The organism is Aquiflexum sp. TKW24L, from assembly GCF_023502205.1.
Taxonomy (GTDB): Bacteria; Bacteroidota; Bacteroidia; order Cytophagales; family Cyclobacteriaceae; genus Cognataquiflexum.
Genome location: NZ_JAMFLG010000024.1, coordinates 1 through 57,671, shown reverse-complemented (window position 1 = coordinate 57,671; position 57,671 = coordinate 1). Strand labels below are relative to the sequence as shown.

The 57,671-nt window shown below is 37.6% G+C and carries 44 protein-coding genes (1 of these 44 running past the window's edge); 20 read left to right on the top strand and 24 right to left on the bottom strand.

All coding sequences use genetic code 11. The annotated features are described in order from the left end of the window. The 4 genes from M3O96_RS15305 to M3O96_RS15290 form a co-directional block, all read left to right on the top strand. Positions 1–1,376, top strand: partial view of a SusD/RagB family nutrient-binding outer membrane lipoprotein gene (locus M3O96_RS15305; RefSeq protein WP_249721960.1) — the 3' portion only. The gene continues 181 nt to the left of window position 1, outside the view; 1,376 of the gene's 1,557 nt are visible here — the last part of the coding sequence; its start codon lies off the left edge, out of view; it ends in the stop codon at positions 1,374–1,376. 71 nt (positions 1,377–1,447) lie between these two features. Continuing rightward, positions 1,448–3,997, top strand: a complete 2,550-nt coding sequence (locus tag M3O96_RS15300) for a phosphocholine-specific phospholipase C (protein ID WP_249721959.1) — start codon at positions 1,448–1,450, stop codon at positions 3,995–3,997. Continuing rightward, positions 3,994–5,085 (top strand): alkaline phosphatase family protein, encoded by a 1,092-nt coding sequence (locus tag M3O96_RS15295; RefSeq protein WP_249721958.1) that lies wholly within the window; start codon positions 3,994–3,996, stop codon positions 5,083–5,085. The genes M3O96_RS15300 and M3O96_RS15295 overlap by 4 nt, the downstream gene beginning before the upstream one ends. Next, the gene (locus tag M3O96_RS15290; protein WP_249721957.1) at positions 5,082–6,734 is read left to right on the top strand and encodes a metallophosphoesterase family protein; all 1,653 of its coding nucleotides are present in this window, start codon (positions 5,082–5,084) and stop codon (positions 6,732–6,734) included. Before M3O96_RS15295 ends, M3O96_RS15290 begins: the two co-directional genes overlap by 4 nt. A 1-nt stretch (position 6,735) precedes the next feature. Here the strand turns inward: M3O96_RS15290 and M3O96_RS15285 are convergent, their stop codons facing one another. Next, positions 6,736–7,305: an HD domain-containing protein gene (locus tag M3O96_RS15285; RefSeq protein ID WP_249721956.1), complete on the bottom strand. Its 570-nt coding sequence runs from the start codon at positions 7,303–7,305 to the stop codon at positions 6,736–6,738. Between the two features lie 305 nt (positions 7,306–7,610). On the opposite strand from M3O96_RS15285, the gene M3O96_RS15280 reads away from it, so the two are divergent. The 4 genes from M3O96_RS15280 (at position 7,611) to M3O96_RS15265 (ending at position 11,476) form a co-directional block, all read left to right on the top strand. Beyond that, positions 7,611–8,306 (top strand): HAD-IA family hydrolase, encoded by a 696-nt coding sequence (locus tag M3O96_RS15280; RefSeq protein ID WP_249721955.1) that lies wholly within the window; start codon positions 7,611–7,613, stop codon positions 8,304–8,306. A gap of 100 nt (positions 8,307–8,406) precedes the next feature. Then, positions 8,407–9,735: a DUF5690 family protein gene (locus M3O96_RS15275; RefSeq protein ID WP_249721953.1), complete on the top strand. Its 1,329-nt coding sequence runs from the start codon at positions 8,407–8,409 to the stop codon at positions 9,733–9,735. Beyond that, complete coding sequence (locus M3O96_RS15270; protein ID WP_249721951.1) at positions 9,735–10,859, top strand: TIGR03364 family FAD-dependent oxidoreductase; 1,125 nt, start codon at positions 9,735–9,737, stop codon at positions 10,857–10,859. Before M3O96_RS15275 ends, M3O96_RS15270 begins: the two co-directional genes overlap by 1 nt. A gap of 38 nt (positions 10,860–10,897) precedes the next feature. Continuing rightward, a complete protein-coding gene (locus tag M3O96_RS15265) occupies positions 10,898–11,476 on the top strand; it encodes a helix-turn-helix domain-containing protein (RefSeq protein WP_249721949.1) in 579 nt (192 codons plus the stop codon). Positions 11,477–11,491: 15 nt separating this feature from the next. Here M3O96_RS15265 and M3O96_RS15260 read toward each other — a convergent pair whose 3' ends face one another. The 11 genes from M3O96_RS15260 to M3O96_RS15210 all read right to left on the bottom strand — a co-directional run bounded on the left by M3O96_RS15260 (position 11,492) and on the right by M3O96_RS15210 (position 21,297). After that, on the bottom strand, positions 11,492–12,100 hold the full coding sequence (locus M3O96_RS15260; RefSeq protein WP_249721977.1) for a metallophosphoesterase family protein: 609 nt from the start codon (positions 12,098–12,100) through the stop codon (positions 11,492–11,494). A 30-nt stretch (positions 12,101–12,130) separates the two neighbouring features. Further along, the gene (locus M3O96_RS15255) at positions 12,131–13,306 is read right to left on the bottom strand and encodes a fibronectin type III domain-containing protein (protein ID WP_249721947.1); all 1,176 of its coding nucleotides are present in this window, start codon (positions 13,304–13,306) and stop codon (positions 12,131–12,133) included. A 157-nt stretch (positions 13,307–13,463) separates the two neighbouring features. Further along, a complete protein-coding gene (locus M3O96_RS15250; RefSeq protein ID WP_249721945.1) occupies positions 13,464–14,174 on the bottom strand; it encodes an SIMPL domain-containing protein in 711 nt (236 codons plus the stop codon). Between the two features lie 58 nt (positions 14,175–14,232). Beyond that, the gene (locus M3O96_RS15245; protein WP_249721943.1) at positions 14,233–14,418 is read right to left on the bottom strand and encodes a hypothetical protein; all 186 of its coding nucleotides are present in this window, start codon (positions 14,416–14,418) and stop codon (positions 14,233–14,235) included. Positions 14,419–14,516: 98 nt separating this feature from the next. Further along, positions 14,517–14,744 carry a hypothetical protein gene (locus tag M3O96_RS15240; protein WP_249721942.1) on the bottom strand — a complete coding sequence of 76 codons (228 nt, stop codon included), beginning with the start codon at positions 14,742–14,744 and terminating at the stop codon, positions 14,517–14,519. A 90-nt stretch (positions 14,745–14,834) separates the two neighbouring features. Continuing rightward, entirely contained in the window at positions 14,835–15,683 is an 849-nt protein-coding gene (locus tag M3O96_RS15235) for a prephenate dehydrogenase (RefSeq protein WP_249721941.1), read from the bottom strand. Positions 15,684–15,711: 28 nt separating this feature from the next. Beyond that, positions 15,712–16,857: a pyridoxal phosphate-dependent aminotransferase gene (locus tag M3O96_RS15230; protein WP_249721940.1), complete on the bottom strand. Its 1,146-nt coding sequence runs from the start codon at positions 16,855–16,857 to the stop codon at positions 15,712–15,714. 1 nt (position 16,858) lies between these two features. Then, the gene (locus M3O96_RS15225; protein WP_249721939.1) at positions 16,859–17,674 is read right to left on the bottom strand and encodes a prephenate dehydratase; all 816 of its coding nucleotides are present in this window, start codon (positions 17,672–17,674) and stop codon (positions 16,859–16,861) included. Between the two features lie 120 nt (positions 17,675–17,794). Then, entirely contained in the window at positions 17,795–19,042 is a 1,248-nt protein-coding gene (locus tag M3O96_RS15220) for a 3-phosphoshikimate 1-carboxyvinyltransferase (RefSeq protein ID WP_249721938.1), read from the bottom strand. Next, entirely contained in the window at positions 19,039–20,097 is a 1,059-nt protein-coding gene (gene aroB, locus M3O96_RS15215) for a 3-dehydroquinate synthase (protein ID WP_249721937.1), read from the bottom strand. The genes M3O96_RS15220 and aroB overlap by 4 nt, the downstream gene beginning before the upstream one ends. Positions 20,098–20,199: 102 nt before the next feature. Further along, positions 20,200–21,297 carry a chorismate mutase gene (locus tag M3O96_RS15210; protein WP_249721936.1) on the bottom strand — a complete coding sequence of 366 codons (1,098 nt, stop codon included), beginning with the start codon at positions 21,295–21,297 and terminating at the stop codon, positions 20,200–20,202. 480 nt (positions 21,298–21,777) lie between these two features. Here M3O96_RS15210 and M3O96_RS15205 point away from each other — a divergent pair, with 480 nt between their 5' ends. From M3O96_RS15205 to M3O96_RS15195, 3 genes are all read left to right on the top strand, one after another. After that, positions 21,778–22,971 (top strand): proline dehydrogenase family protein, encoded by a 1,194-nt coding sequence (locus M3O96_RS15205; protein WP_249721935.1) that lies wholly within the window; start codon positions 21,778–21,780, stop codon positions 22,969–22,971. A gap of 42 nt (positions 22,972–23,013) precedes the next feature. Beyond that, a complete protein-coding gene (gene lysS, locus M3O96_RS15200; RefSeq protein ID WP_249721934.1) occupies positions 23,014–24,732 on the top strand; it encodes a lysine--tRNA ligase in 1,719 nt (572 codons plus the stop codon). A gap of 211 nt (positions 24,733–24,943) precedes the next feature. Beyond that, positions 24,944–26,158: an arginine deiminase gene (locus M3O96_RS15195; protein WP_249721933.1), complete on the top strand. Its 1,215-nt coding sequence runs from the start codon at positions 24,944–24,946 to the stop codon at positions 26,156–26,158. A gap of 42 nt (positions 26,159–26,200) precedes the next feature. Here the strand turns inward: M3O96_RS15195 and M3O96_RS15190 are convergent, their stop codons facing one another. The 3 genes from M3O96_RS15190 to M3O96_RS15180 all read right to left on the bottom strand — a co-directional run bounded on the left by M3O96_RS15190 (position 26,201) and on the right by M3O96_RS15180 (position 29,754). After that, positions 26,201–27,100 (bottom strand): histidine phosphatase family protein, encoded by a 900-nt coding sequence (locus M3O96_RS15190; RefSeq protein WP_249721931.1) that lies wholly within the window; start codon positions 27,098–27,100, stop codon positions 26,201–26,203. 209 nt (positions 27,101–27,309) lie between these two features. Next, the gene (locus M3O96_RS15185) at positions 27,310–28,047 is read right to left on the bottom strand and encodes a DUF6503 family protein (RefSeq protein ID WP_249721930.1); all 738 of its coding nucleotides are present in this window, start codon (positions 28,045–28,047) and stop codon (positions 27,310–27,312) included. A gap of 120 nt (positions 28,048–28,167) precedes the next feature. Continuing rightward, a complete protein-coding gene (locus M3O96_RS15180; RefSeq protein WP_249721929.1) occupies positions 28,168–29,754 on the bottom strand; it encodes an Ig-like domain-containing protein in 1,587 nt (528 codons plus the stop codon). Positions 29,755–30,073: 319 nt separating this feature from the next. Here M3O96_RS15180 and M3O96_RS15175 point away from each other — a divergent pair, with 319 nt between their 5' ends. After that, positions 30,074–30,550, top strand: a complete 477-nt coding sequence (locus M3O96_RS15175; RefSeq protein WP_249721928.1) for a LytR/AlgR family response regulator transcription factor — start codon at positions 30,074–30,076, stop codon at positions 30,548–30,550. Between the two features lie 88 nt (positions 30,551–30,638). Here the strand turns inward: M3O96_RS15175 and M3O96_RS15170 are convergent, their stop codons facing one another. Continuing rightward, positions 30,639–31,763 carry an MptA/MptB family glycosyltransferase gene (locus M3O96_RS15170; protein WP_502798918.1) on the bottom strand — a complete coding sequence of 375 codons (1,125 nt, stop codon included), beginning with the start codon at positions 31,761–31,763 and terminating at the stop codon, positions 30,639–30,641. 920 nt (positions 31,764–32,683) lie between these two features. On the opposite strand from M3O96_RS15170, the gene M3O96_RS15165 reads away from it, so the two are divergent. Continuing rightward, entirely contained in the window at positions 32,684–34,078 is a 1,395-nt protein-coding gene (locus tag M3O96_RS15165) for an exopolysaccharide biosynthesis polyprenyl glycosylphosphotransferase (protein ID WP_249721926.1), read from the top strand. A gap of 76 nt (positions 34,079–34,154) precedes the next feature. Here M3O96_RS15165 and M3O96_RS15160 read toward each other — a convergent pair whose 3' ends face one another. The 5 genes from M3O96_RS15160 to M3O96_RS22135 all read right to left on the bottom strand — a co-directional run bounded on the left by M3O96_RS15160 (position 34,155) and on the right by M3O96_RS22135 (position 41,533). Beyond that, positions 34,155–35,834, bottom strand: a complete 1,680-nt coding sequence (locus M3O96_RS15160; RefSeq protein ID WP_249721925.1) for a GNAT family N-acetyltransferase — start codon at positions 35,832–35,834, stop codon at positions 34,155–34,157. Positions 35,835–36,440: 606 nt separating this feature from the next. Further along, a complete protein-coding gene (locus tag M3O96_RS15155) occupies positions 36,441–37,328 on the bottom strand; it encodes a glycosyltransferase family 4 protein (RefSeq protein ID WP_249721923.1) in 888 nt (295 codons plus the stop codon). A 228-nt stretch (positions 37,329–37,556) separates the two neighbouring features. Next, positions 37,557–38,483, bottom strand: coding sequence for a polysaccharide deacetylase family protein (locus M3O96_RS15150; RefSeq protein WP_249721920.1), 927 nt, complete (start codon positions 38,481–38,483; stop codon positions 37,557–37,559). A gap of 179 nt (positions 38,484–38,662) precedes the next feature. Next, positions 38,663–40,201, bottom strand: a complete 1,539-nt coding sequence (locus M3O96_RS15145; protein WP_249721919.1) for a GNAT family N-acetyltransferase — start codon at positions 40,199–40,201, stop codon at positions 38,663–38,665. Positions 40,202–40,426: 225 nt separating this feature from the next. Further along, positions 40,427–41,533 (bottom strand): glycosyltransferase, encoded by a 1,107-nt coding sequence (locus M3O96_RS22135; RefSeq protein WP_249721917.1) that lies wholly within the window; start codon positions 41,531–41,533, stop codon positions 40,427–40,429. 738 nt (positions 41,534–42,271) lie between these two features. On the opposite strand from M3O96_RS22135, the gene M3O96_RS15135 reads away from it, so the two are divergent. From M3O96_RS15135 to M3O96_RS15115, 5 genes are all read left to right on the top strand, one after another. Then, the gene (locus M3O96_RS15135) at positions 42,272–43,297 is read left to right on the top strand and encodes a DUF354 domain-containing protein (RefSeq protein WP_249721914.1); all 1,026 of its coding nucleotides are present in this window, start codon (positions 42,272–42,274) and stop codon (positions 43,295–43,297) included. Between the two features lie 4 nt (positions 43,298–43,301). Continuing rightward, the gene (locus tag M3O96_RS15130) at positions 43,302–44,609 is read left to right on the top strand and encodes a UDP-glucose dehydrogenase family protein (RefSeq protein ID WP_249721912.1); all 1,308 of its coding nucleotides are present in this window, start codon (positions 43,302–43,304) and stop codon (positions 44,607–44,609) included. Between the two features lie 291 nt (positions 44,610–44,900). Next, complete coding sequence (locus tag M3O96_RS15125) at positions 44,901–45,818, top strand: prenyltransferase/squalene oxidase repeat-containing protein (protein ID WP_249721910.1); 918 nt, start codon at positions 44,901–44,903, stop codon at positions 45,816–45,818. After that, a complete protein-coding gene (locus tag M3O96_RS15120; protein WP_249721908.1) occupies positions 45,805–46,383 on the top strand; it encodes an acyltransferase in 579 nt (192 codons plus the stop codon). Before M3O96_RS15125 ends, M3O96_RS15120 begins: the two co-directional genes overlap by 14 nt. A gap of 507 nt (positions 46,384–46,890) precedes the next feature. Continuing rightward, the gene (locus M3O96_RS15115) at positions 46,891–47,991 is read left to right on the top strand and encodes a glycosyltransferase family 4 protein (protein WP_249721907.1); all 1,101 of its coding nucleotides are present in this window, start codon (positions 46,891–46,893) and stop codon (positions 47,989–47,991) included. A 173-nt stretch (positions 47,992–48,164) separates the two neighbouring features. On the opposite strand, the gene M3O96_RS15110 is transcribed toward M3O96_RS15115, so the two are convergent. From M3O96_RS15110 to M3O96_RS15100, 3 genes are all read right to left on the bottom strand, one after another. Then, positions 48,165–49,163 carry a glycosyltransferase family 61 protein gene (locus M3O96_RS15110; protein ID WP_249721905.1) on the bottom strand — a complete coding sequence of 333 codons (999 nt, stop codon included), beginning with the start codon at positions 49,161–49,163 and terminating at the stop codon, positions 48,165–48,167. Between the two features lie 128 nt (positions 49,164–49,291). Then, entirely contained in the window at positions 49,292–50,362 is a 1,071-nt protein-coding gene (locus M3O96_RS15105; protein WP_249721903.1) for a hypothetical protein, read from the bottom strand. A 44-nt stretch (positions 50,363–50,406) separates the two neighbouring features. Continuing rightward, positions 50,407–51,339: a UDP-glucuronic acid decarboxylase family protein gene (locus tag M3O96_RS15100; protein WP_249721901.1), complete on the bottom strand. Its 933-nt coding sequence runs from the start codon at positions 51,337–51,339 to the stop codon at positions 50,407–50,409. A 395-nt stretch (positions 51,340–51,734) separates the two neighbouring features. On the opposite strand from M3O96_RS15100, the gene M3O96_RS15095 reads away from it, so the two are divergent. Both M3O96_RS15095 and M3O96_RS15090 read left to right on the top strand, forming a co-directional pair. Then, on the top strand, positions 51,735–51,905 hold the full coding sequence (locus tag M3O96_RS15095; protein ID WP_249721899.1) for a hypothetical protein: 171 nt from the start codon (positions 51,735–51,737) through the stop codon (positions 51,903–51,905). A gap of 484 nt (positions 51,906–52,389) precedes the next feature. Continuing rightward, a partial coding sequence (locus tag M3O96_RS15090; RefSeq protein ID WP_249721898.1) for a Kelch repeat-containing protein occupies positions 52,390–57,671 on the top strand: 5,282 nt, incomplete at its 3' end.

The following is a 57,671-nucleotide window of genomic DNA, read 5'->3' as shown; positions in this document are numbered from 1 at the left end:
CATGGGGGATCGGAAACGTAGTCATGCAATACACTGCCAAAATTCAGTTTACCAATGAAGACCGCTACAATTGGGGTCCTTTCGGTGATCCTTATGGAAGCTTCTTCAATGCCCAGAGAGACATTGCCAACATCATCAAAATCTCTGAACCTCTAGGCCAAAACAACTATGTCGGCATAGCCAAAGTGGTCCGGGCGATGCAATATTCCTTTATGACAGACGCTTATGGCGAATTGCCATATTCAGAGGCTATTCAGGCAAAAGCCGGTATCAACTATCCGGTTTTCGATTCCCAAGAAGCGATTTACGAAGGCATCCTAAAAGATTTGAGAGAAGCAAATGAGCTTTTGGGTTCAAGTACAGAAGCAGTCCGTGGTGATATCATTTTTGGAGGAAACATAGCTAACTGGAAGAAGTTTGCCAATTCTCTCAGGATACGGGTATTGATGAGGATTTCTTTGAGAAAAAATCCATCAACAGAATTGCAACAAATCCTGGCTAATCCCACACAGTTTCCGATTTTTACCGGAAATGGTGACCATGCTGTATTGCAGCATTTGCCTGATGTGCCCAATCAGCACAACCTTTACACCACCCGGTCAGGTTCTTTTGATGAATACAGGCTGAGCAAAAACATGGAGCTTACTTTAAAAGGTTTAAACGATGCGAGGCTTTTTGCCTATGCCCAACCTACCAATGCTTCTGCTGCCGGCATCGTGGGAAATCCAGCTGATTACAGTGGAGTGCCAAATGGCCTTTCGGATGAGGAAGCACTTCAATATTCGCCTTCCGGCGATCCTACAAAAGGAGGTTCAAATTTCATCTCCAGGGTAGGTTTCCTTTGGACATGCGCAGCATGTACCCCTCGTGCCAACCCAATAGGCTACCAATCTATTCTCATGAATTACTCTGAATTGCAGTTTTTGCTAGCAGAAGCCAGAGAAAGAGGGTATATCACTACAGGTTCAGCAGAAGAATTTTACTTGAATGGCATCAATGCTTCCTTTGATTACTATGAAGCAAGATACAGGGTCGTAAATCTTCCCCAGATCGCAGATAGATTAAACTTCGGAAATGAGTATTTTACCCAGCCAAATGTAGCCTACACCGGAACGCAGGCGGAAAAATTAGCCAAAATCGGAACTCAAAAATGGATAGCCCTATATTTCTCCGGACTTGAAAATTGGTACGATTGGAGAAGAACCGGGATTCCAAATATAGTTCCTGGTCCGGCTGCATTCGAACCAACTGTCCCAAGAAGGTTTATGTATCCTTCTTCTGTTCAGGCATTAAATGAGGATAATTACAATGCAGCCTTGGCACGACAAGGTGAGGACCGAATAACCACACGGGTTTGGTGGGATTTGGCAAGATAATTTAATTGAATGACCTAAATTTTTCCTGCCTGTTCCAATTACGGAACGGGCAGGATTTTTAAACAATACCCATGAAAAACAACCGAAGAGAATTTCTTAAACAGGCAGCTATTTTTTCAGGAAGTATGGCACTTTGGGGAGGAATCCCACAGGCTATCCAAAATGCAATGGCCATCAGCCCGGAAGCAGGTACTACTTTTTTAGATGCGGAGCATATCGTTTTTCTGATGCAGGAAAACAGGTCTTTTGACCATGCATTGGGTTCTCTCCAGGGAGTCCGTGGCTTCAACGACCCGCGGGCGATCAAGTTGGCCAATGGCCTGCCTGTTTGGCTGCAGCCTGACAAAGCAGGAAATACCTATAAGCCCTTCCACCTTGATATCCAAAACACCAAAGCTACTTGGATGGGCGATATTCCTCATTCTTGGGAAAATCAAGTTGATGCACGGAACGAAGGGAAATACGACGGCTGGGTAGAATCCAAAAGACCCGGAAACAAGGAATTTAGCCACGTGCCCTTGACCATGGGCTATTACAAAAGAGAAGATATTCCTTTTTATTATGCATTGGCAGATGCCTTTACTGTCTGCGACCAGCATTTTTGCTCGGCACTGACCGGCACCACGACCAACAGGATGTATTTTTGGACAGGAAAAAGCAGGAATCCCAAAGATGGTTTTTCTGTAGTCCGCAATTCCGAAGCTACTTTTTCCAAAGAGGTAGATTGGAAAACTTATCCTGAAAGATTGGAGGAAAACGGAGTTTCATGGCGGGTTTACCAAAATGAAATCAGCTTGTCCTCAGGATTAGAAGATGAAGACGAATCATTTTTGGCCAACTTCACAGACAATAACCTGGAGTGGTTCAAGCAATACCACGTCCGCTTTGCCAAAAGCCATTATCCATTTTTACAGAAAGCAGAAAAAGAACTTCTAAAATCCATCGCTGATCTAGAGGCTGCGATGAAATCCAATCCTGTGGAAGGTCAGGAAATAGCACTTGGAGAAAACAAAACCAAATTGGCGTATGTCCAAGCGACCTTGGTCAAGTACCATCCGGACAACTTTGACAAGCTTTCTGACTTTGAGAAAAACCTCCACCAAAAAGCATTTACGATCAATTCTGAAGACCCTAATTTCCATCAGACAGAATGGATGGAATACGAAAAAGACGGAGAAGCCTTCAAAACCAAAATCCCCAAGGGAGACATCCTCCACGAATTTCGAAAAGATGTCAAAGAAGGAAAGCTCCCGACTGTATCTTGGCTAGTCGCTCCACAAAAATTTTCCGACCACCCTTCCGCACCTTGGTATGGTGCTTGGTATGTCTCTGAGGCCATGAACATCCTGACAGAAAATCCTGAAGTCTGGAAGAAGACTATTTTTATCCTCAATTACGATGAGAACGACGGGTATTTTGACCATATCCCTCCTTTTGTTGCACCGCATCCCACAGATCCAAATTCAGGGAAAGTTACCGGAGGCATTCAGACCAAAGACGAATTTGTCACCATGGAGGAAGAACTTTCCAAGCCTGGGATGAAGGAGAAAAACGCTCGCCAAAGTCCGATTGGTTTGGGATATAGGGTTCCGCTGATCATCGCCTCCCCATGGACACGTGGCGGTTGGGTCAATTCTGAAGTCTGTGACCTGACTTCGTCCCTGATGTTTTTAGAGAAATTTCTAAAACACAAAACCGGAAAAGACATCACAGAAGACAATATCAGCAGTTGGCGAAGGACCGTTTGCGGTGACCTCACTTCTGCTTTCAGACCTTATGATGGCGAGAAAATAGATTTTCCAAAACCCGTAGTACAGCAAGAATTTATGAAAATGATCCACCAAGCAAGTTTCAAAAACCTGCCTGACAACTTCGGCCCTTTGAAATCAGAAGAAATCCAAGCTGTCAAAAAAACCGGGAGAAAATCCAAAGTCCTGCCCAAACAAGAAGCCGGAACAAGAAATTCCAATGCGCTTCCTTACGAATTATACCTTGATGGGGCAATGGATTATTTTCAGCAATCATTCAGGATAGTTTTTCAAAATTCTGATAAGGTGTTTGGGAAAAAGACCGCAGGTGTTCCTTTCCAGGTCTATGCCCCTGCCAAATACTTAGAAAACGGCAAATGGATGCCGATGAAAGTCTGGTCTTTTGCCTTGGAGGCGGGAACAGACCTAGATTACCAATGGCCACTTGTCAATTTTGAAAACGGACATTACCACTTGGATGCTTATGGTCCAAATGGTTTTTATAGATGTTTCAAAGGAATGAGAAACGAGCCTTTGGTGGAAATCAGTGCTACCTATAACATTGAGGATCCAAAAAACCCGCTTCTCACGCTCCAAATCCAAAATCTCGACAAGATCAAAACATTGGAGTTTGTATTGGAAGACCAAGCCTACGGAAAGGTTCAGACGGAAATTTCAATCAATCCGAATTCCGAGAAAACAATCACCTTAGACACCAATAAAAGCTTTGGTTGGTACGATTATGCCTTGACGATCAAAGGCAATGAGTTTTTCGAAAGAAGACTTGCAGGAAGAATTGAAACCGGTCTTCCTTCCAAAACAGATCCGCAAATCGGCAACCTTACCCTTGAAAGCAATTCCTTTAACGTATGAAAAAGATATATCTGACCGGGCTTTTTTTCTTTACCCTGGCTTTTAACATTTCCGCGCAAAACTTCAAAACTGAAAACCTGATCTTTATTACCTTGGATGGTTTGAGATGGCAGGAGGTATTTTCAGGCGCAGATTCCCTGTTGGTAGTAGATACAAAATATGCCCAAGATCCTGAAAAACTCACAGAGACCTTTTGGCACCGTGACCCAAAACTCCGAAGAGAGTTGTTGATGCCATTCTTCTGGAATGTCATCGCAAAAGAAGGTCAACTGCATGGAAACAGAAAATATGGCAGCAAGGTGAATGACAAAAATAGGATGGTATTCTCCAAACCCTGCTACAATGAGATTTTTGCCGGCTACCCTGACGATGAGCGCATCAACAGCAACAGCCAAGAGAATAACCCAAATCCCAATTTCTTGGAATTTCTACAGAAGCAGCAAGGTTTTGAAAACAGGATTGCAGCATTTGCATCTTGGGATGTATTTCCTGCTATTCTCAACAGAGACCGAAATGGATTGAAACTGAATGCAGGATTTGAAAAAGCCCAAGGTGAAGATTTGACTGAAATTGAGACTTTCGTAAACCGTGCGCAAGATGAGATACGCGGCCCTTGGGGTGGAGTGAGGTTGGACTTTTTTACCCACCATTATGCAATGGAGGAGTTGAAAACCAGAAAGCCAAAAGTCCTCTATATCGGATATGGCGAGACAGACGACTACAGTCACGACGACAGATACGACCAATACTTGCTCTCCGCAAGACAGACCGATGCGTACATCCGTGAAATCTGGGATTTTGTCCAAAATGATCCGCAATACAAAGGTAAAACCACTATGGTCATCATGACTGACCATGGACGCGGCGTATATCCAAAAGTCAATTGGAAAAGCCATTCTGTCAATACCCCCAATTCGGATGAAATCTGGATTGCAGCCATTGGACCTGACACCCCGGCTTTAGGTGAAGTGAAAAAAGAAGGCCAAACCTATGCCATGCAAATAGCTAGGACAATGGTTGAATTATTGGGATTCCAATATCCTGTAGCAAAAGCAGGCGATGTCATTCCTGCAATTATGGGAAAATGAGACTTAAGGTTTTCATTGTCTTCCTTATTTTGAGTGGATGTCAATCAAAAGAGCTTGGAGAAAACCCGAATTTTTCATCCTCTCTCATGGCCTATTGGAAAGACAAGCCGATGGGTTCTATTTGGGATTTTGTACCAAAAGAAGAAATCCAAGAATTGTCCTTGGGTTGGGAATACCACGGTTGGGATACTTTGAGTGGAAAGGAAGCTGTTTTTCCCGAATTAGAAATAGGTGCTGAAGTAAATCTACCTCACCGCATACCTACTCCAAATTCCAACATCTGGTATTCGGCGGAATTTGAACTTGAAAATGGGATTTTGGCCGTGAGGGCGGATGATGGTCAGCAGGTTTGGGTCGAAGGAAATCCCATCCTTCCCGACCAAGACCACGTCTACCAAATCCCAAAAACCAAAGGAAAGATTACCATCAGGGTAATCAACTATGCCGTGGCAGGCGGTCTGACAAAAGTTGATTGGATTCCTATTGGAGTTTGGGAAAAAGCCAAAATAGATTTTGAGGAGGAAATGCAGCGAAAAGTTTTTGAAGCGAAATCCAAACTTAAAGAGGTTGATTTTGCTTCCGATAAGTTTCAAGAATTCCCGATTTGGTATTCAGATCCGGTCATTTTACCATTTGACAAAGACGAATATCTGATCAGATGGACCGGCGAAAAAGGGCACGAATCATGGCTGTATTTTGGTAATGACTCCACAGACATGCATTTTTCTACCTTGGCAACAGAAACAGAGGGAACCTATTCTGCATTTCTACCCAAAAAGAAAGCCCAATTTTTCAAGTTTGAAATGTCCAAAACCCAATCTCCGGTTTTTGAAGCCCCATCAAAAGAATCAAAAACCCAAACTAGCTTTGCCATTTGGGCAGACAGTCAAGGCGGATGGGCAGAATTTGAGAGAATTCTTCAGCAGGTTAGAGAAAAAAATCCTGATTTTACCATAGGAATCGGGGATTTGGTGGGAAACGGAAGACTGGAAAGTGAATACCAAAAATTGCTTCAATACCTCTCCCCTATTGCAGTTCCCCATTATTTGCTGCCGGGAAACCATGATTATGATGATTCATATCAAACATGGATTCCTGAAGCTTTCCGAAAAGTGCTAAAAACCGAAAGCCAAAAAAACTACTTTTCATGGCAAGATGGGCCCTGCGCTTTTATTGCTTTGGACCCGAATGAAAATTTTCCGATTGGGATCGTAGAAAATTCCGAACAATACGAATGGTTTCAATCGGAACTAAAATCTGAAAAATGGAAAGAAGCCAATTGGAAAATCATTCTGGTTCATCAGCCCCCATTCAGTCAAGGTTGGATGGGGTATCATGGGGAGAAAAGTATGGAGAATCTATTAAGGCCTGTGTGGGAATCCGGTTTGGCCGATTTGGTGATTTCAGGACATACCCATGATTATGAAAGGTTGATCTTGGATCATCAAAATGGAAAGACGGCATTTTTGATCATTGGCGGAGCGGGCGGTGGCTTGGAACCTGAAGACAAAAAAGAAGAATATCCGATGATGGACAAGCTCATCCGAGAGCATCATTTTGGTTGGATTGAGGTTACAGACAAAGGGCTTGAATTCAAAGCTATCAACCAATCAGGAAAAGTGATCGACGCTTTTTCTTTAGAGAAATAAGTCAATCGATCACCTTCAGCGCCATTTCTTTCAAATATCCCAAATCCGGAACAGGGATTTGTTCTTCCTTGGCCAATTCGTCCCAAGTTCTCATTTTGAGGGAAAGCTCAAACAAAGGGTCTTCTTCAAAAGCCACTGCTTCTCCCGAAGACATGACGCCACCTTGGTAACCCAAAGTCATCAAACTCGCCTCGGATAGCTTTTGAAGATATTCGGGGAATTTGAAAGTAAGGTAGCGCTTTGCCTGCACATGATTTTCAACCAATTTGGCTATTTTCTCAGGAAATCCGACTTCCCTCAAAAAATCAGCACCGATCTGTTCATGTCGCTTGACACCATAGCCACCCATATTTTCAAGTTGTCGGTCCATGGCAAACAAATGTCCCAAATCATGGAAGAAGGCCGCCAAAACCACTTCATTGTCATATCCTTCTTTTTGGGCAAGTTGGGCGGATTGGCACATGTGCTCAATCTGGGAAACGGGTTCACCGATATAATCTGCATGACCAAATTTCTCGTATAGGTCAAAAACCATATTGACTCTTTCTTCCTTGGAAAGGTTATCCTTCATTTTGTTGAATGTTTATAAATACTAAATTAATCTATCTATTTTGATTCAAGACGAAAGTGAAATTAAGAAAAGGTTAAATAAGAAAATGTCGAATCTAGGAGCAATTCTAGCACCCAATCATTGACTAAGACTAAATCAATAATCATAAGTTAAATGTTAACACAATAGTAACTGCATATTTTTTGACAAATAAAGGCACAAGGTTTATTTTTGCTAAACTTATGTTTGTTTGCAGCTATTTAAAATAAGGAAAGTTAACTTTCTTTCTCACCCTTAAAATTTCAAGTCCAACAATAATATTCCACATGAAAAAAGCCATCAAACTCGCAGTTTTTGACATTGCCGGAACCACCATCAAAGACAACAGCAACGTTGCAGAATCTTTCCAGCATGCTTTTCTCAATCATGGATTTGAAAAAGTCACCTTGGCAGAGGCAAACGAAAAGATGGGCTACCCAAAGCCTTTGGCCATTCAGGCAATTCTTTCCAATCACGTGACTGATAAAGCGAGCATTACTTTGGACCTCATTGATGCTATCCATGAAGATTTTGTGCAAAATATGATCGACTATTACCTCACCACTCCGGGGATTGCACCGATGGATGATGCGGAGTCTGTTTTCGAATCACTTCAGGACTTGGGCATAAAAGTCGGGTTGGATACGGGTTTTAGCAGGGACATTACGGATGTGATTTTGGAAAGAGTGGGTTGGAAAAAATCTACTCTGATAGACTTCACGGTATGTAGTGATGAAGTCGAAAGAGGCAGGCCATATCCCGATATGATCCAAGTGATGATGGATAGATTCGGAATTACAGACCCGAAAGAAGTAATCAAAATCGGTGATACAGAAGTCGATATCAATGAAGGGCGTAACGCAGGTTGTCTAATGAGCATTGGAGTGACAACAGGGGCTTTTTCTGAAGAAGATCTTCTAAAGCATCACCCCACCCACATCGTCAATTCCTTGACAGAAATTCTGGATTTGATCAGAAAATAATTGATACTAAACTCTCCAAGGGTTAAGATCCCAAACCCTCCAAGGGTTCAAAACCCATGGAGGGTTACATAAAAACCACCCAGACTCCCATTTTTCTCCCATGCTGCAACTTCCCTTTGTCTCCAAAAAACTTGCCCAAAGCAGCAACTTCAGCATGAGTTTGTTTGCAGCGGTGATGGCATTTTTGACCTACAGCAGCATGTATGCTTTCAGAAAACCTTTTGCAGCGGCGACTTTTGAGGGGGAGTTATTTATGGGAATGGACCTGAAAGTCTGGTTGATATTGGCGCAGACTTTCGGCTACATGGCGAGTAAATTCTATGGCATCAAGATGATCTCCGAACTCAAACCTGAGAGACGGGCGGTTTTGATTTTGACTTTGATTGGTATTTCCTGGATGGGGTTGTTGGGCTTTGCGGTGCTACCTGCTCCATTCAATATCCTGTGTTTTTTGATCAATGGATTTCCTTTGGGATTGATTTGGGGATTGGTTTTCCATTATCTGGAAGGGAGAAAATTTACCGAAATGATGGGCAGTATCTTGGCTGTAAGCTTTGTATTCTCCTCCGGTTTGGTGAAGACAATAGGCAAATACCTCATGGATGATTGGGGTGTTACAGAAAGTTGGATGCCTTTTTGGACAGGCGGAATATTTATGCCTTTGCTTTTTGTTTCGGTTATTTTGCTCAATCAGACTCCTCCACCCAATCAAAATGATGTGGCACTCCGATCTGTCCGGACGCCAATGTCAAAGAAAGAAAGAATGGCTTTCTTCAAAGCTTTCAAGCCGGGAATCACCATTCTTATCCTAGTATATGTGGTACTTACAGCCCTCCGTGATATCCGCGATAATTTTGCCGTAGAAATCTGGGAAACGATGGGAATCAACGTCAATCCCGAATTGCTTACCCAAACAGAAATACCAATTACTTTAATTCTTTTGGTCATGATGGCGCTCTTGGTGCTTGTCAAAAACAACCAAAAAGCATTGTTTCTGTATCATTGGATCATCATAGCGGGACTTTCCTTAGCAGTGGGAGCAACTTTACTTCTGCAGATCGGCGCTATTCCACCTTTTCTTTGGGTGGTCTTGACTGGCACAGGAATTTACATGGGATATATTCCATTCAATTGTCTGCTTTTTGACAGGCTGATCGCTTCTTTCAAATCCGCCGGAAATGTCGGATTCCTGATGTACCTCGCAGACAGTTTCGGCTATTTGGGTTCGGTGGCGATCGTCACCATCAAACAATTTGGGATTTTGCAAGACATGAGTTGGCATCTATTTTACACCCAAGGCATCTTGATTATGCTGAGTATTGGCGTGGGAATGATGCTTTACACCCTTTGGTATTTTAAAAGAAAAACAAAAACTTACGAGTCGGGAATAATTGAAAATATTACTTTGGCTCAGAAATATAACCTATAATGCAAGCATCAGCAATCGTCATTGGCTCAGGAATCGTCGGATTAGCCATCACCAGAGCACTTTCAAACAAAGGCTGGAAAGTCACCGTCATCGAAAGAAATCCCAAACCTGTTGGCGCCTCCATCCGAAACTTTGGAATGGTATGGCCTGTGGGACAGGCTCAAGGAGCAACTTTTGACAGGGCAATGCGGTCAAGGGCCATTTGGCTGGAGATGAGCAAAAAGGCAAAATTCTGGGCGGAAGAAACTGGTTCGCTTCATCTTGCTTACACCGATTTGGAAAATCAGGTGGTTGAAGAATATGTGGCAGCCATGCAGGGTATCAAATCAGCCTTTCATTTAAATCCCACACAGACAGCTGAAAAAAGTCAGGCTGCCATCTTGAATGGGCTGAAAGGTGCACTTTGGACAGAGGAAGAAATGATCGTTGATCCGAGAGAGGCAATCTGGCAAACGGCAGCTTACCTCGAATCTCTAGAAAATGTGACTTTCGAATGGAATAAAGCGGTCACTGAAATCAATGGAAATAAAGTCAGATCAGGGAAGCAAACCTGGGAAGCTGATCAGGTTTTTGTCTGTAGTGGAGCAGATTTTGAAACACTCTATCCCGAAATTTTTGATGCCACGCCTATCACCAAATGTAAACTTCAGATGATGCGCCTCGTGAATCAACCGGAGAATTGGCGCATCGGTCCCCCACTCTGTGCTGGCTTAAGTTTCATTCATTACAAAGGGTTTCATGTAGCACCTTCCTTGGCCAAACTTAAGGCAGTATATGAGGAACAATATCCGGACTTGTTGGATCTTGGGATCCATGTGATGGTTTCCCAAAATGGAAACGGGCAACTGACAATCGGTGACAGCCACGAATATGGAAGGCATTTGGATCCTTTTGACAGAGAGGATATCAACAAAAAGATTACTGACTTTTTGAAGACTTTTGCGGCATTCAAAGACTGGACTTTGGAATCTTCATGGCATGGGATTTATCCAAAAATGACCAATGGGGCTACTGAATTTGTCCATCAAGTCAATTCGGATGTATGGATAGTCAATGGCATGGGCGGGGCAGGGATGACTTTGTCATTCGGACTCGGTGAAGAAGTGGTGGAGAAAATCAGCTAAAGACTAGGGTATATTTAGATATCCTGCTATTTTTCAAAATGGAAAACGAAATCTTGGTTCAGATCAGTCAAAAGATCAAAAGCATCAGAAAAGATAAGAACCTTACCATCCAGGAAATCGCCGAAAGGGCAGGCGTCACAAAGGGTTTGATCTCCCAAATCGAAAATTCCAGGACGCTACCCTCCTTACTTGTCCTGATGCAGATTATCCGGGCACTTGAAGTTGACCTAAACTTCTTTTTCAATGACCTCAGTCTGGACGGCAGGGAAGCGCCGATTTTGGTGCTTAGGAAAGAAGAGTACTCCAAATTCGAAAAAGAACCGGCTTCCGGCTATCAGTATGAGCGGATCTTTACAAGAAAAATCAAATCAGGAGCAGTCGATTTTGTCCTGCTGGAAATCATGCCCGGGTCGGTCAGGAATTTTGTGACCACCGATGCTTTCGAATTCAAATATATCCTTCATGGTACCGTCAAGTACGTTTTTCGTGATCAGACCGTCGAACTTTTCGAAGGAGATTCCATGCTTTTTGATGGACGTCTTGAGCACAATCCTGTCAATGAGGGAAAGGAAATCGTAAGGATGCTCGTTGTTTATTTCTTTGAAAATATGGAGTAAAAACGATATCTCATTTCATTTTTTGATGGTGAAAACATCAATAATCTCTCCTTCCAGATTGTACGTCCGAAGCTCCAAGGAATCTCCAACGACCTGGACAGTACAATAATGATGTCCTCGGAGGTTCTTGGCAGTAAACCAAGCACGGGTTGGGGCATTGTCCTCCAAGTTGCCTCCCGCTCCTCCTGCCTGTATATAGAGCGTTCCATTTTCAGAATCGACTTTGTCCCCTTTCAAAGGATGAGACCGCATATAAGTATGCAGGTGTCCGAAGAAAACCATATCCACCTCATTGGCTTCAATCAGTGAAATAAGCCCTTTAAGTTGTGGATCGCCTTGGTTTCCGGGTCCTTCCCAAGTATTGCCATAATCATCTTCATCTGCAGAATAGGGTGCATGATGCAGCACGACAAATTTCCATTTCGATCCACTTTTGGCCATTTCATTTTCAAGCCAAAAATATTGTTCTCCTCCTTTTTGAAGGTCTTTTCGAGGATTGCTGTTGAGCATAAAAAAGGAAGCGTCTCCATATTCAAAACGGTAAAAGCCCTTTTCACTGGTCTGAGGATGGTATTGCCTGTACCAATGAAGATCGCCGTCACCATTTCCCGGAACAGTTGCGATAGGAATCCTAGAGGTTAAGGCACCAACTCCCTAAAAATATTCCATCGTCCACTCAAACTTGGAATCTTTGAAACCACCATCTGTCAAATCCCCTAAATGGATCAGAAAATCCGGCCTTTCTTCCCAAAGTCTTTGGGCAACTTGGTTGTTGATCTGTGGCCTACTTTCCGTGTCGCTGATGATTCCAAAAAGAAAAGGATTTCCTTTTGGCTTTGCTGTTTGGAAAGAAAGAACTGGAGTAGCTAATTTTTCAGCGCTTTCAGTTTCAAACTCAAATTGGTAGAAATAGGTAGTCCCGGGTTTCAGATTTTCCAAAGTGGCTGTACTAATTGGATTTGTTGAGGCATCGAAGTTTCTTGATATATCCAAAGGAAGTTTTTCTCCATAAGTCAAAATGGCTTTTGCGGCCCGGTCCGTTTCCCAAACCATTTGGGCAGAGTTCTCACTGATATCATTGAGGTAAGGACCTGCCATGAGATGGAACTTGTCAGAATAAAGCTTTCCAGCGCTGATCTGATTTTCTACTTTTTGAAACAAATTGGCAATTTGGTGCGCTGAGAGGGCTTGTTGGTATATCGCTGTTTTTTTTACGATATCATGAGCTTCCATGTAGGGTTCATTTTTCAGGAAGGATTTAAGAATCAACTGACTTCCTTCCAAATCTCCCCCGAATTCCTTTTGCCAAACCAAAACCCCTTGTTCAAAAAGTAGGAGATTTTTACCATCAAAGTTTAGCAAATAATGGTTCCAGTATTTTTTCCATGCTTTAGAATTGAATCCTGATTCCTCCCAAATACCCTTTTCAATCATGCCGGGAGTCACTTTTTTGTCAAATACTGAAATAGCCAATCCCAAGTCCTTTTCATTCCAAAATTCCCAAGAGATTCCGACCGGATTAATGACATGGTTGAGCAAAAGAAACTCCAAGGCAAATGGTTTGGAAAAATTGACAGTTTGGCTTTCAAATGGCTGATAGATGGCCGAAACAGGTTCATTGAGGCTGTTTGGTGAGTCAGAAAAACCTCCACCGAACTTTTGAAAATTCTTCAAAAAATCGGTCTCTTGAAAAATTTTTGTAGCTGCATTTCTTGGAAGATCATACTGATTCCAAAACCAAAATTCTTGAGCAGGTTCGGGAATTGAATCAGAGGATTGAAGTGAAGCCTTTGGAAAGAGCAATGAAAAAAGAATCAGAAAAGTCAGCATTGGAGTTGAAATTTTGTTTACCAATACTAAACAGAAGAAAAATGAAAGAGATGAAGAGGGTGTTAAGAAACTGATAAATAATCATCAATAGGAAAAGCCATAACTGAAAGTTTGAGATTTTCAGTTATGGCTTACACAAATTGGTTTTACCTGTTCTTTATCTTGCAAAAGTAAACGAAACCAATACCCGATCAGTCAATTTCTGTTCTTCAGGACTAAAAGTCGGTTCCTGATAGGATTCAGACATGTCCTTGGCCATCATCGCTTTTGCATTACGCATGACAGGCATAATGATATTTCCTGAAGAATAAGAAACCCTGTGAACTTGGAGTTTGGACAATCCCAAGGACTTGGCGATCACTTCAGCTTTTGTTTTGGCATCTGCTATCGCCAATTCAAGCAACTTGGAAGAAGATGATTTTCTAAGCGCATCAGACACATTGAATTGCATGTTGTAGGTCATGTCTGTGGTCTGATGGAGCGCTTCGGTGATTTTGATCAGATTTTGATCGGCAACTTTCACTTTTACTTTGATGGTCTGCGATGCTACGTACCCGCTGTCTTTAGAGGAATTATTACGGTAAATTCGGTTTATATTCACATAATAATTATCAACAGTGAAGGTATATCCATCGACCCTAGTCTTTTTCAGCGCATCCTCGATGGATTTTGTTTTCTTGTTCAATGCATTGGTAGCATCAGCCACTTTCATTGCTTTCTCTGATAATGTGAGGTAAATCAATGCCTCATCAGGCATGATTCCCAATTCACTCGTTCCTTCCACTTCGATCAAGGGAATGTTATTTTCCTGCGCAAAAACAGAACCTATTAAGAATAAAAACGGCAATGCAAATAGTAGCTTTTTCATATTATTGGTTTTTAAGTCTTGTACGGAAGATTCAAAACTTAGGCCAGTTTTTTCTCTATTACCAAAAAGGATTTTTATCAGAATCCTGCCTCATATCAAAGAGATTCAATACAACCAATTGGTTATCATACATTCCGTAAACTACTTTAAAATATGTTAAAAAATTTAAACTCCTTATTCCAGGAAGCTCTGATTCTCTTCCGATAAAAGGGTTTTGTAAAATCAACTCCAGTTTTTGATCCAAATCATTTTTGATTTTTATTGAATAAGAGAAACTTTGTATCCTGTTTTTCCAGTATTCTAATATTTCAAAAAACTATTCCTCGGCTTCTTCTGTTCAGATTACTTTCTGATCCATTCCTTAAACCTTTTGTCGATTTCCTCTTGGCTTTTTACTTTTCCCTTTTCAAATTGAGCTTTGGATTTTAAGATCGAATCGATTTGTTTTTCAGAAAATGAAATGTCTTGATCGAGGACTTCATCTTCTAAAAATTTATAGATTTTGTCGAGCAAATCATCATCTTCGGTATGGTTGATGATGTTGATAATTTTTTCCTTAAGTGTATCCATGAAAGAGATTTTATGACAATTTAATGAAATTTAAATGGCGTTTCTCAAAATAATCAATCATCAAAAGATAAAGCAAATGAATCAAAAATCTTATTTTCCCAAATCCAAGATATCCTTGATTTTGTTGGTTTTTTCCATTTCGTGGTGCAATCCTTCGTAGTCATCGGCAATGATTTTGTCACGGAATTTGGAAAGGTTGGAAATGTACAAGCTCATCGCTTCAAGGATATTTTTCTTGTTTTCCTGCATGATAGGCGCCCACATCCCCGGTGAACTTTTGGCTAATCTGACCGTCGACGCAAAACCACTGCCCGCCATGTCAAAGATGTTTTTTTCATCTTCCATTTTGTCCAAAACAGTCTTGCCCAGCATAAACGACGTGATGTGCGACAGGTGGGATACGAAGGCCAAATGCTTGTCATGCTCCTCGGGATCCATAAACCGCAGTTTCATGTTCAGCGCTTCCAATACCTCATAGGCTTTGGCTTTCAGATGGATATTAGTCTTTTCCATTTCGCAGATGATAAATACCTTTCTGTCTAGAAGGTCTGCTTTGGCTGCCTTTGGACCTGAATATTCTGTACCTGCGATGGGGTGACCGGCAAGGTAATGGTCTCTTTTTGGATGCTCTTCAACTGCCCTACAAAGCAATTCTTTGGTAGATCCAAAATCCATCACCAAGGTTTCAGGAGAAATTTCATCAAGGGTTTTGAGCAGCAATTCCGACAAAGTATTTGCCGGAGTTGCCAATACGATGATGTCGGTGTCGGTGTCGGGTTTTTCTTTGACTTCATCAATGATACCCAAAGTCAGGGCATCTTGGAGGTTTTGCGGATTGGAATCAAATCCTGTAAAATGGATTTCCGGCTTTACTTGTTTCAATGCTAGGGAAAAAGATCCTCCTAAAAGACCCAAACCGATAATGTGTATTTTTTTCATTTGTTGAAAATGTATGTGGGTGATGCGTTTATGATATTCGTTTTATTGCTTCTTTGATGGATTCTTCCTTGACACAAAGTGAAAATCGCACATATCCTTCACCTTGAGATCCAAAAATATGTCCGGGTGTGATAAAGATGGATTTGTTGTAAAGGAGGTCATCGACCAATTCAACTGATTTTTTACCCTCTGGCAATTTAGCCCAGACAAACATCCCCGCTGTGTCTCTTTCAAATTCCAAACCCAATTTCCCCCCCAATTCCCAGACGAGTTTCCTTCTTTCAGAATAGATTTCATTCAACCCATCATACCAATCCTTTCCCAAGGACATGGCAGCAATGGCTCCTTGTTGAATTCCTAGGAACATACCGGAATCCATGTTGCTTTTGACTTTGGTGATCGCAGAGATCCATTCGGATTTACCCGAGACAAAACCAACACGCCAACCAGCCATGTTGGAGGTCTTGCTGAGTGAATTGAGCTCCAAAGCTACCTCTTTTGCGCCTTCAATCTGGAAAATACTTTTGGGATTATCTTCCAAAACAAAGCTGTACGGATTGTCATTGACTATAACGATGTGGTGCTTTTTCCCAAATGCTATAAGCATTTCAAAAACCTTCAAATCAGCCTTTGCTCCTGTAGGCATATGCGGGTAATTGACCCACATGAGTTTGACTTTGCTAAGGTCCATTTTTTCTAATTCTTCGAAATCAGGATACCAGTTATTCTGTGGTTTCAAATCATAATACACCGGATCAGCCAAAAGCATTTTGGTCACCGAAGCGTAGGTTGGGTAACCGGGATTTGGTACCAACACCTGATCTCCCTCATCCAAAAAGGTCATGGAAATATGCATAACTCCTTCCTTTGAACCCAACAGGGGCAATATTTCCGTATCGGCTAATAAGGACACCCCATAATGTCTCTGGTAAAAATCTGCATAAGCACTTCGCAAAGCAGGGATTCCCTGATAGCCTTGATATCCGTGACTCGTGGGCAACAAAGAAGACTGGTACAAAGCCTCTATGACCGATGGATGTGGTGGCAAGTCTGGACTTCCAATACCCATATTGATGATTGGTTTTCCTTCCTCACGCAGTTGATTGACCTCTTTGAGTTTTTGGGAAAAATAATATTCCTGAATGCTATCTGTCCGTTTGGAAAATCCCTTCATCTTATTTCCTGCTTACATATTCCCCAAAAATCTTCACTTCTCCCCCATTTTGATTGACTGCATCGATGGCTTTCAAGTATTTGGCGTAATCGTCAAACTGCGCATCTATGAAAAAAGCATAATGCCAAGGGTTTTCGATAACCGGAATGGATTGGATTTTACTCAAGTCCAGGTCATTGTCACTGAGCAAAGTCAGAAGCTTTGCAAGACTTCCTTTTTCATTTCTGATCGTGATTTTAAAAGAAGCTTTATTGGGTTCTTCAGCTTGTAGCGGCTTTTCTTTTTGCAGGAGGATGAATCGGGTGAAGTTATTTTTGATTGTCTGAATGTCTTGAGCAAGCATTTCCAAACCGTAAATTTCTGATGCCGTCACACTTGCTATTGCTCCCAAGCCTTTGATTTTTTCGTCCGATATCCGCTTGGCAACAGTAGCCGTATCCACATCATCGATCAATTTGATGTCGGGATAATCCTCAAAAAACCGCTTACACTGTAGCAAGGCCATGGGATGGGACTTTACCTCTTTGATATCCGTAATTTTTTGTCCCAGCAAAACCATGAGGTTGTGGGAAATCGGTAAATAATATTCCTCAAAAATATGTAATTCGTGTCTGTCGATAAGGTCATAATTTGGGAGAATGGCTCCGGCTATTGAGTTCTCGATCGCCATGATTCCGTAAGGAACATCTCCTCTTTGTACTGCCTTGGCCACTTCCTCGAAAGTCCTGAAACCCTCGATTTCAGTATCAGCCCCAAAATAATTGAGCGCAACCTGATGGTGAAAAGAACCTGGAATACCTTGAATGGCGACTTTCATTAGATATGATTTATTTTTTTAAGGATTGGGAATAACCAAATCGAAATCCTCTATTCGTTCAAAATCCTTCACGTTTGCCTTTCATTTTTCAGAAGAGAAGTGAGATGTGAGACAAAATACTCAATGTCCTGTATCTTGTGTCTTATGTCTTGAATCTACCAAAGAAACATGTTTCCAAAAACTCGGATAGGATTTGTTTACAACTGTAGGTTCTTCAATGATCACATTTGTCTTGGTCATCAGCGGCATAAAAGCCATAGCCATCCTGTGGTCATCATAAGTATGGATCCTTACTTCATGCGGCATAGTTACTGATGGAATCAAAGTAAACACCTCATTTTCTCCTTCTACAAGTTGAGCATTGAACTTTGCTAATTCTTGTTGAAGTGCATATATCCTATCGGTTTCTTTAATTCGGAGGCTTTCCAATCCGGTAAACCTAGTCTTTTGACCGATGATCGCACAGGTTACAGCGACTGTCTGGGCCAAGTCAGGACAATGGGTAAAATCCCAAGAATCAAGTCCCTTGACAGGTTGTTTAGTGAGTTTGACTCCCCCATTTTGAAATTCACTTTTGACACCTAGCCTGTCCATGATGTCCACGATTTTAGAATCTCCCTGCAGGCTGTTTTCTTTCAGGCCTTCCAAAAAGAGCTCCCCTTCATCGGCACAAGCTAATAAACTGAACCAATAACTTGCTCCCGACCAATCGCTTTCGACATTGAAATGGGTAGGTTGATAAGCTTGATGGGAAACTTTGATGAAATTTCCTTCCCAAGTATACTTTATACCAAAAGCAGCCATGAGTTCAAGGGTCATTTCGATATATGTCCTCGATCCGATTTTTCCTGTCAGTTCCAATTCGAGTCCCATAGGAAGCACCGGCGCAACCATCAACAGTGCTGAAATATATTGGGAACTCACATCTCCCCGGATTGTGATTTTATTTGTTTTTTGTTCTTTCAGGCCATGAATGGCCAAAGGAGGAAAACCTTCAATATTCATGTAATGAATCTCTGCGCCGATTTCTCTCAGCGCATCCACCAAAATCCCGATAGGCCTTTCACACATGCGTGGTGTTCCGGTCATGACTTTGTTTTGGTTGGTCACCGCAGTGTAAGCAGTCAAAAACCGCATCGTAGTACCTGCATCCAAGACATCAAAAATAGCGGTATTTTCCTTCAGCAACCGGATCATGGTTTGCGTATCACGGGCTTCGGCCAGATTACTTAACTGATTTTCTCCATCAGTAAGCGCATCAATCACTAGTGCCCTGTTACTTTCACTTTTTGAAGAGGGAAGCGGGATCACTGTTGGCTGGAAAGCACTAATCTGGCTTAGAAATAAAGTTTCCAAGATTTGATTCATTGGTTTAATGGAACTTGGGAGGTTAATGATTCGTAAAATGAGATGGCTTCTTTGATTTCAATGGTAGTTCCTTTGATGTTATAATCGCAGTTGCCGATTCTTCTCAAAAGTGAAAAATTAATTGTGGAATCTTCATTTTTCTTATCCTGACTACACAATTTGATGATGTCGTCGATATCCGATTCAGGAAATTGAAAAATCCCATAAATTTCGGTAAGATTTTCAGTGATAGTTTCCAAATCCTCTTTAGGCAATCCTGATTTTTTATGAGAAAGGTAAGCCTCGCAAACCATCCCTACCGCAATGGCTTCACCATGCAGCAAATGTTTATCGGTATTGAGGTAAAAAGACTCGAAAGCATGGCCGATAGTATGTCCAAAATTCAAAATTTTTCGCAATCCAGCTTCCTTAGGGTCTTTTTCTACCACTTCCCTTTTGATCTGAACAGACTTTTCAATGATCTCCCTCCAATTTTGCTTTTCCCAATCTGCGATTTTGAGGCAAGAAAAGTAGTTGGCATTTTGGATCAAGCCGTGCTTCAAAACCTCTGCGTAACCAGACCGGAGCTCGTTATGAGGAAGTGTTTCGAGGAAAATTTCAGAAATCAGAACCAGTTCAGGTTGGGTAAAAACCCCAATATGGTTTTTGAAACCATTGAAATCAATCCCCAATTTTCCTCCGACACTTGCATCTACCTGAGAGAGCAGAGTTGTAGGGATGTTGATGAATCGGATCCCTCTCTTGTAAGTGGCTGCACAAAACCCTCCCATATCCCCTGTCACGCCCCCACCAAGATTGATGATCAAAGCCTTTCTGTCAAATCCTTCATCTGTCATCCATTGCCAGATTTGGGTACAGGTATTGAGGTTTTTATTGGCTTCGCCTGCAGAAAAAGAAAAATGTTTATGGCCTTCCGGCAATAGGTTCTCGATAATCGGATAGCAGAATTTTGAAGTATTGGAATCTGAAATTACCCCTAACTGGGAATAACCCAGTTGGTTCAAGTATTTACTCAGATCAAATGAGATATTGTTGGAAAATATTACTGACTCCAAAATATTAGGAATTTAAGGTATAAATAGAAAATCTATTTTTGGAGGTAAGAAGTGAGAGGTAAGAAGTGAGGACAGATACCTCTTACCTTTTACTTCTTACCTTCATTTTTTCACGGGAGTAGCTTCTCTCAATTGCTTTTCTTGTCTTTTGACAGATTCCTCATGGATGCAGTAGAGCAATTCTTTCATGAATTTTTCAGAAAGGTTTTTCTGAACTCCCTTTTGGGTACGTGATTCCATGACAAATTTCCATCTGTCAGATTGAAAAACAGTTAAGTGATGTTCCCTTTTGTATGCCCCAACCTGATCAATAAGCGAAAATCTTTCTTGAAGAATATCCAATAACTGGTCATCCAAATGATCGATTGCTGATCTGAGATCATTCAGTCTTTCTCCAGGATTTTCACTACCTATGGTATCTTTGAAATCTATCAATGATAGGATTTCTTTCAACCTTTTTGGAGTCACTTGTTGCTTGGCATCAGACCAAGCATTGTCTGGATCGTGGTGCGTTTCAATCATCAAGCCATCCAAACCAAAATTTATTGCTCTCTGAGAAGTTTCAAGAATTCCCTCCCTGTTTCCAACGATATGGCTCGGATCATTGATCACTTCCATTCCCTTCCACTCTCTTTTCAAGTGAATCGGCATGGACCAATTTGGCTTGTTTCTGAATCTTTTGTCATAAGAGTCAGAAAATCCACGGTGGATCGCAGCCAATTTGTTGATTCCAACTGAATGCATTCTTTCCAAAGCCCCGATCCAAAGCTGCAAATCAGGGTTCATTGGATTTTTGATCATCACCGGGATGTCCACACCTTTTAGCGCGTCGGCAATCTCCTGCACAGCAAATGGGTTGACAGTAGTCCTTGCTCCAACCCAAAGCACATCCACCTTATGTTTCAAAGCCAACTCCACGTGCGCAGCATTTCCAACTTCGGTGGTAATAGGAATATTGAGGTGATGCCTTACGATTTCCATCCATTTCAAACCTTCTTCACCAATACCTTCAAAGCTTCCCGGTCTGGTTCTTGGTTTCCAGATTCCTGCTCGGAACATATCCGGAATCATGTTTTCCTTTTTCATGTCCAAGCAGACATTTTCTATCTGCTCAGGTGTTTCTGCACTGCAAGGTCCTGCAATGATGACATGGCCTTCTATTCCGAATCCCCAGTCTTTGATTTGTAAATGGTCTTTCATGATTTGATAGGTTTAATAAAAAAAGCCCGACTCTTTCGAACCGGGCTTTTTTTGCTTTATGAATTTTTAGATTTTTTCTAGACAATAAGCAGCTCCGATTCGACTTTGAAGGCGAAAGTAAAAGTAATAGAAGCTAAAGAAGGCGAATGCTGCGATTAACATGTTCCAAAAGTAAGTGGCTCTTTTTTAAAAACAAATTAATTAATGAATAATTTCTTGCTTATTGTTCAAAAATCGGACTATCTATTAATTATTCAACAATTACATTCAGAGAAGTGATAAAAATCAAAATATAATTCTGCTGAGATTTAAATGAACAGGGAAATTATTCAATTTTCCAACCCAAATTAAGGTAATTCCTATTTGCTGTCCAAATTGGGCTTTACCTACTTTTTATACCAGATTTATGCTACCAAATAACCAAACAATCCCCTACCCCATGAGGTTTTTTTAATATATTTGCGCCGTAATTTGAGTCCTATGCCTGCCAAACCCAATATTTCTTTTGAAAACCTTGAAGTGGCTTTTGCCTCCAAGTCAAATGCTGATTTGAAAAAAATGTACCTCATTTTTGCGACAGTCAACAACAATCTTGCAGTCAGCGTAGGTACCAAACTTGCAAACTGGTCTTTTGCCCTTGGCCTGCCTATCAAGGGAATCATGAAAAAAACCATGTTTGGGCATTTTTGCGGTGGAGAAAATATCCATGACTGTCAGCATGCTGTAGACAACCTTGCCAAATACCATATCCACACCATCCTCGATTATTCTGTAGAAGGGGAAGGAGATGAAATCAGTTATAATGCCACCAAAAACGAGATTTTAAGAACAATTGAACGGTCTGCAGGCGACGAGAATATGCCATTTGCAGTATTTAAGGTAACGGGATTAGGGGATTTGGCAATTATGACAAAAATCCAAGAAGGAAAATCCTTGGAAGAAACTGAAAAAACCTCTTTTGAAAACCTGCGAAAAAGGATCGATGAGCTTTGCAGGGCTGCCTACGAGGCGAATACAAAAATATTGATAGATGCAGAAGAGTCTTGGTTTCAAGATGTAATCGATGAAATGGCCTATGAAGCGATGGAAAAATACAACAAGCAATCCTGCATTGTGTACAATACTTATCAAATGTACCGCCATGACACGCTTGAAAGACTAAAAAAAGCCAATGATGTCGCTATGGAGAAAGGATATCTTCATGGTGCCAAATTGGTGCGTGGTGCATATATGGAAAAAGAAAGAGACCGTGCCGCAGAGAAAGGATATCCCAGTCCCATTCAGCCTACCAAAGAATCTTCTGACCGGGACTATAATGCCGCGCTTGAATTTTGCGTAGAAAACATAAAAACCATGGGATTGGTATCAGGCTCCCACAATGAAATAAGCAACTTGCTTTTGACCGAACTGATTTCAAAATATGGGATCAATCCATCAAATGAAAGTATTTACTTTGCACAGCTTTACGGTATGAGTGACAATATTTCATATAACCTAGCCAAAGCAGGTTACAATGTGGTGAAGTATGTTCCTTATGGTCCCGTAGAGAAGGTAATGCCTTATCTTTCCCGAAGGGCTGAAGAAAACACTTCAGTGGCTGGCCAAAGCAGTAGGGAATTTGATTTGGTCAAAAGGGAGATTGCAAGGAGAAAAGCGGCTAGGAAAAAGAGTTAATTGGTTATTGGTTATTAATATTTGAACTGAATAAATTAAGAAATGCAGTTATTAAACGAACAGGAATTAGAAAGAAGAAAAGACCGGGAGGAATTGATGAAATTGGGTATCAACCCTTATCCTGCTGAATCATTCTTTGTCAACGTGACCGCGGATGATATCCATAAAAACTACGAAAACAGAAAGACAGATTATAAAGATATTTCCATCGCCGGCAGGTTGATGACCAAAAGAATCATGGGTTCAGCGTCCTTTGCCGAAATCCAGGATTCAACAGGAAGGCTCCAAATCTACCTCAGACGGGACGACCTATGTCCGGATGAAGACAAAACTTTCTACAATACTGTATTCAAAAAGCTTTTGGGGATCGGTGATTTCATCGGACTTAAAGGATATATTTTCACTACCCAAACAGGTGAAATCTCCCTTCATGTCACTGACCTGAAGATCCTATCTAAATCTATCAAGCCACTTCCTGTCGTGAAAAGAGACGAAGAGGGGAATATTTATGACGGATTTACCGATCCTGAAATGCGATATAGACAGAGGTATGTGGATCTGACTGTCAATCCTGATGTGAAGGATGTATTTGTGACAAGGTCCAAGATCATCACCAATATGCGCCGGTATTTTGATGACCACGGATGGCTTGAGGTAGAAACCCCCATCCTGCAACAGGTTCATGGCGGTGCCGCGGCACGTCCTTTCAATACCCATCATAACACCTTGGACATGCCTCTATTCCTGAGAATCGCCAATGAACTATATTTAAAAAGGTTGATTGTAGGCGGATTTGAAGGTGTTTATGAGATTGGGAAAATGTTCAGAAACGAAGGAATGGACCGAACCCATAATCCTGAGTTTACCGGTATGGAAATCTATGTGGCCTACAAAGATTATATCTGGATGATGGAAATGGTCGAGGACCTCATCGAAAAAATTACCTTTTCCGTCCATGGTAAAACTATGCTGAAGGTAGCAGATAAGGAAATTCACTTTGCCGGACCATATAGAAGATTGACGATGTTTGATTCCATCAAAGAATATGCAGGAATTGATGTCAGTGAAATGAATGAAGTCGGGTTGAGGAAAGTATGCGCTGACCTTGGCATTCAAGTGGACAACAGTATGGGCAAAGGGAAGCTGATCGACGAAATATTTGGTGAAAAAGTAGAAGCTAATCTAATCCAACCGACATACATCACAGACTATCCTGTAGAAATGACTCCTTTGGCGAAAAACCACAGGTCAAAAGAAGGATTGGTAGAACGTTTTGAGCTTTTTGTAAATGGGAAAGAAATCGCCAATGCCTATTCTGAATTAAATGATCCGATTGTACAGAGGGAAAGATTTGAAGATCAATTGAAATTGGCTGCACGAGGTGATGATGAGGCGATGGCTATGGATGAGGATTTTCTTCGAGCTTTAGAATATGGCATGCCTCCCACTTCCGGACTTGGAATCGGAATAGATAGGCTCACCATGTTGCTCACCAATAAAACTACCATTCAGGAAGTTCTATTCTTTCCTCAAATGAGACCTGAAAAGAAAATGAATATAGCCTCCGATGAGGATTTCATGGGATTGGGCATTCCCGCAGGACTGATCCCGGTGATACGGGATATGAATATTCAGACTATTGAACAATTAAAAGAAATGGATCCAAACAAGCTCTTCAACGATGTCTGTGGCAGACGAAAGAAGTTGAAACTTGAGGTTCCTAATCCTAGCAAGGAAGAGGTGGAGAAATGGGTTTCATGATTTGTTGAAGTGAAATATAAAGAAAATAAAATCCGGATAAACAGTCCGGATTTTTTTTTATACAGGCATAATTTGGTCAACTAACAACATGTTTTGATAAAGAGGTCCAATTTTTATTTTCATAATTTATTTATCATTTTTTTGATTTATTTACAATGATTAAATATTATTGTTAAATTATAATCAAATTTTTATACCATTCTCTAGCATCATGAATTTACGCCTCAACTCTGAATTTGGAACATTGAAAGCCGTGCTTATGCATAGGCCGGGAAAGGAAATTGACAGGCTAACACCTTATAACAAGGAATTGCTTCTGTTTGAGGATGTTCCTTATTTGGAGGCAATGCAAAAGGAGCATGATTTTTTTACCGATCTCATCAAGCAAACTACCGGTGCTCAGGTTTATAGGCTTCATGAGCTTTTGATTCAAGTTCTTTCTAATCGTGAAATATTGGAGAAATTAATGCTTGACGCACTTGGTAAATCGGGCATGACACATCTTAAGGACCACATTCTTGATAGGTTATCCACAGCAGAATGTGCTACAGCTCTGACTGCCGGGATTAAGGTTCACGAGCTCAAGAGGAAAATTCCAAACCTGTCATCAGGAGAATTATTAGATTATGCTTTTGTAATACCACCAAGTCCCAATCTCTATTTTCAAAGAGATCCTATGGCAATTACCCCCGGAGGTATTATTTTTTCAAGCATGAAAAAAGAAGGTAGACAAAGGGAAGCAAATATTTTAAGGGCAATATTCGAAAACCATGTAGACTTCAAAGATCATGTTAACCGTCTTTACCCGATCAATGGTCACGACCTGCCACCAAGTATTGAGGGTGGAGATGTAATCGTTCTTTCAAAACATGCAGTTGCAATCGGTAATTCTGAGAGGACTGACGAGAAAGCCATTTACCATGTAGCCAAGGCATTATTAGCGGAAGGAAATGTAGAGAGAGTTTATGAAGTTCACCTTCCCAAAAAACGCCAATACATGCATTTGGATACGGTTTTTACTATACTTGATGAAAATCTTGTATTGACCTATCCTGATGCTCTAAATTCTGTTTTGCAGACTTCACTTTACACGTTGAAGGAAATCAAGGATGAAAAAATCAATATAAAAAGGCAAGTACTGAATGAATCACTCTTAACTGTTTTGGAAAAAGAGATCCCCCATCTTGAAATCCTTTCTACAGCCGATGGAAAGCCTGATTATTCAATGAGAGAGCAATGGTTTGATGGTGCAAATGTGTTTGCCATCGGCCCTAGAAGGGTTATTTCATACAATAGGAATATCCATACAAACCGTGCTTTGAGAAATATGGGAGTTGAAGTTTTGGAAATTCCTTCTTCTGAATTATCGCGGGGACTTGGAGGACCAAGATGCATGACCATGCCACTGAGCAGAGCGAAAATCTAATAGCCAGGTTTTATAATTTTTTAATACCAAATTGACTATTCTCTACAAAAACAAATCCCACATCCCCATAGGAATTGAACCAACAAACTCCAAATCGCCTGTAGATCGTAGCTTCATTAGAAAACCGTCTGATTGATTAAACGGCCGGATTGAAGATCTATAAGGGTTTTGATCATACATGTTATAATGACCGACTAACATCAAAACGCCATTGGTTTTAGGATTGTCTTTGATGGTCTGAAATACATCAGCCCACATCACAAGCTTATTACTTTCATTTTCATGGTTCAGCCTTCGGTCCAAAGCAATCTGTAATCCTAAATTCATGTTTTCAAAAGTCTGAACAGATCTACAAAACTCACTACTAATCGCACCGGCAATAGGGATTTTAAATTTTTTGATGACATCTCCAATCTTTTTGGCGTTGGCCTTTCCTACATCATTTAATTGCCTAGCAACACCAGGGTCACAGGATTTCCACCATTGCGCAACAGGTGAATCCACAATATCAACTCCCACAGATGCATTGGTATGTCTGAAAACTAATACATACCCCGAAAAATCGGTTGCCATTCCATTTATTGCTGTAACAGTTTTTATAGCTTCATCCTTATTTCTTGTTACATAGACAGGGATTGTTTCCCTTAAAGGAATACCATTTTCCCAAACGACATCAATCCAATATACACCTTGATTAAGTATTAAACTCGCTTTACCTGATTCTTCAATTGCGAAGGAATTTTTACTTGTATTTGGATAAAATTTGGCCGGATTATTTGTATCGATAGAAATGTTTACACCTGTTTCATTATAGCCTGCAAAGAATACACCTTTTGCAAAATCGGTCGATGTGATCTGATTAGCAGGAGGATTATCTTCACCACAAGAAAAAACGAAGAATAATGAGACTATTAGGCCAAAACTCAAAACTAAGGATTTCATATAAATTACTCAAAGAGATTTTAGATCAATAACATTTTTGGAAAAAGACATTCATTAATGTCCAACCGTGGTATAATTGCAAATAGCAATCTGTCTTGACTAAAGAGGTCAACTGATTTTGACAGAATTTATTTTAATAAATTATTTGTAAAAATAGCATTAAAAATAAATCTTTTTTAACCCAAACTTCATTTTTTAATACCTTAAACTCATTTTACTACATAATTTCTAAATTCATAATCAGCTCTTTTGAACTGAATCAGACCGGCATCATTAATCCTGTAGCTTTCTCTCGAAGCAGGAAATATAATTTTATGGTCACTCTTAAAATATATGTTTTTGACAAAGGAAATATGCTCTCCCGTCTTTACTTTATATCCTAATAAAACAGAAGTCACAGGATCGAAATAGTAAGACCAAATATCTACCTTGGGGTCTTTGGAATCTTCATCGATTACATTTATGGATAGAACCTCTTCACCTGTTGGAAGTATTTTTTGTCCCTCATAGGTCAATTGTTTATTACCGTCGAGCAAATCAAATGGTTTTGTTAGAACATAGTAAGCAGCATCCAAGACCTTTTTCTGCTGATTCAGAAAACCCTCATTCAAAATCTCATTCTCTCCCATATAATATCTTGTTTTTAATCCATCATAAACCAATTTATGTTTGACACTATCTTTTTCCCAAGTCATCTTGGTTTCAAAGAAAGGCTTTTGTCTAAATTCCAAAAATTGAATTAAATGACTTTCTATTTCTCCGTTTTCATCATAGAGCCAAGTTTCTTTTTCCAATGAAAAAGATGTTATGTCTTCCCAAGATTTGGATCCCCCATGAGATTCAATGGATTTTTCAATTATTTCAATGGCCTTATTCTCAGACCTGGTTTTACAGGAGGTTAAGGAATAAACAAATAGAAGAAATACGAAGGGGAAATATGACTTCATAAAAGGATTTAAAGAAATGAAATCCAAAGGTAATAAGTCAGACCTTGGTCAAAAATCATTTCGAAAAAAAAAACCTGGAGGACAACAAGTTCCCCCAGGTTTATCTAATACACTTTCAAATTAATATCCTGTTGATTTTTTAGGATCTAGTTCAGCATTTCTTCTGGCATTTAAGAATCCAGGATCTAATCTACTGGTTTTCAACTCTGTAATGGGAGCCGTGTCAATCTGTGCCACTCCTGCAAGTACAAAGTTATTTGCAACATTATAATATAAGGCAAAATCATTGGGGCCGAGTTCAATTACCGAGGCACAGGCAATCGTCACGTTTGTCATATCTCTCATAATAGGATGTGGTCTTAAAGAGGATGCCGGAATGATGGTGTATCCACAATCCACGGCATTACCGACATTTCTCATAAATGCACCCATATTGATTAAGAATTGATTTTCGACAGCCAAACCTACATTGGTATAGAATCCGTCCCACTCACCGATGAAAATTATCCTTCCACCTTCCTCAGCAAAAGCCTTCATGGCATTGATCTCATCAACAGAGAATTGAACTTTAGGGAGCCACAAGAATAGTATCTTTACATCTGATGGAATATTGGTGAGCGGGGTATTTGAGGAATTTATAAAATCAAGGTCAAATCCATAACTTCTAATCTCTTGGTGAAGTCTTGAATGGGAATCAGAAGTTTGACATGCCCGAGGATAACCTGAATTCCTTCCACAATCAAAAAGCACACGGGTACCATTTGCTCTTTCTCCAATGGTAGTGTAATTAATAAGGTTTCTTACAAGGAGAATATTATTGGGATTATTTAATGAAGTATTATCGATATGGTTGACGTCATTGAATACAACAACGTCTCTTCCAGGTCTAGGTGCTAAAGATTCCTGCACAAATAGATCAGCTGAACCTGTAACATCAAAAGATTTTGCACTGACTTTGGTCAAGCCAAATTTCTTACCCTTTGCCAAACCATTCTGGTCCACTGAGGCCACATCATCTTCTGAAACAAACCACTCAACTTTTAAATTTTCCAGCAATTCACCATAGAAATTATAAACTTTTGCTTCAAATTTCTGCTCACCACCGACTAAAATGGTAGCTTCCTTAGGAGTGATTTCAATCCTAGCAGGGCAAGTTTTATCCTCTAGTCTGTAAACGATCCTTAAGTTTTGATTCTCCACAAGCGGAATTATATTATTATCTAGTTTTTTTGTTTCCTTGGAAACAATAGCTACATCTACAAAACCTAAAACTTTTTCTCCGACCCTTACACGAACCCTATAGATTTTTCCTTTTGAAGCTTTAGATTTTGAGGTGTCCCAATTTGCAGAATAATGTTCTTCAGCAATATTGACACTGATTTTGTTACTTCCAGAGCCATCTCTAGTAAAAGATTCGAGGATGGTTTTGAATTCAAAATCATCACTTATTTCAACAATCGGTGAAAGATTAGGATTAAACTTTCCATTAAATTTCGGTTGTTTTCCGATTGTTTGTGACAAAAAGTAAAATTCGTCAACATTACCACCATTGGCGGCATCTGATATTCCGATTTTACCAAAATTTGAGGATAGAGACTGGGATAATAGTGAGATATCATTATTGATATCATCATCATTAAACATGCTTTCGGAACAAGACGCTGTTACGAACAAGACGGACAAAATCAGCCAAAATTGAATCTTCAAAGATTCAATTTTACTAAGACACACTCTCTTAAAATAAGTTTCCATTTTGATTAAATATTAAAGGTTTACAAAATTATTTGGATTAAAAAGACCAAGGTTTTACCTCTTGATAACCATGAAGTTATAGATTTCACACCAGAATTGAAGTGACAAAAAATTAGAAGCTAAGATTAATGTATAGAAACCTTATTTTTTTATACCATTAACCCATCTCAGTGTACAAAAAAAAAAATTAAAGACCCTATTTATATCGTTAATAATAATTTGATTACAATAATTTGCAGTATGAATTGATTTTTTAGCATTTTAATTTTATATATTGGAATTCCCAATTAAGAAAAAGAAAAATGGTATTTCTCAAGTATCAATAAATTCCCTTCTAATGAAGGAATGTTTCCCTCAGAAAGTGAAAAAAATTATGGAGAATTTGTACATCCCCTTGAATTCAAAAATAGCTCTTCCAATATTAAATGGCTTTGAAATTATTAATATAGATGATATTGTTAGGTGTGAAGCTGACAGGAATTATAGTAAAGTATTTTGCCTGAATTCAAATGATAAAATGCAATTGACAGAATTGATCGTATCAAGAATTTTAAAAGATATGTGTGAAATATTGGTAGATAATGGCTTTTTAAGAATTCATCATTCACACCTGATAAATCCAATATATATTAAAAAGGTGTTAAAATCTGAGGGAGGTATGGTTGAAATGGTGGATGGAACCAAAATTAGGATCACTCAAAATAAAGAGGTGGTATTGAATAAAATTTTTAAGCAAATAAGGAGGATTTAGTTTTGATGGATAGTTATGTGTTAAAGTAATATTTTTGATCCTTACTAGCAGCTTACAACACCATTAAATTGCTATATTTTTAAATACCTTAAATTTGATATTTTTCACTCAACAAGGATTTAAAGAATATCTCTTTTAATATAAAAATGAACAATAAAGAATATTCTATTACAAGTAAAATTGTATTTTCTTCAAAATTCTCACTAGAATAAGCATTGTAGGATAAAAATACCAATCCTGTCCAAACGAAAAATATTTTACTTTTGGTCAATAAGCTGACACCAAATGCAGGAATGATATACCACGGATGGACCACATTTTGAACCAAAAGATAAATAAGGTAGACATATACTATTCCAATACAAAAATCCTCATAATTATAAATCTTGACTTTTAAACTATACCATATTATTGCAATGAGGGCAATAATATTAAGTGTGGGTCCGACATACGCAATCGGATTATAATTAATAAAAAAACCTGAACACCATTTAATCAAATAATAAATTGATGCATTAAACTCAAAATTGCTTTGAAATAGTCTTATGCTTTGCCATAATTTTTGAAAGCCGTTAGAAAAAATCAAAGGAAATAAAGACAACGAAATAAATATTGCCGAAAAGATAAAAAACGACAGCATCTGGTCCTTCTTCCATTTAGATACCATAAACAGTCCTAGCATTAAAGGTGTCATCTTTATTCCTATAGCCCACGACCATCCAAGAGAAGATAATCCTGATTTATTTCTGATAAAAAAATAAATTGAAGTCAAAATTCCTGTCAAAACCAATCCTTCAAAATGAAGATTTCCCGTCAGTTCGAGAATGATAAGCGGGTTGAATGCATAAAACCAAACTTTTGAAATTGGTTGGTCCAATTGAATAAGAATCTTATACAATAAATACATATTCAAAAAGTCAAATGCAATTATGACCAATCTCAGAATTAGAATGTTAAAGACTAAACTTGGACCTCCAAGGGAAGATATGTAAAAGAAAAATTGGTGCAATGGTGGATAAACGGAAAAATAGTCATGGGAATTCATCTTGGAATATAGCAAGACCCAGTATGCATTTAATTCAGCACCTTTAGAATTCATGATTTCTGAAGGAGTCATCAAATAGGGATTTTGTCCACTGTTTAACAATTGCCCATCAAAAAAATACCTGTAGAAATCATCTGAAAGTGAGGGTACGGAAACAATCAAAATCATCCTCAATAAAATTGCAAACAACAATCCTCTCACAATTGAGAAATTCCTAAGTTTGAAATTCAAGCAAATCAAAAGATAGAGTATAAAGCAAAGCCCAAAAAGAATAAATGTAATCAAAAACTCTTGTCGTGGAATGCAATATCCCAAAAAGAAAAGGAATAAAGCATAACCTAATAACAGAAGATAAATTTTCAAAATAAGAAATTTTAATTGTCGCTTTTAGCAAATAGGAATACAAAAATGGGATTTTATGGGCTATGATCTTGGTTCATTAAGTAAAAATTTTTGAATTCTTCCTACGGCAAGATAATTCAAATCGAAACTCATTAGTAAAAAACTCAAAATAAGAATTAACTGAACTTTCAGAAATAGAGGAAAGGAAATCCACTTAGAATAACGGTGACATATAATTTTTAATCCTGATTGGCGTGATCATGCAATAAAATATGGCCAAGTATTTGCTAATTAGAATGTATTAATGAAATAGAGAAATTCTATTTGACATAAATAAACATAAGAAAGTTAAGAATTTGAATATTTGATAATCTATATATTTTAGATCTCATCTTCTTTTAATCTTAAAAATAGTTGAATTGAATATATTATTTTAATTCTACCAAGATGAGAATTCAAAATACAGACTTAAACTAATATCATATCAATACATATTTTTGCTTTTTGAATAATTTTTTTTGCATTTTGTTTTTATTTTAATTTTAAGCCTTTATATTTACATCATCATTACGCAAAACCGAAAAAAAGGTAATGTTTATTTAATAAGGTTATTTTTGGGATTGAAATACAATTTTATGTATATTTGATGCCATTCAAAAAGCCTTAGATAACTTAACCACCATTTGGTTTATTACTTACATAGTAAAAAGCTTAAATATTCTACATTAAAATAATTTTTAAAGGCTATGACAAATCATCACAAATCAAACGTCCCTGTTCTTGTTTTCTGGGATGTGATTAGCTTAAGCATTGCATTCTTTGTTTCATTGTACTTTTACAGAATAAATGACCTCAACTTCCAAAGGATGGAGGTAGTATTTTTAATAGCATTGATTTCTCTTTGGCTGATCATTGGTTACTCGAACAAATTGTACGTTGATTGGACAGGGAGCAGCTTATTCAAATCTAGAATGAGCAAATATTTCAAAACATACTTCATTTTGGCAGGAATTATCGGGATTATGTATTTGATATTTTCCTTTCCAAAAGATGTTCGAAATTTATTAATTGCTGTTTTGGCGGGGATCCCATCTTTAGGTATAATTACCAATTCACTAGTAATTAGACTTTCAGCTCCTATAAAGGAGAGACGTGCCAAGATGAGTACAACATTAATTGCTGGATCAGGTCTATTGGCAAATAAAGTGGCAGGTTTTTTAGAGTCTAATTCCTATGCCAAATTTGCGGTCCAGGGTTTTATTGAATGTAGTCCGGAAGTTAATGCGACAGGTAAGAATGACAGAGTTGTTTCTACCTTAGAGGGATTAAAGGACTATTTGAAGGATAACTTTGCTGATGAAATAATAATTGCTTTGCCTTACAATGAGTTGGATAAAATAAAGTCAATTGTTGAAGTTGCGGATTATCATGGGACAAGAATAAGATTTGTTCCCGACTATCAAGGAATATTTGGAGAGAATTTTAAGACATACCAGTTTGGTGATCTTCAGTTGGTAAATATCCGTCAACTTCCTTTGGACAATTGGTTTCCAAACTTATTGAAAAATGTTTTTGACATTATATTTGCATCAGCTGTACTTTTATTTCTTTCGCCAATCTTTATTCTAATTGGTATAGTAATCAAGCTTAACTCCCCAGGACCTGTTTTTTACACGCCAATAAGGACGGGTAAAGGAGGTAAGCCATTCAAAGTATATAAATTCCGGTCCATGAGCAACAATGATAGTATTTTGGGCGGTATTCAATCTACCGTAAAGGATGATCCAAGAATAACTAAAGTGGGTAAATTTTTAAGAAAATATAGTCTTGATGAATTACCGCAATTTATCAATGTTTTGACAGGAGAGATGAGTGTCGTAGGTCCACGTCCTCACAGGGTTTTTCTCAATCAGTTAATGCAGGAAACCGAGGATAAATACATGGTAAGGCATTATTACAAGCCAGGAATCACCGGATGGGCCCAAGTAAATGGATGGAGAGGTCCATTGGATACTGAAGAACAAAAAAAGCAAAGAACCTCCCATGATCTTGAATATCTAAAAAAATGGTCACTTTGGTTTGACGTCAAAATAATATGGTTGACCATTTTTGGAAAGAAGACACATGAGGAGGCTTTCTAAGCTCTAAATCTTTCTATAAAAAAATCAAAAAGGTTGCTTAGAAATAAGCAACCTTTTTTGTTTTGGAAATTCGGGATTAAATCACTATTGCTTTCCAATATTCTGATCCCAGAACTATTTTTGACAATTCTTTTTGTTCCTTGGTTACTTCCAAGAAAATTTTTTCCAAGGGGTCCTGTTGGGCTAATTTATTGAATAGCATCCAATTGATCCATTCCATCAAAAGTTCTTCCTTTCCACCCACATAATAAGAACAGGTTAGAGAGGGGAATCCAAAGTGTGAATGGTCTTTGGTTTTATCTATATTTCCTTTATTGGCTGAAGATGGAATCCACCAGCAAATGCCGATAAGGTAACCCTCACTGATTAGTGTATATATCTCCTGCCCATTTTCTATACGGACCAAGCAATCTTGAAAAAGTTTCATTCTTGGTATTTTAGAATCTTTTTGCTTCCATAAAAAAAGGTCGGATAGCTTGTTTCTAGAAATCTCGAATTGCTTAGGCTCTATATTGGGAATCTGCAATTTTCCCCCATTAATGCCATCTGTTTTAGAAGAGAATTCGAAAACCGGAGTTCGCTTTTCCAAAAAATTGACTCTTTCTTTTTTCAAAAAACAAAATTGACGATTTATCCAAAAGGTCAGGTCACTTTTGAGTTGAGGAATCAAGACGTTGAAATTGGACAGGTCCATATTTCGTAACATTTTACCTTGGAGTTTTAACTTGAGCCACTTTTTTAATCTTAAAGAGATTTTTTTGGAAATTATAAAAGCCCTAGGTCCATACCAAAATTCGTAGGCTTCGTCATTTTTATTTGCTAAGACAGCTTTATAGCCATCAGCACCTCCGGGAGTTAGGTCAAAAACAGGGATATTTGCATCACTCAATGCGATACCAAACATCAGAAAATGAAGTATACCGGGGGAATGTTTGGAATAAAAAGGTGAATGGCTATTGATGCCCTGTAAATGGACTACATTCCGACCCATTACCCCGGCGTTGGAAGCTATAAGGGTACCATTTACAGAAAGGGCCGTAACGTGTACAAGTCCCAATTCAAACAATCGTAGCAAAAAGTCCTTTCTATGAGGTTCATCATAGAAAAAAGTCTTGTTATAAAGGGCTCCTTTACGGAAATCACTTTGAAGGGTCATCTCATCAATTAGAGATTTAAACTGTTCCAATTCGGTGATTTGGGAAAATTGCAATTCTCCTAATCTTTTTAATCGATTGATTTTTTCTTTTCTATTTTTCTTTTTAAGTTCATTTTGGAGGGTAGCCTTGTCCACTTCCATAATTGGTTGTTGAAAGTCTAACCAAGCAGTTCTTGGTTTGAAAAAACTGCTTCTATTAAATACCTCCAAGGAAGTGGAACCTGGGATATATTTTAGATGAATAGATTTTTTGGGGAAAATTTTTGAGAATACCTTCAAGGCCTCTTTTACAAAAGTCTGTTGAACTTGTGGAGTAGAAAGCCAAACTTGATATTCAGCCAAATCCAATCCAGGCCCTGAAAAACCCCTTTTTGACTCGGTTAAAATCCATAAACCATGCATAGTTTTTCCGTCCCAATCGGTTAGTATGGTTGGTTGAAATTCAAAAAAGCAATCAAACCAAGTCAAAATAAAATCTCTAGATTGAAAAACAGTGGCCCAAGGGCAAGTAGAATACAATTCATCCCAAGCCATCAAAAATCTCTGATCTAAGGCCAAGGCGCGAGATTGAGAGGGCAAAAGTACTTTACAAATGTTCATTAGATTTTAGAGACTTATTTGATTATTAAAAGTAATAGAATATGGACAAATTCAAAATAATAAACTGTTTCCAAATTGAAATGAAATCCTAAACAGCCTACATCGAAGAAGACTTCTCTAACGTCAAGAAAGATATTAACCTTAAAACATATATTTAATAAATCAATTTTCGTGTCACAAATTTATTTTAATGTGTTCTCTTAAAAAATTAAATTAATTACCTACGGGAAAATTTAAAAACAAACATGTATATACGCTTCTTTGCCAGTAACCCTATATTCTTCTTCAGTGGGGACGAAAGACCGATGTACCGGGCATTTCAGTATGCAGATAAGAATTTAAATGGATATCCAATCTACAGGTATAATTGCGTACATACATTAAAACAAAAAACCCAAATAATATCTAAGTAAAATATCAAGAAATTAATTTTAATGGCAATAGGCACCTAGCATTTTCGGGTTGATTATAATAAACACCAAACCCTCCATTTTTCTATTTAATCAGAAATGGAAGCAATAATAGCATAAAGCCAAATTACCAAGAAGAGGAAATTAAACCATTTCTTTGTCTCATTAAACAGTTTGGACTTCAGGTATTTAAGTATCAAGTTCCTCTATTGTAAACAGTTAAAATTAATTCTTTTAGGGATTCTGCAATATGAGAGGCGAGGAAATGCTCTTGGGCAAAATAGAAGTTGGTGGTGGAAATATCTGTCAACAGTTGAAGGTCATTGATAATTGAATTAACAGATTCAGCTGCCTTTTCAATGTCCAAGTTGTCAAGCAATACGCCCATTTTTTTGTCTACAAAAAAATCTTTTAGTCCACCAACGGCAGTAACCATACAGGGGAGACCAAAAGCCATCGCTTCTAAAACTGATAAAGGCATCCCCTCACTGTATGAGGGGAAAAGGAGAAAATGACCTTCCTCCAACAGTTGCCTCTTTACTAGCCCATCTACATGACCAAGAAAAAAAACTCCCGGTATTCCATTATCAGCAACATAAATTTTAGCCTCTTGAAAGAAGCCGCCTTCTCCTCCTATTTTAAATTGAAATTTCTTACTTGAATTTCTTTTTTGGATTTCTCTGAAAACCTGAATGGCCTCTATAATACCCTTTGACTTCTCTAACCTAGCTAAAAAAATAAAGGTGAAAATAGAATCATCCTTAAATTTCAGGATTGGGTTCTTAAATCCCTTTACCAAATTATCCTCTACAACAGTTCTTCCTAAATATATCTCCTGTTTGAAACCCCAAGATTCCAATTTCGATTTGAAATCTTTGGCCAAAACCACCACGGAGGAGGCCTTTTTAAACTGATTTAAAGGAAATTTATTAAAACCCGAATTCAATTCAACCTTTTCTTCGTACTCTTTATTCCAACCATGAAAAAACACTATAAAATTTTTCTTAAATAATTTCAAAATGAAGATGAAGACGGCATCCCTGCTGCATCCAGATTTGGCTAAAGAAGTATTTAATACTATCAAATCTGTTTTATTTATCAATAAATAGATCAGGAACTTTGTATAATCTAATAGGTAACTGAAAATAGCCCACTTTTCATTATTTGAAGACCTATTCCCTCTGAAAAAATACTTATAATTTGATTCGAAATAAGGCCGCATGGATTTGTAAAACAGAGCAACTCCCCCCGGTTTGAAAAAATGGGGAACAAAAATAAGTACTCTCAGATCACTTGGCCCCATAATATTAGATTAAGAAATTTTCTGAGGTGAAACCATTTTTTTTCTGATCTCCAACTCTTTATTTGAATTAAATAATCCTTTCAATATATCCCATCTACTTCCAAAAAACAATTTTGCGAAAATAAATGGAATATTTCCTTTGGATATCCCGGTTCTTGGGACACTTAAAGGATCATCACTTTTTGAAAACCTTTTGTTTTCTGTAGAAAAAGCCAATTTTATTCCACTTTCCCTAAGAATCTCCATTTCACGTTTGGAAAAATCTAAGGAGGGAATACCATTAGGATAGGCAAACCACTTCACTTTTTCTCCAATCATTTCCTCCAATTCTAAAATACAAGATCCGATCTCGTACGTAACTGTTTGATTGTCCTCATTGGCTAATATTGGGTGTTTATATGTATGTGCCCCAATTTCAACAAGACCCGAGGCTTTCAATTCTAATAATTGTTCCAAATTTAGCCCCATACGGGATTTTGGTTCAATCCCTTCGGTTATTCTGAAAGAATCGATAAGCTTTATTAGTTCTTCAATAGGCAATTGTTTCAAAACTGCATAGAGTTGGTGTTTTCCTTCGTAATGTGCTTCGTGAGCATATACCTTTGAGAAATATTCAAATAACTTTTTAAAATCATAGCCAACTATCTCCTGAAACCAAAAATTTTCTCCGGCTTTGACACACAAAGGAGAAACATAAATAGATATAGGAATTTGGTATTTTTTTATAATTGGAAATAAATGAGTGTAGACACTGATATCACCGTCATCAACTGTGATATGGCATGCATTTTTAAGTCCTATATCGTGGTAATAAAAATCTTCCAAGTCAGAAAGAGAAACAAACTTATAGTGTTTTTTTAGTAAAATAAAAATACGTTCCATCCAATTAGAATTTTTTATCACATGGAAGTTAATGACAGTGTTTTTAAATTTCATAATAAAAATCTAGGGAATAGTATTTTGGTGAATAAACCTCAGATATTTGTTGAATAAAGCGGGATAATAAATAAATTGATTTAAATAAATGGGTGAAATTTGATTAAATTTATTTATAAAAATCAAGTAAAGAATACTTGGACAAAAAAACGAATTTTATTGCAGTTATCAAGCAAATATTAATATTCTTTCCAAGATTTAAGTTGTTTGAAATCAATATCTAATGCCGCAAAAATGTTTTTGGGAATGTAGGAAATCTTCAAATCATCATTCACATCAGACAACTTTTCAGGTTTCTTCCCCCATACGCAAAATATCAACCTGTTTTTTTGGGTCAAAGTATAAAAAATTTGGTTCTCCTCTAAACGTTTCAATGCATCGTTCAAGAATTCCCATCGGCTTATTTCAAAGGTACAGTCATCAACCAAAAGTAATTGGGAAATGTCCATAACCCTTAAGTCAATATCTCCCTTAAACTCTTTTCCATTTGTCTGCTCAATCTTTCTCAAAAAAAGAATCCAGTCAACTTCCTTATGAGGGTTACCTTTTTTTAACTTAAACCACTTGTTTTTGAATAAGGCTCTCTTTTTATCGATCCAAACGCTTACTTCCATTGGACGAATTCCTTTCATAATAAGGAAATTTCTAATGGAGATTCTAAATTTTCTTTTCAGTAAAGAAAATCTATTGTTTGAAATTAGCAATTCAAATAATTCCTCACTCTCATTAGAAAATCTCTCTTTATATGAATCATATCCGGGAGATAGTTTTAAGTAAGTGAGACCTTCTTCTTTTAACCTTGATACAAGCAAATACAAATGAACCAATCCTGGCGAATACTTCCCATGTAACGGGGAATATGTTATTAATCCGGCCAAATGAACTGTATGTTTTCCATCTTTGATCATGATAACGGCGCCAATCAATTCTTCATCTAACCAAAGAGCAGTAGCATGAAGTATTCCCTTTTTAAACCATTCAATAAAAATATTCCTCTCCTCCTTATCTAAAGGGAATGGGGTTTTGTTGAATGCTGCCCCCTGTCTAAGGTTATGAAAAACTTCGATATGATTCAAAGCAAGCTGTAGTCTTTCCAAACAGTTTAAATGTTCGAAATGAAGTTCTCCACTCTTGTTAACTCTGTTAAACTTGGCCTTAAAATGCCTTTTGTTTATGATTTTTTGATAACCATCCAATTTAAACCCTAAAATTGGATTATGATATTTCTCAATAACACTGTATTTGTTAACCTTATTATTGGAAACCATTTTTTTAAAAGATTCCAGATTTGGCAAAGATTTTAAATTGATTTCGCAACCTGGAATATGATTCATCAATCCGATCAAGCCTTTATTCCAAAAAAAATCTTCATTACCGTCTACCAATAACCAAGTTTGATACACTGCATAGAAATGACCTGATCCAACCAAATGTTTTGACAATTGCCCTGATTTGGCGTCAATTTTTCTTGCAAGTGGCAAAAGCCCCACTAACGTACCGTTTAAATACATTAAAAGGATTAAAGGAGAATAATCATTTTTGTTTTCTTCCAACCAAGGAAGAACAAAATCAGGAGATTGGAAAACAGAGGATACCGATGAATTTTGCATCAAATGATTCCATTGGTTCAATAAATTAGGGTCATATAATTCCTTCAAGCCGGCTTCACCCTCAAGAAAAACTACTTGAGAATTATTGCCGTTTTCAACTTGTACCATATTGATTGTAATTTACACAAAAATATTTTGTTGATTAACGAGATGATATTTTACTTAGACCTCACAAAATTTGAATCCATTTAAAAATACTGCAAATCATTATTTTACACAATTGAACCCCAGATATAAAATAGTTTTCATCCTTTATACTTTATAATGATTAAATTTATAGATTTGAAAATACATTTAAAATATTATCTTGTAATAATCTAAATTAAACTTTTGTTATAAAAGGTCCTGATAAATTTTCTCAAAAGCTGTCCCCATTCTTTCTAAGGAAAAATCCTTATAAATCCGTTCCCTTGAGTTTTTCCCCATTATTTCCATTTTCCGAGGATCATTTAAAAGATCATTGATCAATATTGCTATCTCCTCCTCAGATTCATTATTTAATAAGTATCCATTGATTTTATTTTCAACAATTTCTTTGGTACCCCCAGCATCATTCGCGATTACTGGCTTTCCCAATGCCATATACTCCAAAATAGCGTTAGACAATCCTTCCCCATTTGGAGATAAAAGAACTCCAATATCACATGCATTGACCAAAAACTCTATTTGGCTCGACCCAGGCATTGGAACTAAATTAGGAAAATCCTTAGTTATCTCTTCACATTCTTGAAATAAACGCTCACCATGACCTTTTGCAAATCCAATTCCTATAAATTTGGTATCGCTTCTTAGTTTGGAAACTGCAATACCAATTCTAAAGAATTTTAGAAAGTCCTTGTTTGGTGAATAAGAACCCACCATGATTACAGTATACTTTTTATCCAAATTATAAAGCATCCTAACATCAGATATTGGCTTAAGATTTTCAAATCTTTTAAAATTTAATCCATTAAATATGACCTTACTCTTATACCTTGGGGCATTAAATGCTTCAATTCCAGCAATAGAATTGGCTAGGATTACATTTGAAAACATAAAATTAATTCGACAAATTAACTGTTCCCCCCGGCCGACCCGAGGTGGAGCTGAAGTGATTTGGCTGTTTACCAATTTAACACCTCTATTAACGAACAAATATGGCAATGTAATAAGCGTGTAGGTACTTCCCCAAGTGTGGATAACATCGGGCTTTACTTTCCTTGCAATCCCAAAAAAGTCAAAAAAGGTTTTTAATCCAATTCTTTCACTTTCCATTTCCACCCATTCCATCTTTAAAAATTTAAAATTCTCGAAATATATTTCTGTCTTTTTGGTAACCAAAATCAGTCGGTATTTTTCATCATTTTCCAAAAATGTGATAAGTTCTAACAATCTTCTTTCCTTACCTCCTGAGGTTAAGGAGCCTATAAAAAATAATATGGTAATTTTTTTGGTATCCACAAGTGAAAATTTAGCGGTTTAATTCTATCCCAATACTAAATATTTTTAACCATCCTAACCACTATATCCTTTGAAAAGATACCAATAAAACCTCATCATGAGGATTATCCAATGTTTTTAGTTATGACTTAAACAATAATTAAAGTGTAGGGATAAAAACATAAAAACAAATATGGGAATGTTGCCTATTATCGTAAACAAGCAGCTATCAGCGGGACAAAATTTGACCTCAGATATAATTTGCCTGGTAATTGGTAAGAATGAGAAATGGTACGGTGATGATTAATATGTTTAGAACAAAAGTAATATAGAATTTCAAAGATTATATTTATTTTTGAGGCTATTAATCCAAATAATTCAGATTTAAGATTGCCATTACATTAAAAGACCAATTTTATTAACATATTTTTGTAATGTAAAATTTTGCTTTTTGTTATTCCATTATTTTTATTTCCAGATATAGGTTCTTTTGAATTTTCTTACGTTTATCGAAAACAGGATGCGCCGTAGATGAAAATGGGAATATGGAAATAGGCATTGATAACCACCCAAAATTTGTAGATTTACGAGTTACTATTTTTGTATGGAAGAATGACGCCTTCCTTATTTTCAATAAAACCGAGTCTCAAAAAATAAGACAAGTTTACAAAAGAGTTTAGAAAGAAAAACAAAATCTAGTCACTTAACAATTTTTACCTTTGAATATAAAAACCGCTTTCATCTCAGGTTTCATAAAACATGAAAAATATTTTAATCGATATCAAACATCCTGCCCAATTAAATCTATTCAAAAACATATCCAGAAGGCTTCAGCAACAGGGATGGAACGTAACAATTTGCTATCTTGACAGAGGTAAATTGTCAAAAATAATTGAAAAAGAATACCCGGGTTTTGACTGCTTTAAAATCGGTAGCAGCAAAGGAACAAGATGGTCCATTTTTTGGAATGGTAATGTTATAAGGACGGCTGATTTCATTAAATTTATTTTATCTAAGAAAGTTCATATATGTATTGCGGCAAGCAGTGCCCCACTCGCATTGGCTTGTAGCATATGTAGGATACCATTGCTGCAATTTTATGATGATCCGGAGAGAAAAGGAATAAATAAAATAAATGAAATTCTTTCTACAAAACTATATTTCCCACCTATAACCAACAAATCATCAAAAATTGAATGGTTCAATTGTTTGAAAGAATGGAGCTACTTAAGCCCTTCATATTTTACGCCAAATCAATCCGTTCTGGCCAAATATGGTTTAAATCCTTACAAATATGTATTTGTAAGAGAAGTAAGTAATAAATCTTTCAATTACTATAATCAAATGGATGCTATTGTTTGTAGCTTTTCAGGCAAACTCGACCCAACACATCCTTTTTTGCTTTCACTTGAAGACAAAACTATCAAGGGAAAATTCCCCCCAAACTGGATCATTATGGAGGAACCAATCGAAGATATCCACTCTCTCATTTATTTTTCTAAACTTACGGTTTCTTCAGGGGACAGTATGGCCCGAGAAGGTGCAATGCTTGGTGTACCCAGTATTTATTGTGGGATTAGAGAAATGAAAGCCAATCAGCTTCTTATAGATCGAGGAATTTTGAAACATTACCCCCTGGATAATGCCATATCACCAATTAATTTATCACTCAAAACTGAAACTGATAAGGGCGTTCAAGAAAAAATACGGGGTGATTTATTGTGCCAATGGGATGATATGAACACTTTTATGGAAAATAAAATCAAACAATACATTAAACTTTAATATAATGGAAATTTCAATTTTTGGATTAGGTTATGTCGGATGCGTAAGCCTAGGATGTCTTGCAAAAAATGGACACAGAGTCATCGGAGTAGATGTAAATCAATTCAAAGTAGACCTTATTAATAAGGGTTTACCTACCATAGTCGAAAAGGATATAGATACTATCATTTCAGAAGAATTTCAAAAAGGAAAAATTACTGCTACAGTATTTGCCGAGGAAGCTGTGTTAAATTCTGAAGTAAGTATTCTTTGTGTCGGTACACCCTCATCCAGCCATGGTCATTTGAATTTAAGTTACATTTATAAAACAGCAGAACAAATTGGCGAAGCTCTTCGCAAAAAAGATGAATTCCATGTTGTAGTCATAAGAAGTACTGTAATGCCAGGTACAAATAAAAAAATTGGCGAAATCATTGAAAACAGTTCGGGTAAAAAAAGAGGAGTTGCTTTTTCTGTTGTTTCCAATCCCGAATTCCTCAGGGAAGGTTCAGCAGTTAAAGACTACTATAACCCCTCAGTAACGGTGATTGGTGGAGATCATGAAGTAGCCTTAAAAATAGTTGCGTCTATTTATGAAGAACTTGAGGCACCCATTGAGATAACAGGGATTGAAGTTGCAGAAATAATTAAATATGTTAACAATTCATTTCATGCTCTCAAAATCACATTCGCCAATGAAGTTGGAAATATTTGCAAGGCTTTGGAGATAGATTCCCACCATGTAATGCAAATATTCTGTAAAGATACCCACCTCAATATTTCTCCGGCCTATTTCAAGCCAGGCTTTGCATATGGCGGTTCTTGCCTTCCCAAAGATCTCAAAGGAATGGTTACTTTGGCACATGATCATTATATACTTTCTCCTGTTCTAAATGCAATTCATGATTCCAACGAAAACCAAAAAAGACTTGCATTCGAGATAATCCAAAGAACAGGAAAGAAAAAAATTGCCTTGATGGGTCTAAGTTTTAAGGAGGGTACAGATGATTTACGATATAGTCCTTCTGTCGATTTGGCTGAAAAAATGATTGGTAAAGGTTATAGCCTATCGATTTATGATAAAAATGTGCACCTTTCAAAACTCGTGGGTGCCAATAAACAATTTATTGATGAGCATTTGCCTCATTTATCCGATCTTATAACCAATGACCCTATGGAGGCGATTGAAAGTGCGGATATCATTTTAATCAACCACAAAAACTTTGATGGTCACAAACATAAATCCGCACTTTCCAAAAAATCTGCGGTAATTGACCTTGTCCGGATCGAGGACTTGGAGAACCTATCAAATTATCATGGATTGTGCTGGTAATTGGAATTAATTTAGTTTACTTATAAAAGATAATTTCTCCAAATGGATGCTATTCTTTCTTCTATATTAAAATTGCAGGAGCATATTCGAACAAATGGGTATAAGGGGTATGATCCTTATGACACTCTTTTGTCTCCCTACTTTAAACTTCCCATTCTAAGGTCTCGGATAATTAGGTTTGGAGCTCAACAAGTTTGTAAAAGAATACCCATCAATCTAAGAAGGATTCTATTGGTAAAAAAGGGATTAAATCCTGTAACAATTGGCCTTTGCATCCAAGCATACTCTTATTTGGGAAAGGCTATTCCGTCAGATGAGGGATTTTACAAAAAAGAAATTGATTTTTTACTTGATCTTTTGGTCAAAAACAAGTCAACCGGTTATAGTGGTTTTTGCTGGGGTTATGATTTTGATTGGGAGGCCCGATATACCAAAATCAATGCCTATGTACCCACAAGCGTAGCGACCGGAATAATAACTAATTCACTTTTTGAAAGTTATTTGATTTTTCCAAATGAAAAGATAAAAGAAATTATTCTAGATGCGAGCAAGTTTGTGTTGAAAGATCTCAATCGTTCTTATGAAGGTGAACTGTTTTGTTTTTCATATTCCCCGGTTGACAATCAATTTGTGTTGAACGCTTCTTTAAAAGCTGCTAGGTTACTCTCGCAAGCATATTACTTTAATTTGGATCCGGAACTTAAAAAAACCGCAAAAATTGCAGTCCAATACGTTACCCAAGTTCAAAGAGAGAACGGATCTTGGCCTTATGCTATGCATGATGCACGAACATGGGCTGACAACTACCATACCGGCTACAACTTGGATTGTATTGATGCTTATATGACTCTTTGCCAAGACAAAGAATATAGCCATGAATTCGAAAAGGGGCTACACTTTTATGTTAATCATTTCTTTGAAAATGGAGGAATCCCAAAGTTTTACGACAATAAAATTTATCCAATTGATAGTACAGCTGCAGCACAGTCTCTCTTGTCTCTCAGTAGATTTGGGTATTTAGATATGGCAAAGAAAGTGGCCTTATGGATGGGGAAAAACATGCAGGATAAGAAAGGAGGCTTTTATTTTAGAATTCACAAACATTACAAAGACAAAAACATATTTATGCGGTGGAATAATGCATGGATGTTTGCCGGGCTTAGTTATTTCCTTTATCAAAATAAGAGCATTGGACATGGAAACAAATAGATTAAAGAAAAGTGGATTAAAGGGTGAAATAATTAAATATTTTCATTTTTTTTACTTAAGCTTTGCCAATCATCTAGTGTCAAAAATTCCAAGCTATTTTATAAGAAAAATTATTTATAGGTACTTTTATAGAATGAAAATTGGAAAGAATACAAATATACAGATGGGCCTAAGGGTATATTCTCCGTGGAATATTGTCATAGGGTCAAATTGTTCTATAGGTCATGACTCCTTATTAGACGGAAGAAGAGGAATCCGAATTGGCAACAATGTGGATTTGGCAGGGTATATCAAAATCATGACTTTAGGACACGATTTGGATGACCCCGATTATAAAACAGTAGGGGCTTCCGTAATTATTGAAGATAACGCTAGTTTATTCTTAGGAGTTTCTGTTCTTCCCGGAAGAAGAGTGGCGGAGGGTACTGCAGTTGCACTAGATTCTGTAATTACTAAAGATACAGAACCTTGGTCTATTTATGGCGGAAATCCAGCAAAAAAGATAAGGAACAGGAATATTGACCATCTTAGCTATAATAGAAATTACAAAAGATATTTTCATTGATTGAGGGAACTTATTGCGTGAAAAGCTATATATTAATTATATTATCTCATCATCTTAAGGTTTAACCATTATTGGGTAAATTCAAAAACAATTTCATACATAATATCCAAAAACAGTAGGCATTTAGATCATACTAAAATGTTAGTTTTTATAGTAATTTATGAAAATGACCCCAAAATAGCAGGACTTGCCAAATATGGTATTTGTTTTTTGCATAAGGCAAAATACCCCTGTGGTTTTTAAATTTAAAAATCTATTGTTAACCTTTAAGATACTGAAGTCTGTTGAAATATTAAAACTTTTAAACAAAATTGGAAAAAAGCAGACATAAGGCAAATCAATTCATTTTAAATAAATTCACCGGAAAATATTTTCATTTTATCACAAAACTATTTCAACAATTTATGGGGCACAGCTTTTGAGGTAATCACCCTTTTTATATAAATCTTTATCCATACAATTATATAAATTTGATTTGCTTAAAATTCCTTTCCACACACTAATTATATGAAAGTTTTAATACTTACGCCTTATTTTGATAAACCCGGAGGGGTGGCTGTATATTTTTCTTCACTTAAAAAGGTGATGGGAAACAACTATGAGTTTTTTTTTAGAGGCAATAAAAGCACCATTAAAAGCCCAAAGGTGATATTTCAATATTTCAGGGACTACTCGCGCTTTTTGATTCAATTAATTAGCAACCAGTACGACATATACTTAATCAATACTTCTTTTGCAACGACGGGGTGCACAAGAGATCAAATATATATTCAAATTTTAAAACTTTTAAATAAAAGAATAGTCGTTTTCTTTCATGGCTGGGATAAAGATTATGAACTTAAAACAGATTTATACAATCAATCAAGCTTATATCCCTTAAAATCATTTAAAAAAGCTGATGCGTTGATTGTTCTTGCTTCGGAGTTCAAGGCAAAATTGATCTCATGGGGATTCGATCAAAAAATCTATCTTGAAACTACAGTTGTTGATTCTTTACTTACAAATGGTCTTTTCCCGAAGAAAAGTTGGGATGAAACTGATGATTTACCCTTGATTTTCTTATTTATGGCAAGAGTTGAAAAAGAAAAAGGTGTATTTGAAGCTGTTAATTTATTTCAGGAACTCCAAACTCAACTTCCAGAAAAAAAAATTATTTTCAAAATAGCCGGTAGTGGTTCAATACTGGACGCTTTGAGGGAGTACGTCAAATTAAAAGGAATACAGAATGTAGAGTTTTTGGGCTATTTATCAGGAGAGAAGAAAAAAGAAGTCTTTTCTTCGTCAAACATATTTCTTTTCCCAAGCATGCATGGGGAAGGAATGCCAATTTCCTTGTTAGAAGCCATGGCTTTTGGACTCCCTCTAATTACCTCTACAGTCGGTGGTGTAAAGGATTTTTTTGTTGAAGGTAAAATGGGTCTTTCGATAAAACCTTCCGAGATCCTATCCAATGATACAATTTCCAAAGTAAAAAAATTATTACTTGATACTGAGGCTCTTAATAAGATAAGTAATTATAATTATCATTTTGCCAAAGAAAATTTTTACACCAACAAAGTCGCCAAAAGGCTTGAAATTATTTTGAAAGATACTCTTTCCTCCAATTAAAGGTTTCAGATACTTACCTCAGGTTAGTAATACTTTGGTCGAATGAAAAACTCAGGTATTGAAAGTTTCTAAAATTGGTTGGAAAAGCAAGATAATCTTGCAAAAAAAAATAATCTAGAATCAGCAAGGAAACCAAAATGAAAAGCAAGATCATAAAAGGGGAAATGCAATAATTATTCTAATTCTTTGAGTACCCCTCTCAATTTTTTAATATCAATTGTAAAATCTGCATGATTGGTCTTAGGGGATGTGCTTTTATTGGTTAAATAGAAATATTTAATACCTAATTCGGATGAAAGGTTAAAATAACAATTTGTGGAAGGTCCCCCATCTACTTCATTGCGAAATTCCAACACACTTCCTGTGTAGGGCATAAATATCATGTTTGTCAACCCTGCCCCATGAATGCTTACAAGCAAACAGGTGGCATTTATTATTTTGATTTGTTCCATTAAGCTGTATCCTTCAAAATCATGAACTTCAACTTGAAACTCTTCCATTACCTTTAAAACAGCTTCTTCATTTAAAATATTTCTAGCTTTTGCGGGCTTTCTCCGAATGTAAATTTTTCTCCATGGTTTTATATTAAGGAAACCCACTTTAAGTCTATGCCCCACTTCTACTAGAAGCTCTTTTCTATATTCAGATATCCTTCCAATTAAGCTTGTAAGGATCAATTCAGAAATTACATAATTTTGATTTTTTTCAAAAAACTCGAATTTGACTCCCATCAGATCAAGCGATTCCTTGACAAAGGAAAATTTACTCAGGCTTTTAGGGAGAATAACGACATGACCTTCCTGAAAAGCCTCCGAAAAAAGCAATCTCGGTAAACACTCCGCAAACCAATGGAAATAATTACCACTAAAATTATCATGGATCCAAACCGATTTTCCCAGAATTATCTTTCTCTTACTAACCCATAAATAAATACGCATAAGTTTCCCCAAAAAAGAGACTCCATTATAATGCGTGTACCTATCAAAAAACTTAAGTTTACTTGGCAGAAAAACAGTATCCTTAATGATATACGCATTATTAATGAGGTGAACATGACATTCAGGCCTGATAGTTTCCCAATACATTTTAAACAAATGATCGTCCTTTTTATTGAAATTTTCCGGTATTTGCCTCTCTAGACTTTCCTCTACCAGGACAATATTTTTTATCATATAAATATTATTACACTACAGAAAATCCCAAAATTAACTGATACAATTAAATTATAGTAATTGTTTTGATTAAAAATGATCATTTAGGTCATTAATGGGAAAGGTATTTGGGGTAAATATACCATGGCTTATCGGCCAAAATCTTCCAAAATTTCAACTATTTTTTCATCCATTTGAAAATATCCTTGTCTCAAAGTTTCCCAAGCTTTAGTCCGCATCTCATTCATTATTGAATCATTTTCAAACAGAGAAGAAACCTGTGATTCTAAATTTGAGCCATCCCATTCGACAGGTAGGTAGGTCTGGTTTGATATATAAACGTTTGGCCAAGTTTGCACATGGTCCATATTAGGCTTTACCAAAACAGAACCGTTGAGAATGGCTTCAAAATCCCTGAAGCAAATTTCACCCCATCCAAATGGACTTAATATGGCACTAACATTTTTTATCTCCTTATTGTATTCTTCGAAAGGTATTTGCCCCCTCAAAAAAAGGTCATTCCCGGCTATTTTCTCTAAAAACATTTTTCTTTGAAATCCAACTGATGTCCTATACCCTTTAAATCCAAATCTTGCTTGGCATTTAAGAACATTTGGCTGTGGTAATTGCTTATGGATAATATTGGAAGAGAAAATATACTTCATAAACTCCTCCCCTGTCCATTTGAAAAGCAACCTTGCTAAGAATCGTTTATGTTTTGAAATTGGGTATTGGCCATAAGCTAAATTCCAAGAAACCTTTATCTTACTTAAATACTCAGGTTTTTCAACTTTTGGTAAACTCTTAGGCAAAGGGGCTTCAGTGATTCCCAATCTTCGGTGATAGTAATCTGTGAAGATTCTATTGCCATAAAAATCCAAGAGGTAATTTTGCCTATCAAAAAATACCTGCTTTTTGTAATAAATTTTAAAATATTTCAGCAAATCCAAATAATGGGATTCAGTCCCGTCATTGTCATCAAAGTAGGAAATGGCCTCATACTTATTAGATAGTAATTCCAATAGTTGTTTGTGCAATCCCTCTTTATCCTGACCTGAAAACCAACCAATCAACAAAAGTTTTTTATTTTTATCAGATTTTTTTACCCATTCAAGGTCTGTGGTGAACAAAAATTCTTTTCTAAACTTTGAAATCCAAAAAGGGTACATCGTGTAAAGAATCGTAATCTTTTTAGGATTAAATAAAACAGTAATTTTCATTATTTAATCGTTACATGTGGATGGGTCTCAGCAATTTCTTTAGTTTAAATAACTTTTTCAAAATAAGCTATTGTCTTCATCAAACCTTCTTCTAATTGTACTTTAGGCTCCCATCCCAATTCCTTTTTAGCCAAATCTATGACAGGTTTTCGCTGCATGGGGTCATCTTGTGGCAAAGGCAAAAATTTCAATTGACTTTTGGAGCCTGTAAGTCGAAGAACCTTTTGAGCCAATTCTAACATGGTAAACTCACCTGGATTCCCAATATTGACCGGACCAGTAAACCCCTCACGGGAATTCATCAACCGGTGCATTCCTTCGATCAGGTCATCCACATAACAAAAACTTCGGGTTTGCATACCATCACCAAAAATCGTAATATCCTCTCCTTTTAGAGCCTGAACGATAAAATTACTAACAACACGGCCATCATTGGGATGCATATGGGGACCATAGGTATTAAAGATGCGCATCACCTTAATATCTACTTTATGTTGCCTGTGGTAATCAAAAAATAAAGTTTCCGCACAACGCTTGCCCTCATCGTAACAGGCACGAATTCCAATAGTATTTACAGACCCCTTGTAAGATTCGGGTTGCGGATGTATTTCGGGATCTCCATAAACTTCAGAAGTGCTGGCTTGAAGAATTTTAATTTTCAATCTTTTGGCTAAGCCTAGCATATTAATAGCTCCAATCACACTTGTTTTGGTGGTCTGTACCGGGTCAAATTGATAATGCACCGGGCTAGCAGGACAAGCCAAATTGTAAATCTGATCAACCTCCACAAATAGCGGAAAAGTCACATCATGACGCATTAGCTCAAAGTTGATATTATCCATCAAATGATGGATATTGACTTTGCGTCCTGTGAAAAAGTTATCCACACATACTACTTCATTTCCCTCGTCCAAAAGCCGTTTACATAAATGGGAGCCTAAAAATCCCGCTCCACCGGTGACCAAAATTCTTTTCATGTCTATAAATTAACAAAGTAAATATCAAAATAAATTTGCCAAACATATTAAATTGATTAATTAAATCCAAGGTTGATAAATAGAGTCAACTCTGATAACCTCATTTTCTGTATGGCACCCAAACAAAATTGATGGAAAAGTTTTTTATCACAGATACACTTTCTTGGATTAGACTCATTTTTTTGTAAAAAATATTCCAATTGGATCCAGAAAAAGTCTTAGGCATTCCTAATTACTGTCTCATCTATCCTTCTTGATACTAAGGTGAATCAAACCAATAATTCTGGGATTTTAAAATAAAAACAAGAGAACCAAAAGGTCAAAAGTGTAGATAAGTTCAAAAATGGCATTATTAAAAAAAGATTCGGGTCTTCAAATAGACGAGATTGCCATATATGATGACTTCGAATACTTCTTGGATATACATGTACAGGAGATCCCTCATCCAAAGGTGGGGAGATCAACCGGAGATGGGGTCACACTCTGTCAGCAACCTGAAAAGTGACCTGAGAAAAAACAGGGTGGATAAGGAAAAGTACATCGAAACTATATCTGCTACAAACTAAACCGAAGATACTTAGTGAAAGGATATTTGACAGAGCGTCAATTCAATCCCGAAGTAGGATTGCAGAAATCCAAAGAAAAGAAAGTCGGATTGAATAAAATTTCACAAATACTTATTTAAGGTAGTTAGGTTTTATTGTAAAATTCAATTTTAAGATTTTATAGGTCATTTTTTTGTATTTATTATTAAGTTTATTAGTTTTGAACTGTGTTATAAATCCAGTGGAATATTCCATCAATTCTCGCAAAAACCACACAAAGTAAATTTTTCCATCCATTAATAAGTAGATTATGAAATCCTATTCTTTGTCATTTAAAAAAGTTTCAAAAATTCTATTTTTGATCCCGTTTATTTTTGGGAGTTTTTATGCAAAATCTCAATCGGTCCAATTTGATATTACAACTCTTAATTTTAACGGATACACAGCTCCTACACAAGGAACTGCTTTAAAATTTGGTCCTGACAATCGTCTTTATCTTTCTCAATTGAATGGCCTTATAAGGGTTTATAGTATTGAAAGTACCGGATTTAATAGCTATAGGGTTACAGGGATTGAGACAATCTCCCTAGTCAGATCAATCCCAAATCACGACGACACTGGAACCGCAGCATGGGATGGCAGGTCAAACAGGCAAATTACAGGTATTGAGGTTGTGGGGACCGCTTCGAACCCAATCATCTATGTTGGTTCAAGTGACCCTAAGTGGGGGGGGCCATCAGGAGATAAAGTTTTGGATACCAACTCGGGAATTATTACCAAATTAACCCGGACTGGATCTACTTGGGATGCAGTCGATTTGGTAAGGGGTCTTCCAAGGTCGGAAGAAAACCATTCCACAAACGCAGTAAAATATAGTCTTATTAATAGCAAACCTTATCTTTTGGTGGCTAGTGGTGGCTTCACTAATGCTGGTTCACCCAGTACAAATTTTACCTGGATTACTGAATATGCCCTTTCAGCAGCCATATTGAGTATGGATTTGGATGCTTTAGAGGCATTGCCCACCCAAATAGATCCAATATCAGGAAGAAAATTCAAATATAATATTCCTACCCTCGATGATCCCTCAAGGCCAAACGTCAATGGTATTTATAATCCTAACCAGCCCGGGTATGATGGCATAGATGTAGGCGATCCCTTTGGAGGGAATGACGGATTGAATATGGGGATTCTAGTTGAGGGCGGACCAGTTCAAATTTTTACTCCGGGGTATAGGAATGCCTATGATTTTGTGGTGACAGAATCAGGAAGTGTTTTAGTTACAGACAATGGTGCCAATTCCAATTGGGGAGGGTTACCGGAAAATGAAGGTAACCCACTTACAGTCACCAATAATTATGTATTAGGTGAACTCGGAGGTAATAGCTCAAAAAAATCTGCCAGTAATGAATACGTGACAAACCGGGACAGACTTCTGCGCATTACCCAAGATATAAACAACTATCAATTTGGTTCTTTTTATGGGGGCCATCCCACTCCTATCCGTGCAAATCCAGGAGTGGGTTACGCAGTAGGAACCACATTTCCACATAATCCCGGCGGAGCGGGATTATATACGAAGTCGATTGGAGATGATGGTGGTTGGGTCAATATTTCCCCTCTTTATACTCCTAACGAAATATTTCGAACTCAAATATTGGAACCTGTTGCTCCTGGAAGTCCGGGTTTTCAATATTTTGCTCAAAATTCATTACCGGCAAACTGGCCTCCCGTACCTCTAAACCTTGCTAATCCTAATGAAGCAGATTACCGGGATCCTTTTTTAGGAAATTTGAATGGACCACAACTTGATATTGTTACGATTTGGAAAACTAACAGCAATGGGCTGGATGAATACAAAGCTTCCAATTTTAATGGGGTTTTAAAAGGGTCTATTATTGCCGGCAGGAACCAAGGTTTTTTACATTTAGTCAGATTAAAACCTGACGGATCCCTATTATCATTAGAAGAAGATAAATGGAATTTAAACGGAGGCAATGCTTTGGGTATTCATTGCCAAGGGGATGATGATAGTTTCCCGGGAACTATTTGGGTTGCAACTTTTGATAATCGGGTAAGTATTCTTACTCCTTCAAACATCCCATTCTGCCCTCCTCCGGGAGATCCTTTTTTTGATCCCAATGCTGATTATGACAATGATGGCTATACCAATCAGGATGAAATCGATAATGGTACAAATTACTGTGATGGTGCTTCTAAACCTGATGATTTTGATGGGGATTTTATATCAGATTTAAATGATCTTGATGATGATGGGGATGGCATTCTTGATGAATTAGACCCGTTGCAGTTGGGTTCTCCATCCAGTTTACCTGTCAATAATGAGTTATTTTCTGACAAAACAGATGCCTTGGGCAGACCTTTAGGATACCGTGGTTTAGGTTTTACCGGATTGATGAACAATGGTGCACCAAACCCTAATTGGCTGAATTGGCTTGATCGACTCAATGAAGGCCCTTTACCAAATGATATTTATGGCGGTGCGGCAGGTGCTATTCAGATAGCCATGACCGGCGGTACTGCAAATGGCTTGGCCAATAACCAAGAAAAAGGATTCCAATTCGGTGTTAATGTTGGCACTGAGACAGGAAATTTTGTAGTAACCGGAGGACTTTTAGGATTCCAAGGTCCTCAAATGTTTTATGATATTGACCATAATGGGGAATTGGGTATCCAAATGGGTGATGGTACCCAAAGTAATTTCATAAAATTGGTGTTTACCAAAACAGGAATCATGGCTGCTTTGGAAATAGATGACATTCCCGATTCAAATCCGCTGATTGTCCCATTAACAGAAGGGGACCGCCCTTTAAGTTCCGAAACAGTTGAATTCATTTTCAAGGTTAATCCCACTCTAGGGTCAGTAGAACCCCAAGTTAAAATCGGGAATAGAGAAATTATCAGCCTAGGAACTAAGGTTCTTATCGGCAGTGTTTTGGAGGCTATACAAGGCATTGCAAAACCGCTTTCCATAGGAGTTTTTGGTACATCCGCAGATATAGCCAAAGAATTTTTGACTACTTATGATTATTTTAAAGTAGAAGGAGAACAACCTTATATTATCAATCAAATTCCCGATATAACAAGACAAGTGTCTTCTCCTCCAAGAGAAATTGATTTGGCAGAATATTTCGACGATAATTTTGGAGTAGAAAATCTTTCGTTTTCGTACAGTTCTAACATTTTATCGCTAACAGGAGTACAAATTGTAGGCAAAATTCTCACCCTGACATTTACTGATTCTCCGTATTCAGGATTGATCACCATTAGGGCAACTGACTCCTTCGGATACTTTGTCGAACAAAGTTTTGAAATTTCAGTCGTGAGGGCAAATCAGATCCTATATAGGATCAATGGAGGTGGAAAAGAAGTAATCGGAGAAAATAATGCGCCTACTTGGGTACCGAATGACCAAAATGGGATGTTTGATGGAGTTGGGTATTCGGTCAATGGCGGTACTGCATCCTCTAGTTCTTTTCAATTCGCAAATAAACATTCATCAGTTCCTAGTTACATCTCTGAATCTACTTTCAATTCAGTTTTTGGATCCCAAAGAGAAAAAACCAATACCGGAAATATGCGATTCAATATCCCACTAGCAAATGGCGTATATATCGTTAATTTTTACGTTGGTGAAAACGGTGCCGGATCTGTCAATATCAATGAAAGAATATTTGATATTAGGTTAGAAGGTAGCACGGTTAGAAGCAATTTGGATTTGGTAAAAAAGTACGGATTAGGTGTTGCCGCAGTAGAACAATTTGAGACTAGTGTATCGGATGGGCAGCTCAATATAGAATTTATCAAAAGGACGGGAAATCCAATAATAAATGCCATTGAGATTATAGGCACCACCCTTGCAGCGCCGATCGTCTTTACCAATCCAATTCCTGATCAAGTAAATTTAATTAATGAAAAATTGGATGGTAATTTACTCTGCTCCGCTACAGGAGGTGTAGGTACGCTGTTATATAGTGCGACTAATTTACCTCCGGGAATTGATATCGAACCAGTAAACGGTAGACTTTATGGAACAGTAAGTCCTGCTGCTATTCCTAATCAACCTTATAATATAACAGTCTGGGCTACTGATTCCAACAGTCCCACTCCTAATAAAGAATTTACCACCTTTTCTTGGACAATCCTTCCATTTGATAGCTGGACTCCTGCAAATGAAAATCAAAACTATACCGCTAGACATGAAAATTCCTTTGTTCAGGCAGGCGAAAGTTTTTATGTCATGGGCGGCCGGGAAAATGCCAATACCATTGATATTTATAATTACAAAGAAAACACCTGGCGGGCCTTATCCAATGTCGCTCCTTTAGCTTTCAATCATTTTCAAGCTATAGAATACAAAGGATTGATCTGGGTTATCGGGGCTTTTGAAACCAACAACTTCCCGAATGAAACTCCTGCTACCCATATCTGGATTTTTGACCCAGTCAAAGAACAATATATGCAGGGTCCTGAAATTCCTTTGGAAAGAAGGAGGGGTTCTGCAGGATTGGTTTTACACAATAACAAGTTTTACATTATTGGAGGAAATAAGTTAGGACACAGTGGTGGCTTCGTTCCATTTTTCGATCAATTCGATCCTGCCACGGGTGTATGGACTGTACTTCAGGACGCGCCAAGGTCAAGAGACCACTTTAGTGCAGCCATGATCGGAAATAAAATTTATGTTGCTTCCGGTAGGTTGTCAGGCTACACAGACGGTGTTTTTACCTTTGGCCCAGTTATTCCGGAAGTTGATGTATTTGATTTTGACACCAATTCATGGAGTACATTGCCTAGCGCAATGAACATCCCTACACCAAGAGCCGGAGCTGTTGTTGTAAATATTGGTAACAAATTATTGGTTGCCGGTGGAGAAATCCCCAATGATCCTGATGGTACGGTGAGGAGTGAGGCCCTTTCTTTAACAGAAATTCTTGATCCTGTCAGCCAAACTTGGACAACAGGCAGTAATTTGAATTTCAGAAGACATGGAACCCAAGGGATTGTTTCAGGTAATGGCGTATGGGTAGCCGGTGGATCACCAAACAGGGGCGGTGGTAACCAAAGGAATATGGAATACTACGGGGAAAATAACCGAACAGGGACTCTCATCACAGAGAGTAACCTGACCGGCCCTACAAACCTTGTCCTTGACATCGATAAACGATCATTGGTGACACTACAGGTTACCGGAGGTAATCAGGGGATTTTTGTCAGAAAAATCTCTCTTAGTGGCCTAGATGCCAATGATTTTACCTTTGTTTCAGGAAATATATCCAATTCAATCCTACAGGCAAATTCGTCTCACGTCCTGGAAATAATATATAATGGACTTAAGGAGAATCCAACCATAACGCTCACCCTAGAATATGGCATAAAATCTAGTTTACAAATTTCAACTACGACAATTTCTGTTACAGGTATATCAATTACCCCGACAGCCGCTTCTATTCAAGTTGGAGGAACCCAACAACTACTAGCAACTGTTTCTCCCTCCAATGCTTCCAATACATCCGTTACCTGGACTACTTCAAATCCCTTGGTGGCCACAGTCAATTCGTCCGGTTTAGTGATCGGCCTTGAAGCAGGAACTGCAACGATTAGCGCAACAACTGTGGATGGTAACTTAACATCAGGTTCGTCTATTTCAGTCACCGCGGCTAGCAATTCAAATTTGGGTTTGGTGGGCCACTGGCAGATGGAAGAAGGCGGTGGCAATACACTTATTGACGGTTCAGGAAACAACAACAATGCGGTATTGCAGAA

Coding starts and splice junctions, on each gene's coding strand:
- M3O96_RS15210 (WP_249721936.1), bottom strand. CDS start 21,297: ATGAAAGACCATTTACAAATCAAAGACTGGGGATTCGGAATAGAAGGC.
- M3O96_RS15205 (WP_249721935.1), top strand. CDS start 21,778: ATGCCTGCCAAACCCAATATTTCTTTTGAAAACCTTGAAGTGGCTTTT.
- M3O96_RS15235 (WP_249721941.1), bottom strand. CDS start 15,683: ATGAAAAAAATACACATTATCGGTTTGGGTCTTTTAGGAGGATCTTTT.
- M3O96_RS15145 (WP_249721919.1), bottom strand. CDS start 40,201: ATGGTACAAGTTGAAAACGGCAATAATTCTCAAGTAGTTTTTCTTGAG.
- M3O96_RS15105 (WP_249721903.1), bottom strand. CDS start 50,362: ATGAAAATTACTGTTTTATTTAATCCTAAAAAGATTACGATTCTTTAC.
- M3O96_RS15130 (WP_249721912.1), top strand. CDS start 43,302: ATGGAAATTTCAATTTTTGGATTAGGTTATGTCGGATGCGTAAGCCTA.
- M3O96_RS15250 (WP_249721945.1), bottom strand. CDS start 14,174: ATGAAAAAGCTACTATTTGCATTGCCGTTTTTATTCTTAATAGGTTCT.
- M3O96_RS15280 (WP_249721955.1), top strand. CDS start 7,611: ATGAAAAAAGCCATCAAACTCGCAGTTTTTGACATTGCCGGAACCACC.
- lysS (WP_249721934.1), top strand. CDS start 23,014: ATGCAGTTATTAAACGAACAGGAATTAGAAAGAAGAAAAGACCGGGAG.
- M3O96_RS15095 (WP_249721899.1), top strand. CDS start 51,735: ATGATGACTTCGAATACTTCTTGGATATACATGTACAGGAGATCCCTC.
- M3O96_RS15165 (WP_249721926.1), top strand. CDS start 32,684: ATGACAAATCATCACAAATCAAACGTCCCTGTTCTTGTTTTCTGGGAT.
- M3O96_RS15160 (WP_249721925.1), bottom strand. CDS start 35,834: ATGAACATTTGTAAAGTACTTTTGCCCTCTCAATCTCGCGCCTTGGCC.
- M3O96_RS15135 (WP_249721914.1), top strand. CDS start 42,272: ATGAAAAATATTTTAATCGATATCAAACATCCTGCCCAATTAAATCTA.
- M3O96_RS15295 (WP_249721958.1), top strand. CDS start 3,994: ATGAAAAAGATATATCTGACCGGGCTTTTTTTCTTTACCCTGGCTTTT.
- M3O96_RS15190 (WP_249721931.1), bottom strand. CDS start 27,100: ATGAAATCCTTAGTTTTGAGTTTTGGCCTAATAGTCTCATTATTCTTC.
- M3O96_RS15285 (WP_249721956.1), bottom strand. CDS start 7,305: ATGAAGGATAACCTTTCCAAGGAAGAAAGAGTCAATATGGTTTTTGAC.
- M3O96_RS15115 (WP_249721907.1), top strand. CDS start 46,891: ATGAAAGTTTTAATACTTACGCCTTATTTTGATAAACCCGGAGGGGTG.
- M3O96_RS15270 (WP_249721951.1), top strand. CDS start 9,735: ATGCAAGCATCAGCAATCGTCATTGGCTCAGGAATCGTCGGATTAGCC.
- M3O96_RS15150 (WP_249721920.1), bottom strand. CDS start 38,483: ATGAAATTTAAAAACACTGTCATTAACTTCCATGTGATAAAAAATTCT.
- M3O96_RS15230 (WP_249721940.1), bottom strand. CDS start 16,857: ATGAAGGGATTTTCCAAACGGACAGATAGCATTCAGGAATATTATTTT.
- M3O96_RS15300 (WP_249721959.1), top strand. CDS start 1,448: ATGAAAAACAACCGAAGAGAATTTCTTAAACAGGCAGCTATTTTTTCA.
- M3O96_RS15240 (WP_249721942.1), bottom strand. CDS start 14,744: ATGGATACACTTAAGGAAAAAATTATCAACATCATCAACCATACCGAA.
- M3O96_RS15170 (WP_502798918.1), bottom strand. CDS start 31,763: ATGATTTTGATTGTTTCCGTACCCTCACTTTCAGATGATTTCTACAGG.
- M3O96_RS15290 (WP_249721957.1), top strand. CDS start 5,082: ATGAGACTTAAGGTTTTCATTGTCTTCCTTATTTTGAGTGGATGTCAA.
- M3O96_RS15220 (WP_249721938.1), bottom strand. CDS start 19,042: ATGAATCAAATCTTGGAAACTTTATTTCTAAGCCAGATTAGTGCTTTC.
- M3O96_RS15195 (WP_249721933.1), top strand. CDS start 24,944: ATGAATTTACGCCTCAACTCTGAATTTGGAACATTGAAAGCCGTGCTT.
- M3O96_RS15255 (WP_249721947.1), bottom strand. CDS start 13,306: ATGCTGACTTTTCTGATTCTTTTTTCATTGCTCTTTCCAAAGGCTTCA.
- M3O96_RS15120 (WP_249721908.1), top strand. CDS start 45,805: ATGGAAACAAATAGATTAAAGAAAAGTGGATTAAAGGGTGAAATAATT.
- M3O96_RS15100 (WP_249721901.1), bottom strand. CDS start 51,339: ATGAAAAGAATTTTGGTCACCGGTGGAGCGGGATTTTTAGGCTCCCAT.
- M3O96_RS15110 (WP_249721905.1), bottom strand. CDS start 49,163: ATGATAAAAAATATTGTCCTGGTAGAGGAAAGTCTAGAGAGGCAAATA.
- M3O96_RS15185 (WP_249721930.1), bottom strand. CDS start 28,047: ATGAAGTCATATTTCCCCTTCGTATTTCTTCTATTTGTTTATTCCTTA.
- M3O96_RS15225 (WP_249721939.1), bottom strand. CDS start 17,674: ATGAAAGTCGCCATTCAAGGTATTCCAGGTTCTTTTCACCATCAGGTT.
- M3O96_RS15265 (WP_249721949.1), top strand. CDS start 10,898: ATGGAAAACGAAATCTTGGTTCAGATCAGTCAAAAGATCAAAAGCATC.
- M3O96_RS15275 (WP_249721953.1), top strand. CDS start 8,407: ATGCTGCAACTTCCCTTTGTCTCCAAAAAACTTGCCCAAAGCAGCAAC.